General features: G+C 47.5%; 59 protein-coding genes and 2 riboswitches (1 of these 61 running past the window's edge). Of the genes, 2 read left to right on the top strand and 57 right to left on the bottom strand.

What is annotated here, in order from left to right:
* From folB to NO352_RS21965, 47 genes are all read right to left on the bottom strand, one after another.
* Positions 1-331: the 5' portion of a dihydroneopterin aldolase gene (gene folB, locus NO352_RS22195; RefSeq protein WP_005545594.1), read on the bottom strand. The gene continues 83 nt to the left of window position 1, outside the view; the window shows 331 of its 414 coding nt (coding positions 1-331); it begins with the start codon at positions 329-331; its stop codon lies off the left edge, out of view.
* 44 nt (positions 332-375) lie between these two features.
* Positions 376-1242 carry a dihydropteroate synthase gene (gene folP, locus NO352_RS22190; RefSeq protein ID WP_289356783.1) on the bottom strand — a complete coding sequence of 289 codons (867 nt, stop codon included), beginning with the start codon at positions 1240-1242 and terminating at the stop codon, positions 376-378.
* A 110-nt stretch (positions 1243-1352) separates the two neighbouring features.
* Positions 1353-2246: an aminotransferase class IV gene (locus NO352_RS22185; RefSeq protein WP_005545589.1), complete on the bottom strand. Its 894-nt coding sequence runs from the start codon at positions 2244-2246 to the stop codon at positions 1353-1355.
* A complete protein-coding gene (pabA, locus tag NO352_RS22180) occupies positions 2247-2822 on the bottom strand; it encodes an aminodeoxychorismate/anthranilate synthase component II (RefSeq protein WP_289356782.1) in 576 nt (191 codons plus the stop codon).
* Positions 2823-2871: 49 nt separating this feature from the next.
* Positions 2872-4512 carry an anthranilate synthase component I family protein gene (locus NO352_RS22175; protein WP_289356781.1) on the bottom strand — a complete coding sequence of 547 codons (1641 nt, stop codon included), beginning with the start codon at positions 4510-4512 and terminating at the stop codon, positions 2872-2874.
* A 227-nt stretch (positions 4513-4739) separates the two neighbouring features.
* Complete coding sequence (cysK, locus tag NO352_RS22170; RefSeq protein ID WP_163979498.1) at positions 4740-5678, bottom strand: cysteine synthase A; 939 nt, start codon at positions 5676-5678, stop codon at positions 4740-4742.
* 200 nt (positions 5679-5878) lie between these two features.
* Positions 5879-6820 (bottom strand): SurA N-terminal domain-containing protein, encoded by a 942-nt coding sequence (locus NO352_RS22165; RefSeq protein WP_005545578.1) that lies wholly within the window; start codon positions 6818-6820, stop codon positions 5879-5881.
* Between the two features lie 56 nt (positions 6821-6876).
* The gene (hslO, locus tag NO352_RS22160; protein ID WP_005545576.1) at positions 6877-7806 is read right to left on the bottom strand and encodes an Hsp33 family molecular chaperone HslO; all 930 of its coding nucleotides are present in this window, start codon (positions 7804-7806) and stop codon (positions 6877-6879) included.
* Between the two features lie 61 nt (positions 7807-7867).
* Complete coding sequence (locus NO352_RS22155) at positions 7868-8638, bottom strand: type III pantothenate kinase (protein WP_005545574.1); 771 nt, start codon at positions 8636-8638, stop codon at positions 7868-7870.
* Positions 8639-8642: 4 nt separating this feature from the next.
* Positions 8643-8780, bottom strand: coding sequence for a hypothetical protein (locus NO352_RS22150; RefSeq protein ID WP_157266715.1), 138 nt, complete (start codon positions 8778-8780; stop codon positions 8643-8645).
* Positions 8781-9145: 365 nt separating this feature from the next.
* On the bottom strand, positions 9146-11299 hold the full coding sequence (ftsH, locus tag NO352_RS22145) for an ATP-dependent zinc metalloprotease FtsH (protein WP_289356780.1): 2154 nt from the start codon (positions 11297-11299) through the stop codon (positions 9146-9148).
* A gap of 91 nt (positions 11300-11390) precedes the next feature.
* A complete protein-coding gene (hpt, locus tag NO352_RS22140) occupies positions 11391-11936 on the bottom strand; it encodes a hypoxanthine phosphoribosyltransferase (RefSeq protein ID WP_005545570.1) in 546 nt (181 codons plus the stop codon).
* Between the two features lie 90 nt (positions 11937-12026).
* The gene (tilS, locus tag NO352_RS22135; RefSeq protein ID WP_289356779.1) at positions 12027-13622 is read right to left on the bottom strand and encodes a tRNA lysidine(34) synthetase TilS; all 1596 of its coding nucleotides are present in this window, start codon (positions 13620-13622) and stop codon (positions 12027-12029) included.
* A gap of 311 nt (positions 13623-13933) precedes the next feature.
* Complete coding sequence (locus NO352_RS22130; protein WP_262866521.1) at positions 13934-14992, bottom strand: protein kinase domain-containing protein; 1059 nt, start codon at positions 14990-14992, stop codon at positions 13934-13936.
* Positions 14946-15713: a vWA domain-containing protein gene (locus NO352_RS22125; RefSeq protein ID WP_289356786.1), complete on the bottom strand. Its 768-nt coding sequence runs from the start codon at positions 15711-15713 to the stop codon at positions 14946-14948. Before NO352_RS22125 ends, NO352_RS22130 begins: the two co-directional genes overlap by 47 nt.
* Before the next feature lie 216 nt (positions 15714-15929).
* Positions 15930-18443, bottom strand: coding sequence for a stage II sporulation protein E (gene spoIIE / locus NO352_RS22120; RefSeq protein WP_289356785.1), 2514 nt, complete (start codon positions 18441-18443; stop codon positions 15930-15932).
* Positions 18444-18875: 432 nt separating this feature from the next.
* Positions 18876-19349, bottom strand: a complete 474-nt coding sequence (locus tag NO352_RS22115; RefSeq protein WP_005545561.1) for a S1 domain-containing RNA-binding protein — start codon at positions 19347-19349, stop codon at positions 18876-18878.
* Positions 19350-19479: 130 nt separating this feature from the next.
* Entirely contained in the window at positions 19480-19812 is a 333-nt protein-coding gene (locus NO352_RS22110) for an FtsB family cell division protein (RefSeq protein ID WP_005545559.1), read from the bottom strand.
* 44 nt (positions 19813-19856) lie between these two features.
* Positions 19857-20501 (bottom strand): spore cortex biosynthesis protein YabQ, encoded by a 645-nt coding sequence (gene yabQ / locus NO352_RS22105; RefSeq protein WP_262866520.1) that lies wholly within the window; start codon positions 20499-20501, stop codon positions 19857-19859.
* The gene (gene yabP, locus NO352_RS22100) at positions 20498-20785 is read right to left on the bottom strand and encodes a sporulation protein YabP (protein ID WP_005545555.1); all 288 of its coding nucleotides are present in this window, start codon (positions 20783-20785) and stop codon (positions 20498-20500) included. Before yabP ends, yabQ begins: the two co-directional genes overlap by 4 nt.
* Positions 20786-20951: 166 nt before the next feature.
* Positions 20952-21443, bottom strand: coding sequence for a preQ(1) synthase (queF, locus tag NO352_RS22095; RefSeq protein WP_005545552.1), 492 nt, complete (start codon positions 21441-21443; stop codon positions 20952-20954).
* A 93-nt stretch (positions 21444-21536) separates the two neighbouring features.
* A complete protein-coding gene (gene queE / locus NO352_RS22090) occupies positions 21537-22262 on the bottom strand; it encodes a 7-carboxy-7-deazaguanine synthase QueE (protein ID WP_289356778.1) in 726 nt (241 codons plus the stop codon).
* The gene (gene queD / locus NO352_RS22085; RefSeq protein ID WP_289356777.1) at positions 22259-22747 is read right to left on the bottom strand and encodes a 6-carboxytetrahydropterin synthase QueD; all 489 of its coding nucleotides are present in this window, start codon (positions 22745-22747) and stop codon (positions 22259-22261) included. The genes queE and queD overlap by 4 nt, the downstream gene beginning before the upstream one ends.
* A complete protein-coding gene (gene queC, locus NO352_RS22080; protein WP_005545549.1) occupies positions 22747-23511 on the bottom strand; it encodes a 7-cyano-7-deazaguanine synthase QueC in 765 nt (254 codons plus the stop codon). The genes queD and queC overlap by 1 nt, the downstream gene beginning before the upstream one ends.
* A gap of 161 nt (positions 23512-23672) precedes the next feature.
* Positions 23673-23716, bottom strand: a riboswitch (PreQ1 riboswitch).
* Positions 23717-23982: 266 nt separating this feature from the next.
* On the bottom strand, positions 23983-24261 hold the full coding sequence (locus NO352_RS22075; protein WP_005545548.1) for an RNA-binding S4 domain-containing protein: 279 nt from the start codon (positions 24259-24261) through the stop codon (positions 23983-23985).
* Positions 24261-24533, bottom strand: a complete 273-nt coding sequence (locus NO352_RS22070; RefSeq protein ID WP_005545547.1) for an HU family DNA-binding protein — start codon at positions 24531-24533, stop codon at positions 24261-24263. Before NO352_RS22070 ends, NO352_RS22075 begins: the two co-directional genes overlap by 1 nt.
* A gap of 187 nt (positions 24534-24720) precedes the next feature.
* Positions 24721-26241, bottom strand: a complete 1521-nt coding sequence (gene yabN, locus NO352_RS22065; protein ID WP_268621201.1) for a bifunctional methyltransferase/pyrophosphohydrolase YabN — start codon at positions 26239-26241, stop codon at positions 24721-24723.
* 63 nt (positions 26242-26304) lie between these two features.
* A complete protein-coding gene (locus NO352_RS22060) occupies positions 26305-27942 on the bottom strand; it encodes a putative polysaccharide biosynthesis protein (RefSeq protein ID WP_289356776.1) in 1638 nt (545 codons plus the stop codon).
* Between the two features lie 313 nt (positions 27943-28255).
* Positions 28256-28798, bottom strand: coding sequence for a stage V sporulation protein T (spoVT, locus tag NO352_RS22055; RefSeq protein WP_005545540.1), 543 nt, complete (start codon positions 28796-28798; stop codon positions 28256-28258).
* Positions 28799-29428: 630 nt separating this feature from the next.
* Positions 29429-30499: a peptidylprolyl isomerase gene (locus NO352_RS22050; RefSeq protein WP_289356775.1), complete on the bottom strand. Its 1071-nt coding sequence runs from the start codon at positions 30497-30499 to the stop codon at positions 29429-29431.
* The gene (mfd, locus tag NO352_RS22045; RefSeq protein ID WP_289356774.1) at positions 30486-34016 is read right to left on the bottom strand and encodes a transcription-repair coupling factor; all 3531 of its coding nucleotides are present in this window, start codon (positions 34014-34016) and stop codon (positions 30486-30488) included. The genes NO352_RS22050 and mfd overlap by 14 nt, the downstream gene beginning before the upstream one ends.
* Before the next feature lie 137 nt (positions 34017-34153).
* A complete protein-coding gene (locus NO352_RS22040; protein ID WP_005545535.1) occupies positions 34154-34384 on the bottom strand; it encodes an anti-sigma-F factor Fin in 231 nt (76 codons plus the stop codon).
* A gap of 307 nt (positions 34385-34691) precedes the next feature.
* Positions 34692-35252 carry an aminoacyl-tRNA hydrolase gene (gene pth / locus NO352_RS22035; RefSeq protein WP_005545533.1) on the bottom strand — a complete coding sequence of 187 codons (561 nt, stop codon included), beginning with the start codon at positions 35250-35252 and terminating at the stop codon, positions 34692-34694.
* A gap of 178 nt (positions 35253-35430) precedes the next feature.
* On the bottom strand, positions 35431-36384 hold the full coding sequence (locus NO352_RS22030; protein ID WP_005545532.1) for a ribose-phosphate diphosphokinase: 954 nt from the start codon (positions 36382-36384) through the stop codon (positions 35431-35433).
* Positions 36385-36535: 151 nt separating this feature from the next.
* On the bottom strand, positions 36536-37930 hold the full coding sequence (gene glmU / locus NO352_RS22025) for a bifunctional UDP-N-acetylglucosamine diphosphorylase/glucosamine-1-phosphate N-acetyltransferase GlmU (RefSeq protein ID WP_289356773.1): 1395 nt from the start codon (positions 37928-37930) through the stop codon (positions 36536-36538).
* 123 nt (positions 37931-38053) lie between these two features.
* Positions 38054-38338 carry a septation regulator SpoVG gene (gene spoVG, locus NO352_RS22020; protein WP_005545528.1) on the bottom strand — a complete coding sequence of 95 codons (285 nt, stop codon included), beginning with the start codon at positions 38336-38338 and terminating at the stop codon, positions 38054-38056.
* A gap of 137 nt (positions 38339-38475) precedes the next feature.
* Entirely contained in the window at positions 38476-38859 is a 384-nt protein-coding gene (locus tag NO352_RS22015; protein WP_289356772.1) for a RidA family protein, read from the bottom strand.
* 37 nt (positions 38860-38896) lie between these two features.
* Positions 38897-39727, bottom strand: a complete 831-nt coding sequence (gene purR / locus NO352_RS22010; RefSeq protein WP_005545524.1) for a pur operon repressor — start codon at positions 39725-39727, stop codon at positions 38897-38899.
* A 148-nt stretch (positions 39728-39875) separates the two neighbouring features.
* Positions 39876-40730 carry a 4-(cytidine 5'-diphospho)-2-C-methyl-D-erythritol kinase gene (gene ispE / locus NO352_RS22005; RefSeq protein WP_289356771.1) on the bottom strand — a complete coding sequence of 285 codons (855 nt, stop codon included), beginning with the start codon at positions 40728-40730 and terminating at the stop codon, positions 39876-39878.
* Between the two features lie 168 nt (positions 40731-40898).
* Positions 40899-41075, bottom strand: coding sequence for a hypothetical protein (locus NO352_RS22000; protein WP_005545522.1), 177 nt, complete (start codon positions 41073-41075; stop codon positions 40899-40901).
* Positions 41076-41306: 231 nt separating this feature from the next.
* Positions 41307-41582 carry a biofilm formation stimulator Veg gene (gene veg, locus NO352_RS21995; protein ID WP_005545521.1) on the bottom strand — a complete coding sequence of 92 codons (276 nt, stop codon included), beginning with the start codon at positions 41580-41582 and terminating at the stop codon, positions 41307-41309.
* Positions 41583-41739: 157 nt separating this feature from the next.
* A complete protein-coding gene (gene yabG, locus NO352_RS21990) occupies positions 41740-42645 on the bottom strand; it encodes a sporulation peptidase YabG (protein WP_005545520.1) in 906 nt (301 codons plus the stop codon).
* Between the two features lie 73 nt (positions 42646-42718).
* Positions 42719-43630 (bottom strand): 16S rRNA (adenine(1518)-N(6)/adenine(1519)-N(6))-dimethyltransferase RsmA, encoded by a 912-nt coding sequence (gene rsmA / locus NO352_RS21985; protein ID WP_005545519.1) that lies wholly within the window; start codon positions 43628-43630, stop codon positions 42719-42721.
* Between the two features lie 5 nt (positions 43631-43635).
* Positions 43636-44202: a ribonuclease M5 gene (rnmV, locus tag NO352_RS21980; protein WP_005545518.1), complete on the bottom strand. Its 567-nt coding sequence runs from the start codon at positions 44200-44202 to the stop codon at positions 43636-43638.
* A gap of 166 nt (positions 44203-44368) precedes the next feature.
* On the bottom strand, positions 44369-45496 hold the full coding sequence (locus NO352_RS21975) for a resuscitation-promoting factor (protein ID WP_005545517.1): 1128 nt from the start codon (positions 45494-45496) through the stop codon (positions 44369-44371).
* 319 nt (positions 45497-45815) lie between these two features.
* Positions 45816-46012, bottom strand: a riboswitch (cyclic di-AMP (ydaO/yuaA leader).
* Between the two features lie 193 nt (positions 46013-46205).
* Positions 46206-46973: a TatD family hydrolase gene (locus NO352_RS21970; protein WP_005545516.1), complete on the bottom strand. Its 768-nt coding sequence runs from the start codon at positions 46971-46973 to the stop codon at positions 46206-46208.
* A 28-nt stretch (positions 46974-47001) separates the two neighbouring features.
* Positions 47002-48291: an HD domain-containing protein gene (locus NO352_RS21965; protein WP_005545515.1), complete on the bottom strand. Its 1290-nt coding sequence runs from the start codon at positions 48289-48291 to the stop codon at positions 47002-47004.
* Positions 48292-48599: 308 nt separating this feature from the next.
* On the opposite strand from NO352_RS21965, the gene NO352_RS21960 reads away from it, so the two are divergent.
* Positions 48600-48854: an AbrB/MazE/SpoVT family DNA-binding domain-containing protein gene (locus NO352_RS21960; protein WP_005545514.1), complete on the top strand. Its 255-nt coding sequence runs from the start codon at positions 48600-48602 to the stop codon at positions 48852-48854.
* 200 nt (positions 48855-49054) lie between these two features.
* Here the strand turns inward: NO352_RS21960 and rsmI are convergent, their stop codons facing one another.
* The 10 genes from rsmI to NO352_RS21910 form a co-directional block, all read right to left on the bottom strand.
* Complete coding sequence (rsmI, locus tag NO352_RS21955) at positions 49055-49945, bottom strand: 16S rRNA (cytidine(1402)-2'-O)-methyltransferase (RefSeq protein WP_289356770.1); 891 nt, start codon at positions 49943-49945, stop codon at positions 49055-49057.
* A 1-nt stretch (position 49946) separates the two neighbouring features.
* On the bottom strand, positions 49947-50720 hold the full coding sequence (locus NO352_RS21950; protein ID WP_005545509.1) for a tRNA1(Val) (adenine(37)-N6)-methyltransferase: 774 nt from the start codon (positions 50718-50720) through the stop codon (positions 49947-49949).
* Positions 50721-50881: 161 nt separating this feature from the next.
* The gene (gene yabA, locus NO352_RS21945; protein ID WP_005545507.1) at positions 50882-51265 is read right to left on the bottom strand and encodes a DNA replication initiation control protein YabA; all 384 of its coding nucleotides are present in this window, start codon (positions 51263-51265) and stop codon (positions 50882-50884) included.
* A 33-nt stretch (positions 51266-51298) separates the two neighbouring features.
* Positions 51299-52099, bottom strand: coding sequence for a PSP1 domain-containing protein (locus NO352_RS21940; RefSeq protein WP_163979523.1), 801 nt, complete (start codon positions 52097-52099; stop codon positions 51299-51301).
* Positions 52100-53080, bottom strand: coding sequence for a DNA polymerase III subunit delta' (gene holB, locus NO352_RS21935; RefSeq protein WP_262866517.1), 981 nt, complete (start codon positions 53078-53080; stop codon positions 52100-52102). It lies immediately after the preceding gene.
* Positions 53081-53177: 97 nt separating this feature from the next.
* On the bottom strand, positions 53178-53621 hold the full coding sequence (locus tag NO352_RS21930; RefSeq protein ID WP_005545499.1) for a YaaR family protein: 444 nt from the start codon (positions 53619-53621) through the stop codon (positions 53178-53180).
* Between the two features lie 100 nt (positions 53622-53721).
* Entirely contained in the window at positions 53722-54051 is a 330-nt protein-coding gene (locus NO352_RS21925; protein WP_163979525.1) for a cyclic-di-AMP receptor, read from the bottom strand.
* A gap of 60 nt (positions 54052-54111) precedes the next feature.
* The gene (gene tmk / locus NO352_RS21920) at positions 54112-54786 is read right to left on the bottom strand and encodes a dTMP kinase (RefSeq protein ID WP_005545488.1); all 675 of its coding nucleotides are present in this window, start codon (positions 54784-54786) and stop codon (positions 54112-54114) included.
* A 2-nt stretch (positions 54787-54788) separates the two neighbouring features.
* Positions 54789-56402, bottom strand: coding sequence for an aminotransferase class I/II-fold pyridoxal phosphate-dependent enzyme (locus NO352_RS21915; RefSeq protein WP_289356769.1), 1614 nt, complete (start codon positions 56400-56402; stop codon positions 54789-54791).
* Positions 56403-56535: 133 nt separating this feature from the next.
* Positions 56536-56718, bottom strand: a complete 183-nt coding sequence (locus NO352_RS21910; RefSeq protein ID WP_005545475.1) for a sigma factor G inhibitor Gin — start codon at positions 56716-56718, stop codon at positions 56536-56538.
* A 257-nt stretch (positions 56719-56975) separates the two neighbouring features.
* Between NO352_RS21910 and NO352_RS21905 the strand changes: the two genes are divergently transcribed.
* Complete coding sequence (locus NO352_RS21905; RefSeq protein ID WP_289356768.1) at positions 56976-57512, top strand: hypothetical protein; 537 nt, start codon at positions 56976-56978, stop codon at positions 57510-57512.
* Positions 57513-57671 lie beyond the last annotated feature (159 nt).

The raw sequence follows: 57671 nt of genomic DNA, 5'->3' as shown, positions 1-57671 counted from the left end.
GTGGGTGAGGCTTTGTCACGCGAACGGTTGCTTCTCTGATTAGCGAATACGTCTCTAGGAGAACAGCTGCAATACGTTCTGTAATCGCTTCGACAAGCTGGTAGGATTCCTCTTCGACAATGTGCTTAACCGTATTGTATATTTCAGCATAGTTAATCGAATACTCCAACTGATCAGATCTACCAGCTTCGCGCAAATCTACCTGCAAATCTAGATCGACAATCCAGCGTTGTCCCAATTTCCGTTCCTCTTCAAATACACCATGGCGCCCGAACAGCTCCATTCCGTGCAACTGCATACGGTCAGGCCGCGATACTTTTGTACTTACCATCACTATTCTCCCCTTCTACACCAATTTAGGGTTATGTTATATCATTATTGCTCCGCAGCTTCCATCCGTTCTCTCGGGTATAACATAGCATCACACATACGAACGGTCTGCACGATTTCCCCTACATCATGCACGCGCACAATCTGGCAGCCCTGTGCCACGCCAATTGATACGGTAGCTGCCGTCCCGTGAATCAAAGCATCCACCGGAAGCTGAAGCGTCTCGCGAATGAACCGCTTGCGTGATGTCCCCAGCAATACGGGGTATCCGAGTTCAACAAGCTCATCCAAATGGTGCATGAGCATCAAATTGTCCTCGTAATCTTTCGCAAATCCGATTCCCGGATCCAGCCATATATTCTGATCTTCAACACCAGCCGTCTTCGCAATTGCCACACTCTCCAGCAGATCCCTCTTTACATCATCTACATAACGTTCGTATTTCCGCTCCGGGCGGTTGTGCATCAAAATGATAGGGCAACCATAGTTAGCAGCTACACGGGCCATTTCCGGCTCGCGCTTGCAGCCCCAAATATCATTTAGAATATGCGCTCCCGCTTCTAAAGCCCGTCTACCGACTTCCGCCTTATACGTGTCAATAGACAATGGAATATGGGGCATTGCTTCTTGAAGCGCCTCAATCACGGGAATTACCCGCCGTAGCTCCTCTTCCTGCCCAACTGGTTCATGGCCGGGTCGCGTGGACTCTCCGCCAATATCGATAATGTCCGCTCCCTGCGCAACCATTTCCTTTGCGTGTGCCAACGCACGATCTATTCGATCATAACAGCCTCCGTCGGAAAAGGAATCTGGCGTTACATTTAATATACCTTGCACCAAGGTTCGCTTGCCTAAAGTCAATTTAGCCTGATCCCATGTATACGTGTGCTTCCAAAACGTCGGTTGCAACATACTTGCATCCCCTCTCTACCGTCCTGGATGGTCGGATTGGTACATGCAATCCAACTGCCTAGACACGGCATATTAAATCCCCTAAGGGCTCGTGTAATTCCTACTCCGGTCTATATGATGCGTACAGTGGTGGCGCGATACAAGCTCAACAGCATACGCGTGCAATCGCCCGCTTGCCCGCCGCCCAATTGCTTCGCCTGACCTTCCGTATCAATGAGGGAAGTAACCGGCACCAGCTCTTGCACCGAGGTTGTTAAGAACACCTCATCTGCATGCCAGAGCCGCTTCCATTCATACTTCCCTTCCTCTACATCGATATTCGCTTGTCCAGCAAGCTCAATAACCCACTGTCTTGTAATGCCTGGCAGTATGCCAGTCGATAAATCCGGTGTATATAGACGTCCATCCTGTACAAAGAACACATTGCTCACAATGCCTTCCGATATATGACCGTTCTGATCCAACATAAGACCTTCCGCTCCTTGCGCAGAGCTATTCAATCGCACCAGTTCGCGCTTAGCAACGATATTATTCATGTATTGGCCCGACTTAAAGCGAACATCTGCTTCTGGCCCGTTTCGTCTTGTATGAAGCAACTGCAGCGGCTTTCCCTGTTCATACAGTTCATCAAGGAATGCAGGCAACGGCTTCACTAGCACGAGCACATTTGGGCGTACATACTCTCCGATCGGCAGCCCAAACCCATTCTCGCCTGCACTCACGGTATAACGAACGTACGCTTCTTTCAAGCCATTCGCATCCATGACCTCTCGTATGTGGCGCTCTACCTGCTCTATCTGTATGGTATCCATCCTATAATCAATGCCAAGTATATTGCAAGCCGATGTCAGCCGTTCCATATGCCGTTCCAGCAAAAATGGCCTTCCTCCATATGTTCGCATCGTTTCAAACAAAGTCATTCCGTATAAAAAGCCGTGGTCCATTACCGAAACCGCGGCTTGATCAACTGGTACTACCTTCCCATTCCACCCGATGATATCCATTTAGCTGCCTACCCTCTTCTTCAAGAAGTTGCGCAGCATCTGATGTCCATGATCTGTAATTATGGACTCCGGATGGAATTGAACTCCCTCAATCGGATATTCCTTGTGTCGAAGACCCATAATTTCGCCTTCTTCCGTAGTAGCTGTAATCTCAAGGCAATCGGGCAGCGACCCCCGATCCACCAGCAGTGAATGATATCGTGTTGCTGTAAATGGACTAGGAAGCCCTTCAAAAACAGACTGCTGCTCATGATAAATAGGGGATGTCTTTCCGTGCATCAATCGTTGTGCCCTTACAACCTTGCCGCCAAAAGCCTGTCCGATGGCCTGATGACCTAAGCATACGCCAAAGATAGGAATCTTACCTTTAAAATGCGCGATTACGTCCAATGTGATCCCCGCTTCATTTGGTGTGCATGGCCCAGGCGACAGCAGCAAATGATCGGGCTGAAGCTTCTCGATACCTTGAATGTCGATCTCGTCATTGCGATATACTTGTATCTCTTCTCCAAGCTCTCCTAAATACTGTACCAGGTTATACGTAAAAGAATCATAATTATCGATAACAAGTATCATGCTATGCTCATCCTCTCTCAGTCGTGCCGATCAGCACGCCTTCACTAATCTAGTCTCCCCGCTCCATCATGTCGCGTTCGCTCAGCTGCACAGCTTTCCACAAGGCCTTTGCCTTGTTCCAGCTCTCCTTATACTCGCGCTCTGGATTGGAATCGATAACGATACCCGCTCCCGCTTGAATATGTCCGACACCATCCTTCACTGTCATGGTACGGATAATTATATTAAATTCCATGTCGCCATTATAGTCAATCCAACCGAATGACCCTGTATACGGACCTCTGCGAACAGGCTCCAGTTCCTCAATGATTTCCATCGTGCGTACCTTGGGTGCTCCTGTAATCGTCCCCCCTGGAAATGTCGCACGAAGCACATCAAAGGCATCCTTGCCCGCCGCCAACTTTCCCTTCACTTCAGATACCAAATGCATCACATGCGAATAATACTCGATCGCCATCAGCTCTTCAACCCGTACAGATCCATACTCTGAAATACGACCAACATCGTTGCGCTCCAAATCAACGAGCATAATGTGCTCCGCCCGTTCCTTCTCGTTCGTACGCAGCTCCTCCGCCATACGCGCATCCTCTTCTAGATTATGCCCTCTGCGTCTCGTACCTGCGATTGGACGAGTGCTGATCTCACCTTGCTTCATGCTAACCAGCAGCTCTGGAGAACAGGATACGAGTTGGAAGTCTGGGAAACGGAGCAAGCCCATGTAGGGAGATGGGTTTAGCACCCTCAGCCATTCATAGAGCCGTTCCGGGGTTTCGCGCAGGGTTCGCGTCTGTCTCATGGAGAGGTTTACCTGAAATACATCGCCCTGACAAATATACTGTTGGATCTGCCTTACAGCCTTCTCGAAATTCTCCTTAGGGAATGCGGTCTGTACACCTTGCAGTGCATCCATTTCAAGATTATGGTCTTCTTTCAACCATCGTTGGCGACGCTGCACAGCCTCCTTCGTCTTCTCCGTATTACCAGCTTCCCACCATGTGTCCCACTGCTCCTTCATCTTGTACGCACGCTGTTCAGCAAGCGCATAGTGTACTGAAGCCCACTCAACATTTTCATCAAGAGATCCACATGCGGTCGAGCCATTCGCTGCTTGGCGCTTGGACATCGATATAGAAGACGAGTCGGATTCTGTCATGACTGCACAATACAATGCCTGTTCCTTATGATCAATGATCCAGAGCTCATTCATTTGCATAAATACAAAGTCCGGCAAATTCAGGTCATCCTCTGCTAGCTCGGGAAGCCGTTCGATCGATCTGGCAATATCATAGCTTATATAACCAACACATCCGCCAGTGAAATCGGGCAGTCCTGTGATTCGAGGCGCTCGATAAGGAGACATCCATTCCTTCAACATTTCTAACGGGGTCCCCTCATGCGTCAGCTCAGTTCCGTCTGACATTATAACCTGAGCCGTACGTCCCTTCCCCCTTATCATAGATGCAGGATTTATCCCTACAATTGTGTAGCGTCCACCCTTACCACTCTCAAGTACAAAAGTGTACGATCCAGCTCCCGCCCATGCAGACTCCCAGGAAGAGATATGCGTGCTTCCTGGCTCCAGATCATATTTGGTCACATAAGGAAGTATCGTATATTGATTATCGATAAAACGGTGCCATTGCTCCCGTGCAATAAGCGCCTGTCCACTTACCACTGCTGATTCAATCACATTTCCACCTCTTTATCCTAATCCATCATCCCTGTTTATCGATCCCAATTCCTCCTGGATGATAAACGTCATCAGATTACTGATTAGTATAAACAATGGGGCTTCGGATGAAAAGACGACCGTCTTACATTTTTTGCATTTTACCGGATATAAAAATCCCCTCATCACAGTCCTGCGCTCAGCAGCCTTCGCTACCGTACACGTTACCGGATAAGGGGATACATGCGTTAATCTTCGAAATTAAATAACGGTGTGCTCAAGTAACGCTCTCCGTTGCTTGGAACGACAGCGACAATGCGCTTGCCGGTTCCCAACTCCTTTGCAATCTGCAGGGCAGCATAGATCGCTGCACCAGAGGAAATGCCGACTAAGATGCCTTCCTCCTTCGCAACGCGACGCGCTGTTTCAAATGCATCTTCGTTTTCAACCGTAATAATCTGATCGTAGATATCGCGGTTTAAAATATCTGGTATGAAGTTAGCTCCAATTCCTTGGATTTTGTGCGGCCCCGGCTTGCCTCCAGACAATAATGGAGATGCCGCTGGTTCGACGGCCGCAATTCGGATTCCAGGGAAGTTCTCCTTCAGCACTTCACCTGCTCCCGAAATCGTTCCTCCGGTGCCAATTCCTGCGATAAACGCATCCAGCTTGCCATCCAACGATTGAATAGCTTCGACAATTTCCGGACCTGTCGTTTCTCGGTGAATCTTCACGTTCGCTTGGTTTTTAAATTGTTGAGGAATGAAATAAGTAGGGTTCTCTTGTGCTAGCTCTTCCGCCTTGCGAACCGCACCGTTCATCCCTTCTGCTCCCGGAGTCAAAACAAGCTCAGCTCCATAAGCTCGCAGGAGATTGCGGCGCTCGATGCTCATCGTCTCAGGCATAACCAGAATGGCCTTATATCCTTTCGCAGCAGCCACCATTGCAAGACCAATGCCTGTATTGCCGCTTGTTGGCTCTACAATTGTATCCCCAGGCTTCAAAATGCCTTCTTGCTCGGCAACCTCAATCATACTTATTGCTATCCGGTCTTTAACACTAGAGCCCGGATTCTGATATTCCAGCTTTACATAGATTTCCGCGCTATCTTCCGGTACAATTCGATTCAGACGTACAAGTGGAGTATCCCCGATTAGTTCGGTTACGCTATTGACGATTCTTGGCATAGAGAGCCCTCCCATAGGTTAATAGGAATTAAATTTATATTTCCGACTAATTCACTAGGTTTTAATCAATATTAGCAAGCCATTTGTCGAATGTCAATAGACCTCCCAAAATTATTCGCTATTCTCTCGATAAGAGGCAGAAAAAAAGCAGCCCGCCAGAATAAGTCATCTTATTCTGGCGGACCGCCATTCATGCCATCTCACTCAGTTGTAAATGCTGTGTCTGCAATGGCTGCGCCATACTTCTCACGTAATGCTTTTCGCCACTGCACCAATGGTGGAGTTTTCTCTAACGCGATTTCTTTACGAACACGCTCTCGCATTTCGTCATGCTGTTCAGGCCTAACTTCCCTCTTGCCAACCAAATTAATAATGGCATAGCCATCCTTAATCTTAACTGGCGGAGAAATGTCGCCGACATCCATCTGAGACACTTGATTCAGCTCCGCATGATCCAAGAATGGATCATCCTCATCGATCCAGCCCATTCGTCCACCTTGCTGTGATGAGAAGGAGTCAAGCGAGAGTTCTCCCGCGAGTGAAGGGAAATCTTCGCCTTGCTTAATACGATCAAGAATCGCTTCAGCATCGGTTTTGTTTGATACCGTAATATGTGCTACTTGATAGGAGTTTACAGGTTCATACTCGCCCTTATGTTCACGCATATACTCGTCGATATCAGCATCACCAATATCAATGCCGTACGTTGCGATTTTTTCCAATAGGAGTTGATTGCGCATGTCTTGACTCAATTGCTCTGGGCTCATTCCCAGTTGTTCTTTCATGGCTTGAAAGTAAGCTTCCTCACTCTCATAACCCTTCATTTGACGCTTAATCTCTCGGGTAACTTCTTCGGAAGTCACCTCAATACCTAACGACTTCGCCTCTTGGTCTGCCGCTCGGTTCGTCAGCATCTGCTCCAGCACTAACCCACCGTACTGCTGCTCCAATTCTCTATTCCATTGTGCACGCGTAATCTTATGCGTTCCTACTGACGCAACGACGGATGAGGAATCGGAGGAAGCAGCCTCGGGTGACTTGACCGGGACGTCAAGCCGTAAAATCAGAATGCCTGCAAGCACAATTACACAGGCAAACAGTACAATAATGCAGCCCCATAAGCTCTTGACTTCTCTCGTCATATCGCTTGCTTCCCTTACCTCGTATTTCCTTTAACGCGCCTGCGCTTACACTTCCCTTATGACTGCTTTTTCTTTGTCGCTGCCGCAACCAGTTTCTCTAAATCATCACGATTGAATTTGTATGACTCATTGCAGAAATGACATACAACTTCTGCCTTGTGATCTTCATCGATAATCGTCTGCAGTTCTTCCTGTCCCAAGCTGATAAGCGTACTCTCCACGCGTTCTCTTGAGCACTGGCATTGGAATACAATCGGCATCCGATCCATAATGTTTACGTCCTTCACGATCCATGTTACGAGCTCATCAAGCTCCATACCTTGATCAAGCAAAGCTGTTACCGGCGGCAGCATGCTTAATGATCGCTCAATTTCGGTAATCTCTCCATCAGACAAACCTGGAAGCAACTGGATAATAAAGCCGCCTGCATGAAGTACCGAGCTGTCCGTATCGACAAGCACACCAAGTCCAACTGCGGATGGTGTCTGCTCTGATGTTGCGAAGTAATACGTAAAATCTTCTCCCAGTTCTCCCGAAATAATCGGGGAGCTTCCACGGTAAGGCTCCTTCAAACCTAAATCCTTCGTAATATGAATGAAACCGCTGCGGCCTACTGCTCCCGCAACATCCAGCTTGCCTTCAGCGTTGCTTGCCAAATGAACTTGGGGATGCGTAACGTAGCCCCGAACCTCTCCACGTGCATTGGCATCTGCAACGACTTGTCCGATAGGACCGTCTCCCTTTACCTGAACCGTGAGCTTCTCCTCACCCTTCAGCATAGCACCCATCATTGCTGCAGCAGTTACCGTACGTCCCAATGCTGCTGTTGCCGTTGGGTATGTACCATGACGACGTTGCAGCTCATTGACCAATCCTGTCGTGCGCGCCGCAAAAATACGAACCTTCCCACCCAGTCCAGTTCCACGGATAAGCATATCTTGAGCTGCACCTTGTGTGACGTTCTGTTGTTCCTTACTCTCTTCCATGAGTGCCTCCTGTTGCCTTGCATATTTTTAAACGAATGACAGTTTACAACGATTCTCTATATTATTGATTGCGATTGTAAATGAGACGCAGCCCTTCAAGCGTAAGCAACGGATTCGTAGTGTCGATCGTGCGTGATTCACTTGCAATCAGATCTGCCAGACCGCCCGTAGCTACCACCTTAGGTTGTGCCCCTAATTCCTGACTTATGCGATCGACGATTCCATCAACCTGACCAGCATAACCAAAGATAATGCCTGCTTGCATGGAATGAACTGTATTGCGGCCGATAACAGACTTCGGCTTCGTCAGCTCAATGCGGGGCAGCTTCGCCGCACGTTGGTAGAGCGCTTCCGTCGAGATACCAATCCCCGGCACAATAGCACCACCCAAATAATTGCCTTGCACATCAATGACATCAAATGTCGTTGCCGTCCCGAAATCCACAACAACAAGCGGCATCTCGCCGCCATACTGCTCAATGGCTGCTACCGCATTCACGATGCGATCGGCCCCTACCTCACGCGGATTCTCATAACGAATGTTCAAACCAGTTTTCACACCCGGACCAACGATAAGCGGTGTCTTGTATAAGTATGTTTCACACAATAATTCCATCGTAGACATAATTGGTGGAACGACAGACGATATAATAACCCCGTCGATATCCTTAACAGAAAGTCCTGCAAGTGAAAATAAGTTATGGATCATGACGCCATATTCATCAGCCGTGGCTTGGCGATTCGTTGACAGCCTCCAAAAATGCTGCAGCGTCTCCTGTTGATATACACCTAGAACAATATTTGTATTTCCTACATCGATAACGAGAATCACAGTTCTATCCCTCTTTCTTCGCATTCAAGTCAAGATTGATGTCGACCGTTATAAATATGGAAACGCTTGTAACGGAAATGACATCGACATCGATCAACGCTTTGCCGCGAACGGTAGAGCGCGAACTCGCCCGCTGCTTCAATCTTGATGTCTTCCTAATACGCAACTAGCAGGAATATGGATCCCTGCATGACGCATCATCAACGGTGACAACGTTGTACGATGACAGGTTATAATCGCACGACCTATAGAAACATCATAATTTCCATCAGGTACAAGCTCCCACACTCAAGTGAAAATTCTATCATGCCATGCGACGCGGCACGCCTTTGTCAACTGTATGCATGAGTTCCTTCTTAGTGTAGTCATTAACACTTAATTTACACAACGCCTATGGCTGTGTCAATTCACAATCGGGACGGCCCCCTATATTTCCACGATCATAAAAAAAGAGTGCACGCTAAGGTGCACTCTTCACAATCGCTGAATCGGCGAATGAGGGCTAATCTATTGGTTATTGTTCTTGTTATCATCTGTGCTGTCTTTCGTTTCTGTGTTCGCATCTGACTGCTCGGAAGGAGCATCTGGACGTTCAACGCTTGACGTCTCATTGCTGCGGAAATCCTCTGGCGAAGCTCCGTTCGGGATATCGCCTTCCGGCTTAGCTCCAACTGTGGAGTCCCATTGCGAAGGGCCAAGCTTCTCCGGCTTGCCAACGAGGTTCACCTTCACATCACCAGTCGTTTCGATGATCGGCGTTGTGAAAGAAGTTTCAGCTGATCCCGTTGTGTTGCCAGAGTCGTCGCTATCCGATTTCGCTCCCGTAATATGGCCATTTTCAATCAATTGCTTGATTTGATCAAGCTCAAGTGTTTCCAATTCCAGCAACGTATTCGCAATAAGGTTCACTTCACGAGTATGCTTCGTGAGCAATGTTTTTGCACGCTCGTAGCACTCATTGATGATCCGCTGCATTTCTTGATCAATCTCATAAGCAATCGCATCAGAGTAGTTCTGTTCGTGTCCAAGATCACGACCGAGGAACACTTCGCCTTGGCGATTACCGAACTGCATTGGGCCAAGCTTGTCGCTCATGCCGTATTCCATAATCATACTGCGTACAATGCGAGTTGCTTGCTGGAAGTCGCTATATGCGCCTGTACCGATTTCGCCGATGAACAATTCCTCAGCTACACGGCCGCCTAACAAGCCGGTAATTCTGTCAAGAAGCTCTTGCTTCGTTGTAAGCATGCGATCTTCCTTCGGAAGCATAATGACGTATCCGCCTGCGCGTCCACGAGGAATAATTGTAACCTTATGCACCATATCTGCATGTTCCAAGAAGTATCCGATAATGGTATGACCGGCTTCGTGGAACGCGACAATTCGTTTTTCACGTTCGCTGATCATGCGGCTGCGCTTCTCTGTACCTACGATAACACGGTCGATCGCTTCGTCCACATCTGTCATCGTAATGTCTTTATGGTTCTTGCGAGCTGCAAGCAATGCCGCTTCATTCAGCAAATTCTCCAAGTCGGCACCCGTAAAGCCTGTTGTCCGCTTAGCAATTGTATTCAACTTCACGTCCTTGTTCAGCGGCTTGTTGCGTGCATGAACCTTCAACACAGCTTCCCGTCCCTTCAAGTCAGGGCGATCCACTGTAATTTGACGGTCGAAACGACCTGGACGGAGCAATGCTGGATCAAGAATATCTGGTCGGTTCGTTGCAGCTACAATGATAATTCCTTCATTGGCACCGAAACCGTCCATCTCAACGAGCAATTGGTTAAGAGTCTGTTCCCGCTCATCATGGCCACCGCCGAGACCGGCGCCGCGTTGACGACCGACAGCATCAATTTCATCAATAAAAATAATACAAGGAGCATTTTTCTTCGCATTTTCGAACAGGTCACGCACACGGGATGCGCCGACACCGACAAACATTTCAACGAAGTCGGAACCTGAAATGCTAAAGAATGGAACTCCTGCCTCACCTGCTACTGCGCGAGCAAGCAATGTTTTACCTGTACCCGGAGGGCCATTCAACAGAACACCCTTCGGAATACGTGCGCCAAGAGCAGCAAATTTGCGCGGATCCTTAAGGAATTCGACAACCTCGACCAATTCCTGCTTCTCTTCATCCGCCCCTGCTACATCTTCGAAGGTAACACGCTTCTTCTCTTCGTTATACAAGCGAGCGCGACTTTTGCCGAAATTCATAACCTTGCCGCCGCCACCTTGAGCCTGATTAAAGAAGAAGAAGAACAGGATGAACATAATGACAAATGGAATGAAGGAAGTAAGAACAGTTAGCCAGAGACTTTGCTCCTCCATCTTCTTCCAAGTCAGCTTTAAGGAATCTTGAGCCGTATCGGCCTTCATAATCTCCTCAATAGCTGGTGAACTATCTGGAATATAAGTTACAAACTGCTGAGATTTCTGTCCATCTGGAATTTTCTTATATTTACCGATGACCAAATATGCTCGACCTTCATATTGAATCGTCATTTCGTCTATATTGTTGGCCGCTAGCTCTTTGCGAAACTGGTCATATCTCGGGGTTTCCGTGGTTTCTCCGCCGTTACCAATAAATTGGACAATGCCGACCACGACTAGAAAAAGAATCAGATAAAAACCAGAGTTCTTAAAAAAGCGATTCATCCCCAACCTCCTCTCAAAGACACGAAGTTATTGTATCATAGCACGTATTGCCATCACAACTTGACCATCCAAGCGATGAGAGTGAATGATTTTACACCTCGTCGGAATAAATCTCACGCTTCAATACGCCAATGTATGGTAGGTTGCGGTACTTCTCGGCAAAATCAAGTCCGTACCCAACGATAAACTCATCCGGCAGGACGAATCCTTTGTAGTCTGCTTCCATATTAGTGGTGCGTCGTGCAGGCTTATCGAACAGAGTAACTACACGGATCGAGTTCGCCTTACGACCCTGAAGTACCTCAATAAGGTAACTAAGTGTCAGCCCTGTATCAATAATATCCTCTACAATGAGGACATCGCGCCCTTCAACCGATACATCCAAGTCTTTCAAAATACGTACCACACCCGACGACTTCGTCGATGCCCCATAACTGGATACAGCCATGAAATCCAATTCCAATGGTACTGTAACATTTTTGACCAAATCGGCCATAAAGATGAACGCGCCTTTGAGCACGCAAATAACGAGCGGACATTTACCCGCATAATCGCGGCTAATCTGTTCACCCAGTTCCTTTACTCTTGCTTGAAGCTGCTCCTCACTAAATACTACCTTCTCAATGTCGTTCTGCAATGATGGGCCCTCCTATTGTGAATACTCAATCTTATGTGAACGTTATTCGTTCCATGCGGCATGCCAATGACCGGCAATGTCTTCGTTACCTCATGGATGGACAGATCGCTCATGGGCTCCGCCCTCCAGTGCAAAATGAATGACCGCCTGTGTAGAAGACTGCACGTATGCCGCATTAGAACGCCGTACCCCAGGTATCCACACAACGTGTCCGTTCGCGTCCGCAACAAGAGGAATCGTGTCGCGCAATGACGGCGCGATTTTCAAGTCAACGAACATATCTTGCACCTTTTTGCTGCCATTTAGTCCTTGTATCCGCATCCGATCTCCCGGCTGCCGAGTACGAACAACAAGCGGCCAGCACAGCTCATCCGCATCAAAAGAAGCTTCCCAAGCCTGTCCGTGATGATGTTGGCCCACAGAAATTTCTTCCATGGATCCGGAATTGCCGCAGCCCTTCAGTTCTTCTGAAGTCAGCCATCGTAACGTGCTGTTGTTGTCCGGTAAGAACAATTGCCCCATTGCATCGGTTCTATGTATCGTAAAGCTAGCCTTACAGTCTGCACCTTCTTTATGTTCATGGTGTATCCGAAGCCATAGCAAACGCCCATATTCACGCGCAAATACAATGTCCTGAGCAACATCCACCCTCCACGTAGTCGAACACTCGCCTGCTGCTCTCACTCTTGCTGAGTCAACGGCTTCAAAATCAATCTGATCCGAACCTCGTGTAAGATAATTTAATATTAGTTTAATCAACCTGCGTTGTAAAGCTACATGTAGTCCAAGAAAGGTGTTCCGATCAAGAATATATCCTGTCTGCACATGCGGGATAAAAGGAGCTGAATTGCTATCAACGGATTTATCACCGTTTACCGCCTTTACGTGGCGTTGAAACAGCTTTCGTGTCTCGTATTCCATATAATCGTCCTCATCACGTAGCGCGTCTGCCATTCTGCACATGGCCTCAACAAGTTTAGGGTTCTCCTCCTCTAGCTGAGGGATAATATCTAGCCTCATCCGATTGCGAAAATAACTACGTTTGGCATTACTGCTATCTGTCACGTAAGATATTCCCCGCTCGTCACACCGTTGCAGCACTTCCGCTTTGCGCAGATCGAGTAATGGCCGAATATAATGCAGCCCATCCTCCTCGCGGCTCCATGCCATTCCCGCCAATCCTGTGATGCCCGTTCCTCGGATCATACGCATGAGCACTGTTTCGGCTTGATCATCCGCATGGTGAGCAAGAGCTATATGGGTGGCCGCATAGCGATGTGCAATCTGGATAAGAAACTCGTATCGCAACTGTCGCGCTGCCGCTTGTGGATTGAGCCCTTCCCGTTTCGATAGACCAGGCGCATCAACACGAATCATCTCAAATGGTAAGCCCAGTTTTACGGTTTCCTGCTCCACGAACTCGGCCTCTTCGTCCGATTCCTGACCGCGAAAGCCATGATGCACGTGGGCAACAATAAGCTTGCCTGGTTTGCAGTCGCTGCGTTCATCCAGTGCAGTCAATGCATGAAGAAGCAGCATCGAATCCGGCCCACCGGATACAGCTACTACAATTACAGCACCTTGGCTCCACAACTTTTTCCTGCACCACTCAATTTCCCGCTGTGCGATCCATTTGTGCCAAGCATCAAATGGTCCACCACCTGTTGATTGTCCTGCTGTCATCATTCATCCCCGACTCCCGTCATAGCCTTCCTGCCTGCATCACTCTGACCTATTTCCGAGTGAAAGCAGTATCGTTTCCTTCTTAATTCATTATGTATGATGGTACCAAATGTTTGAAGTCTGGCAAAAAGACACTATTTCTATCCCACATGCTCTAGTGAGTTTGTTATTTTGCATTCTCTACTAAGACGATTGGAACTATTTGCTGTCCTTTTGAACACTTCTTAATAAGTAAGTATGTAAGTATAACTACGTTGTGTCGACGGATAAGATGCATATGATTGTTACCATGGGACCACAATTTAGAAATTCCATTATTCGAAGCTGCTCGTCCACCAAACGATACTAATCGTAAACAAAATAACGGATACGGCAAAAAACCACTTCATCCATAGTGGTGTAGGCCGGTGTGGCCTCATCCCCGATCGATGCAAGCGGCGACTTATATCATTCCACATTCGGCATGCTTCTTCTGAGCTTGCAAATGTCCCCTTAATTGCATGAATGAGCCATGGCTCATATAGCCGCAAAACAGGATGGGCGTGTATTATATCCAATAACTCCTTTGCTTCCCGCATTTGCGGCAGCGCTTTCTTCATGCGTTCACGAAGCCCCTTGCCTCCGAGCACATGAATCGTCAGTATCGCAAAAGAAAACAGATCATAGCCGTCATCAGCCGTCCGCGAGCCTGCATGCCAATACCCACGATCGTACATCTCCGTAAATTGTTTTACACTCTTCCCCTTGCCAGTCAGCCCCCCATAGTCAACAAGCTCTACTTCACCACCGTTTCCAACGATCACATTCTCAGCCTTCAGATCGCCGAATACCCATCCATGACGATGTACATTATGCAGCTTCGCCAGAAGCTTTCCTCCCACAATACCATACCACTTAGGCCCCTTCTTTCGAATATAAGCGGTAATGCTCTCACCGGGAACATAGCGCATCACATAAAAGGAAATACGTTCCCCATTCACATCTGCATCATCTACATCGACCAGGAAGGGTCGATTGTCTTGTCGATCTGACATTCGGGAGAGCGTTTTACGCTGCTTTTCGAGGCTGCCAAGCGCATTTACCTCCGATTGAAGGTCAACGGCATTGGCGCTAATTTTTAACGCAAAGGTTCCAACCGCCCCCCCATGTCTGTCGTCAGAAGCCGATAACATCGTCACTAGATAGACAACTCCATTGGCACCGCGTCCAAGCAGACGTTCAATACGATAGACACGATGATTCCATACACCTTGCATCATCATGCCTGCTCGCAGCTGATGGCGAAGCTCCCTCTTATGGGATGCTGTATTGAGTTGTCGCCTTACTTTAAACGATGTAGTCACTCCATATCCCGTCCATTTCCATTCGTTCATGATGATCCACAGTCACTGTTTCCGCTTTCTGAGCTGCAGAGCGAGGTACCGTTCGGTAATAATCCACGACTTGTAGCAAAGCAGGACCTGTTGGCGTCGTCCCACGCATATTCAGCCGCTGGAACAACTTTTTCGCACGAGAAATCTCATCAGTCCACTCCAAATCCTGAACAGCTTCCTTTCCCCCATATGGGCCCGGAAAATGAAAAACGGATAGCTCGCTCTTGCCGCTTCTTGCTTGCAGGCTGAGCATTAAATCCCGTATCGCCTCCTCCACTGCGACCAGTTTCGGCTTCATGCTTGCACTAGCATCAATAAGCAGTGCAACCTTAAGTGGCGTCTGTTCCGTCATCTCGTCCATGACACGAACAACTTCAGAGCGCTTTTCTAGAGGGAGAGCCTGTACGCCTTCCTCCGCAGTATCACCCAATATAAGCTTCAATTCCTTGTTCACAGCTTGCTGGATCGTCTGTACAACGGTCTTGCGCGTCATCATCTGAATCGTCTGAGACAGCTCATGCGATTGCACAATGCGGCTAACCCCGCCGCCTGCACTAGCAATCTCCTCAATCTCGCAAGCCCCCAATTGTCCAATCGTACCATAATCTATAATGCCTACTACATTAACCGTTATCCCGTTGTCCCTTGCCTCCGCGGCGGCAATGGCGGGCTGAATCCCTACATTGGAGCATCCGTCCGTAATGAGAAGAATTTGCTTCATCATACTTCTTTCATCCCCCTATGGTCACTATGAATCTAGTTCTAGTGTTCCCCATGATAGGAGAGTTTAACCATAGTATGATGTAATTGCTTCATCCATAAAAATCATAGAAGAAAATTACAAAATCAGCAACCTCCTTCTATTTCAGTTTCTTTCTTCCGACCCTTCAACCTGTATGTGTAAATTTAAGCAGTCCTGTTGTCCGCAGTCCACGAATCAACTCACCGGCATCGGCCGTTCGACCTGATCACTCCCGCTCCAATGCAAAGTAGCCCATTGCGGTTGATGTCTCGTTACACGCGTGACAACAACGGTCATATCATCATCAATTCGTCCGCCCGAGTGCCGGATCACCGTCTCAAGCAGAAGATCAGCAACTTCCTGTGGATCGTCCGTCTCCAATTCCTGTATAAGCCGCTTCATCCACAATTCCTTATTTACAGCAGGCCCGGATGCATCGAACACCCCGTCAGTCATCATCACCACAATATCTCCAGGCGATAGAGAGGTGTCAACCAGTTCGATATCAATATCCTGTAATATACCTATCGGCAAATTATTCGATGAAACTAAGTGAACCTCATCCCCTCTCTTAATGAAGCTTGGTGTCGAGCCACTCTTTATGAGCATCGTCTTTGCCGAGAAAAGATCAATAATGGCTAAATCAAGAGTGGCATATACTTCATCCGGTGATCGCAGAGCCAGCACTGAGTTGACAGACTTGATGGCCAACTGCTCGTCAATTCCTGCCTGCAGAAGCTGTGCGAGCAGATGAAGCGCCGTGCTGCTTTCTAAGCGAGCCCGCTCTCCATTTCCCATGCCATCACTTAAGGCAACCGCGAATTTGCCGCTTCCAAGCTCAAGCGCACTGAAGCTATCCCCTGACAGCATTCCCCCTCCTTTAGCGGTGCCCGCCATACCTGTATCCACCTCGAAGGCTTTGGCCGTGACGAAGGTGACCGTGCCTTGACCTTCCGCACCGGTTATAGCTTCGTCACGTACCGCTATGTGCTCGCCTAATATATCAGACAGCAGCGGTGCGATCAGCTTCCTGCACTCATCATATCCTTCTGTAAAAGAATGCACCATCTCTATCTCTACGCGTCCAGGATCCAATGAAATGATATCGACACGATGTACCGATAGTCCGAGATCCTCAACGGCCTGCCTGATTTGCTCCTCCTGCATGAATAACTCTCGGCTTTCGCGTTGGATCTCCTTTGCCAAGTCCTCCATAACTTGCGATACTCCTAATAGCTGTTCCGCTACAAAATGTCGGCTGTCCTGCAACTGCTTGTGCAGATGCTCCTCATGAATATGCCGGATATGCTGATCGCGCAACACCGTCAGCATTTGATGCGCCCTTAGGCAATGATTCTTCCAGGAATGGGGAAGCTGCTTATCCTTCCAGGCGAACTCCGGATTCTCCCCTACCTTTACGAGCATTTGCTTCATCATAGTCATTGTCTGCACAGATTTTCGTCCCCAGCATGCTTGCCTTCGCGGACATGCCCCACAGGTTACAACGGTTGCAGCCTCAATGACCCCTTTCGATACCTCTTCTTCACTTGGCGGCATATCACTGGCAGCAGTAGGTGCTGCCTGCTTAAAGCTGTGTGACAGCTGATCGAATACCTTCGAGAACTGCTGTACTCGTTCTGCTGTCATGTCACGCATTCTCTTCGCATACTCATGCTGCGAATTCGTATGCTCTGTCGTTCCTGGGACATACTTTGCCAATGTGCGGCATATTGATTTTGGAGTAAGGAGAAATAGTGCTGCTGCTGCTATCGTTTCCCATGTCGACACCATTACCTGCTCAGGCGGGCCAATATAGACGGACAATATGGCAGTTCCCAGCAGCATGCCGAAGGCCACCGCCCATCGCTTGCCTTCTCGAAGCAGTCCTGCCAATAGACCAGAGAAGGCCAATACGCTCATCTGCGATAAGGAGCTCGGCTCTGCGAGACCAAGTATAAGGCCTAGCACAACGCCTACTGAAGCTCCAAGCGGCGCCCCTCCAACAAGGGCAAATAAGAGCACAAAATAGCGTGATAGGATATGGTCAAGCTGCATCCCTTGTACAGTCCAGCCGACAGCACCTGTCATCATAGATGCAAGTAAAATCATCAAACATATCATTTCATCAACTCGGAGCGTATAATTGCGCTTGCTCATCGTCAGTACAGGCAGGGCTTGTACAAATACGAGCGTTAAGACGAGGCCAAGTGTTGCATCTGTAACATCCATCGCTAGGGCATACCAGGTAAGGGAATTGGACATAAAGGTAACAAACAGCTTCACAATCAGGCTTGACGAAAATACCATCAATGGAGCCACATTCATATCCGAACGCTTATCATAAGCCTTCCATCCGCGATACATGAGCACAATGAGCAGCAGTTGCATTCCCATCATCAGCGTGATCTGAGCGGGAGCGAACAGGCTCCCCGCGAGCAGGGCAGTTCCTACCCATGTAGCCAGCTCTCGGCGCGAAAAATAGACAACAGCGAAAAAGGCAGCCGCAAACGGAAATAATTCATTCAAAATCATGGCCCGTCCTAACAAGAATCCGATCAGGACGAACATAATTGTCCATTTGCGCGTGCCCAACATGCGGTGGAATCGATCAAGCCGCCACTTGCTCGGAGTATCCATCCAGCCTGCACCCTCATCCTTGATTTCCTGCCAGCCTCTCTTGGGAAATGGAATGATCTTCGTCTTACTCATCATTTGGCACCACCTATTCTATGAATTGTGTGCCTCCCATTATAGAAAAGGTCTCAGAAATAGTTTGTCATAAAAAGGAAATGTGCCAAAAAAACTTTCCGACAACCGTCGCAAGTGTAACCAATGCAGGATATATACGGCGCAACAAGGGTTTTGGCGATTTTTACTTCGGCGGCTTCCAAGTGGAGATGTCATATTTTTGCCGCTTACCCGCAAGGGTCGACCTCCATTTGACAATAAAGCATACGGAAAGGCGTAAGAACCTGTCGTACAGGCAGTGCGGCACGACAAAAAAAGTTTTGCTGGCGCTTGCGTGGCAAGGAAACGGTGATCCCGTCATATTGTGGCGTCTTCATTTTCCCGAACAACGCAAAAAAACCGCAAAACCGGTTGCCCGGCTTGCGGCTTTATTTTCGTTGTCATCTTGGACGATTACATGCGGCGTGCTCCACGGCCTCCGCGCTTAGATTCCGTATTCTTCTTCAAAGAAGAAATGCGTTCTTCACTATCCTTAAGGAAGCGCGACATCTTATCCTCAAAAGAAGCGAAACTAGGCGACTTGCGTCCCCCTCGATCCCGGTTCCCGTGTCCATACCTGCTATTGCCCCCGTCTCTTCCTGGAGGACGGTCCGGACGAGGTCCTCTTGGAGGTCTCTGCTCCGATGCAGGTTTATCGACTGCTTGCTTAATAGACAAGCCGATCTTGCCGTCCTTGTCGACGTTAATAACTTTGACCGTGACGACATCGTCAATCTTCAAATGGTCATTCACGTCCTTGACATAGTTATCGGCAATTTCAGAGATGTGAACCAGTCCCGTGACACCTCCCGACAGATCAACGAACGCTCCAAAATGCGTAATCCCTGTCACCTTGCCTTCTAACTTGGTGCCCACTTCAATTGTCATAGAATAAAATGTTCCTCCCTTAAAATGTTAAACGGAACATTGCTCAAAAAGCAAAAAAGCAATGCTTATGTCGTGATTATACTGTAATGGCGCAACATTGGTCAACCGACGGTTGTCCTGATTTTACGCTCTATTCATCGTGTTTGCGGATGAGGAGTTCGTCCGGAAGCACCATACCTCGGCTTCGCGCCAATTGCAGTATGTATTCCGTTGTATTGAGCCTATCCACTTCTTGGCGGAGCTCATTGCGAACCTGTTCAACCTCGCTCTTCTCCTTCTCACGTGCCACCAAATCCGAGCGAAGTTCCTCCATCGTGTTCAATTGACTGAAGTACGTATATGTGCCCCACCCTATAAACAACGCCATGAAGATCAGCCATAAGCGCAATCTGCGCTTGGCTCCCGCTATTTTGTTATCTTGATTGCGGATTGGAGTATGTCTTCGGGATTTAGACACCGACATACGTGCACCCCCTTGTATCAGTAGATCACGATACACCTTACCCGTTAGCGCTTACGTCTAAACAGGTCAAGGAACCGCCTCATCTGGCGACATACGCCAATGGGCCACGCGGAAATGCGCTTGCCGGCTGATATCATCCCACGCCAAGTGCTCTTGCACCGTTCCGTCATTCCGAATCGGTTCCATAGCGGCATGACAAGCGGCTTGAATAACCATGCGATGAGCATCCAGAGCGGTCGTAAACATTGTAGCACAATTTTGAGAAGGAACATAGCAGACGATATGAAAAAAAATGTAAGTGCTTTTCCCCCTGTCAAAATCGCCTTCAGCGGCAGGACAACAAGCACATGCACACATCGCATGGCAAAACGCCACACTGCCTTTAGCGCCGTAACCAGCCATTTCACAATAGCTACAGTGATGCGACTAAGAAAGACGGCATACAGCCATGCTCCTGCAGCTAAGCCAAGCACTACATAAAACCTTAATTCTCCCTGATTGCCCTTAACGAGCATTTGGAACACGAATACAGTCGCAGCTAACCAATACAGCAGGTCAAATACCGGCAGCGTCCACCGTGGAAACTTGAATTGGCCTGCGACGACGCGATAGCTGTCGAACACCAGACCAAGCGCAAGTCCGCTCATCAGCATGAGCATTACGGTCATCCATTGGGTATGCAGGTTCACTTGAACAGCTTACCAAAAAAGCCTTTTGACTTGTCCTGTGCATTCGCATCCAAATAGGTCAGGGAGTTGACCATACCTTCAATGGCAACCAAGCCTTGTTCAAGGCTCAAATTTTTAATATGCAAATTGTGGCCGCGAATTGTCAAGAAGCCGCATTCCGTATCAAGCAGGAACTCCTCACTATCGAAGCTCTCTACCTTGCTCACTCCGCTAATTTCGAGGAGCTTGCGGTTCATCATTTTCACTTCTTGACGCTTGGCCGCTTGCTTATTGAAATCAACCATAGCATGTACCCCTCCTTCTCAACACTAGCATATGAAGGGGATTGCAGATTAGAACTGCAAAAATAGCAAAGAGAGAGAATCATTGAATCATACGATAGAACGATTACTCTCTCTTCCATTGCCTGCATGCCGTGATCTTTCCAGGCTATGAACAAATGCCTATTGCCTAGCGATTATCGACTTTCTCTGGATACATATCATGATTCATCAAGCGATGAGCGGCCATCTCCACATATTTCGTGCCTGGCTGACCGTAATTGCAGTACGGGTCGATTGAAATGCCACCGCGCGGCGTAAACTTACCCCATACCTCAATGTATCTTGGATCAAGCAGCTTGATTAGGTCGTTCATAATGATATTTACACAATCTTCATGGAAATCCCCATGGTTGCGGAAGCTAAACAGGTAGAGCTTGAGTGATTTGCTCTCTACACATTTTACACCTGGAATATAGCTGATGTAGATAGTCGCAAAGTCCGGTTGTCCGGTTATCGGACAAAGACTCGTAAATTCCGGGCAATTGAATTTGACGAAATAATCCCGGTTCGGGTGCTTATTGTCGAATGATTCCAAAATATCTGGAGCGTAATCTGACGGATACTCCGTTTTTACTCCAAGCTGGGTTAAGTTCAATTCTGCTTCGTTTCTTCCTGCCATCGTTATCAGTTCTCCTTCTCTATCATGATCCTTATGAAGGGCTCTACCGTATTTCTAAGCCGCTAGTCTGTCCTGTGCAGATATGTGCCGTTGCTATACGCCGCGCTTGTTGCCCCATACTAAGGTGTGCAGTTGAGGCAGCACCCGTGTTCGATTTAGACGCGGTTCCAATGCCACTTGATCGATCAGCCATTCATATCGGCGAAGCAGCTTCTGTATAAGCTCCTGATCATCATTATTGTGAACATCTTCATTCCCAGTCTGCATGACAAAAGGAATCTCGGGGTAACGTTCATGGACGGCAATCGCATATCGCATGTCCTCTTCATTGAACACAACGACTTTCAAGCATAAGCCCTTACGCACAGAACGGTTCCACAGCTTCTCAGCAATTTCGTCCAAGCGCACAAAATCTGTATCCATTCCTGAGCTTGGCGGCTTCGGCGACAATGTAACATCGTCGATATCCAAGAGCCAGTTTTGCCAGCGCGAGCCTTGCGTCTCCACAGCCGTGCGGACTCCGCGCTTACTCAGTCGCTCAACCAGCTCGCCTATGCCTCCCAGCAGAGCTGGGTTGCCGCCAGATATCGTTACATGGGCATACCGGCCTTCAGCCAGTCGATCCAGTTCGGCGATTACTTCGTCAGCCGCCATCTGTTGGATGTCATCCTTGGCAGAACCATCCCAGGTGAAGGCGGAGTCGCACCAGGAGCAGCGGTAATCGCAGCCTCCTGTACGGACGAACATGGTCTTCTGCCCGACGAGGAGGCCCTCTCCCTGCACGGTAGGGCCAAATATTTCAAGGACGGGTATCGTCATTGCTCTATCCACTCCCGTCTTGCTTCCGCATAACTGGTTGGCGTCTCGTAAAGCCTCACAAATTCTACTCTTCCCCCTTCGCAGCGTTCTGCGTAAGGCTCAGCTTGTAAGGCAGCTTTCATTTGCTCATAGAGCCACACAACCATATTCTCTGCCGTCGTATTCATCGTTGGAAGTGTTTCATTCAAGTACCGGTGATCGAGAAAAGGCTCGATTCTATCCTTCCAAATTTCTTTTATATCTCCAAAGTCGAGCGCCAGCCCGATCTCATTTACAAATCCGCTTACTCCAAAAACAACTCTGTACGTGTGGCCGTGGAGGTTTTTACATTTGCCCTCGTAAGCATGCAAATGATGAGCAGCATCGAAGGTAAATTCTTTGCTTACAAGTACCCGGTGACGGTGATACCGCAGCGACTCCTGTGAAATGTCGGCTCCCAGTACTTGCAGCCTATCGACAATATGAAAGGGCCCTGGGGTACTCATCAGCTTATTCCTCCTTCTTGCTCGCGATCAGCCAAGTAGCGTTCCAATCCAGCCTGACGCAGCTTACAAGACGGACACTCTCCGCAGCCATCTCCCGGAAGCCCATTGTAGCAGGTTACCGTCTCTGTGCGAACGAAGTCGAAGGCTCCGAGCTGGTCAGCAAGCCGCCATGTATCTGCCTTGTCCAGCCACATAAGCGGGGTATGCAGCACAAATCCATAGTCCATCGCCAGATTAAGAGTTACATTGAGTGATTTGACGAATACGTCGCGGCAGTCCGGATAACCGCTGAAGTCCGTTTCGCAAACCCCTGTAACAATGTGGCGCGCGCCAATCTGCTTCGCATAGACAGCAGCGAAGGAAAAGAACAATAGGTTGCGGCCTTCAACAAAGGTGCTCGGAAGTTCGCCCTCTTCCTGTTCAATCGCGATGTCATCTCGCGTCAAAGCATTTGGAGCCAACTGATTGAGTAAGGACATATCAAGAATGCGGTGCGGCACTCCCAGCTTGCCGGCAATAGCCTTCGCATGCTCCAACTCCGACTTATGACGCTGACCATAGTCAAAGGTGATCGTTTCCACTTCCTCAAATCGCTGCAGCGCCCAAAATAAACAGGTCGTACTGTCCTGACCGCCGCTAAAAACAACGACTGCCTTGCCTTGCTTTCGTTCTGATTGGGCATGTCTGCGATTAGAAGCATCCCAATGACGCCCGTCAGCTGATGCTGCTTGGTTGTTGTTCATCTGTTCCTGATCTTTCTTCATGATTTTCATCCTTTCCTGTCCCCTCACAACCAGTGAATGGTTCTCCTAAGACAGAAGGCCTGTACTCCTCAGTTTCACGTAAAATCAGCGACTGCCAATCCACGGCTTCTGTAAGTACAAAAAAAGACAGCACTAAGGAAAGATAGCCCTGTAGAATGCTGTCAGCCTTAGTTTTTTATAGAGGGAGATTGCGAACCTCTCCCGTACCGTTTAGGCACGGAATGTTATGATGTTGAATCCCGTTGGGACGGGATTGCTTATCCCATTATAGCGCGTATCTCTCCACCATGACAGCTTTACACAAGATTACCCATAATGCTCCATGAATGGATAGAACGGATTTGAGTCGATATCATCGTGCAGATCTGTCGAATGCCCCGTGAAAATAAAAAGAAGCGGCTCCGTCCTTATAGACGGATTACCGCTTCCTTGCTAATTGGAATGCGCATTTCTATCGCAATGGACTGGCTGTTACCAGTTCAATCCGTTGTCTCTCGGAATTGCTTCTTCCTTCAGCAGCGTATACATACCCGCCGCCTCTTCCTTCTTCGTCGTCTCTTGGAGACGCTCTACGCGGACGGTGACGAGTTTCTGTCCGAATTGAACCGTAATCTCGTCGCCGACCTTCACTGTCGTGCTCGGCTTCGCTTCACGGCCATTCAGTTCAACACGCCCCTGCTCGGACACATCCTTCGCGACAGTACGTCGCTTGATGAGCCGCGATACCTTCAGGAACTTGTCTAAACGCATTATTTTACAGCTTCTTTAAGCTTGTTGCCCGCTTTGAATGCAGGAACTGTAGATTCAGGAATCTCGATTGTGTTTCCTGTTTGTGGGTTACGACCTGTGCGGCCAGCGCGTTTGCGTGTTTCGAATGTACCGAAGCCGATCAATTGAACTTTGTCGCCTTTAGACAATGCGTCTGTTACTTCACCGAAGAAGCCGTTCAATACGGATTCAACGTCCTTCTTAGTCAAACCGCTTTTTGTGGAAATGTTGTTGATCAAATCTGTTTTGTTCATGTGTATTGTCCTCCCAGTCCTCTTTTTCATAGTTGAAATGAATAATGGTCTACAGGCGCTTGCCCGAGCCTTGGAATGTTGATGCTTGTATGTATTCTTGCTCCATCACAAAATTCCTTCTCGGGTGCGGCATTTTTTCATATTTTGACGAAAAATAGAGAGCAGTAGTCCGCCATCACCCGGAGCTTTACGGCTCTAAGCGCTTCGCTTCCTGCCACCATTGCTCCATTTCTAGTAAATCAGTTTGGTCAAAAGATTTACCCTTTATACGAAGTTGTTCTTCGATGTATTGAAATCGGCGTACAAATTTACGGTTCGTGTGAGTCAACGACTCCTCCGGATCGGCCGCAATGAACCGAGATACATTCACAACTGCGAATAATAGATCGCCGAGCTCCTCGCGCGCATGATCCAGCTGTTCCATTTTCTCTGCATCATCTTGATTCGATCCCGCATCTCGTATCGCCTCTCGCAATTCTTGCAATTCTTCAGCCACTTTGTCAAGTACATCGTTGGCATTATCCCAGTCAAATCCGACTTTAGCCGCCTTTTTTTGCAGCTTATAGGCCTTCATCAATGCCGGCAAATCACGCGGGACACCGTCCAGCACAGAAGGTCTTGCGTCAGCAATTCCCTTTTTCTGCTGTTCTTCGGCCTTCATTTGCTCCCACGTGCCAAGTGCGGATTCAGCATCCTCCGCATGCTGATTTCCAAAAACATGCGGGTGGCGGAATATCAATTTTTCATTCAACGACTGGATCACATCATACACGGTGAATGTTCCGACTTCTTCCTCCATTTGAGAATGAAGCATAATTTGCAGCAGCAGATCACCAAGCTCCTCCTGCATCGCTGTCGGATCATCGTCATCGATCGTTTCGAGCACCTCATAGGTTTCCTCGATTAGATTTTTGCGTATCGATTCATGCGTCTGCTCTTGATCCCAGGGACATCCTCCCGGGCTTCGCAGGATCGACACAATTTCATGCAGGCGACCGAATGTGCGCTTGCGCACCTCGTCGCTGTCGGAGCGTGGAACCCAAATTAACGACAGATTCCCGTAGCCCTCTAAGCGATCCAACTCATAAAGCGGAACGCGCTGTATGCGCTCCATGCCTTCTATACCGAGCGCATGGCCCACAACAACCTCGTAATCCTCAGGATATACTTCCATCAGGCCCAGCTTCACATCAGATGCTGTAAACGTATCATACACTTGCCCGATCACGGTGTGCAACCTTGGATTCAAGCCATCTGCCTGCAGTCCCGCCGCATCAAGCAGTTGGAAGCCCTCAATCGGATCAAAGCCGAAGCGAAGGAACGCTTGATCCAGGAAGCTTTCTCCACCAATAATGCGCAGTTCGATGCCCTGTTCTGCACTTTGCTCCCGCAGCAAGCGAACCGTAGATTCAGCCACCATCGGATGTCCAGGAACCGCGTATACAATCGAATCTTGCGGGCTGGTTGTGGCCGTTTCCATCAACTGGCGTACAATTTCTTCATACACCGATGGGAAATCATCTTGCATTTCATATACGGAATCGAATGAGCGGTATGCGACGTCATTCTGTTGCAAATAAGCGATTACCGGATGATCGGCTGTGCGCACGTACAGATACTTGGCCTCCCGCAATACGTTCCATACGGCCAGCGTCAATTGACTTTCATCGCCGGATCCGAGCCCGACGACAGTAATGGTTCCAGGCATGAGTGAATCTCCCTTCGATTGTTGCATTACTGTGTATTATTCCCCATACTTCTGCTCACAGAATCATGTGCGGGGCGAGAATCGCGCTGCGATCGAAGCAAGCTTCGATCCGATGCGCGGCAGCTGAGCCAGCTCCTGCGGCCTGACAGCGCCCAATACAATGGCAAGTAGGGCGAATATAGCCGCGCCAAGCGGCACGCCTATGGCTATGGCAAGCACAGCCGCTAAGCGGCCAGAAGCGCCAAGCCATGTCGGAACGGCTGCGGCTAGGCTCACGCCTGCAGCCATGCCGCCGAGCGCCAGCGCAAGGCGCGCGCTGCGAGCGCCCCAAGCGGCAAAGTGCACGCCGCTGGCAGCAGCGAGCGCGTGCGCATTCATGGCTGCGGCCAGCCCGAGCGAGGCCGCAGCAGAGATGGCTGCCCCGGCAATGCCGTAGGCCGGGATCAGCCATATATTAAGCGCCGCCTTCGCAATTGCGGCGCACACGAGGTGCAGGGCCGGGGCACGCACCGCACCCATGCCCTGTAGCAGCGCAGCTGACACGGCATGGAATACGCCGCTGACTGCCGTAGACGCAACCAGCACGAACGTCAGCATTCCCGCGCTGTCCGTGTACAAAGCCACATTGAGCGGCCCTGCTAAGGCAACGAGCCCTATGGTGGCTGCCAGTCCAAGCACCCACGACCAGCGCAGTGCCGTCTCGATCATTGGTGCTATTCCAACTGTACCCTCTTTACGCATGACTGATGCAACTGTCGGAACGACGCCCACAGCCAGCGAGCTAGCAACCATTGTGACTAGCTGCACAAGTGGATACGCCCGGCTGTACACACCGAACTGAGCAAGAGCCTCCGCCTCATTCCATCCCTGATGCAACAGAAAGCGAGGTACAGTGAATACGTCTACTACATTTACGGCAGGCAGCACAATAGCCCCTAGACAAATCGGGAGCGCCGTCCAGGTCAGCCGGCGAATCCAGCCCCATATCGCCCTTGCCTGCTGCCGTACTCCCAATGGTACCTGTCTCCGTTTCAGATACCGCCCTCCCCGCTTCTCGCGTCTGCGGAAGAGCATCATGGATAACAAACCGCATACGCCGCCTGCGAACGAACCGAAGGTAGCGCCGGCAGCGATCGTCTCGTCTGCAGCACCCAGACGTGAATAATACAGCAAGAGCCCTATCATGACAGCAACGCGTCCCGTCTGTTCCACAACCTGCGATACAGCCGTTGAGGTCATCCGTCCCCTGCCTTGATCATAGCCGCGCAGGGCTGCAGCAAGCGGCATAACGAGCAGCGCATAGGCAGAACTTTGAATCGCCGCTTCTGTATGCTGGTTGCCAATCCAAGCCGCAATCTGTTCGGCACCATTCAGCATGGCAAAAAAAACAGCAACCCCGGTTACAGTCATGAGGAGTCCTGACGCCAGCAGTACTTGCTCAGAACCTATCTCATCTCCTGCTGCCTCGCATTCGGCCACAAGTCGTGCCACCGCGACCGGTATCCCGGCACTTGCAATAGCAACAAGTAGGACATAGAACGGATACACCGCATTATATATGCCGAATACACCGTCTCCCCCGATATTTTGCAGCGGAATTTTTTGCAGTGTTCCGATCACCTTCGACACTATTGTCGCCATGCCTAACAATAAGGCACCGGACATAACTTGCCCCGCTACCCGGGGGGGTCGTTTATTCAAGCTTCATCCCGCCCATCTCTAACATTCGTATCGTATTATAGCATAATCGGACAGGCTAATTCCCCCTACCCTATTAGCTCCGTACATACGGGCACAGCGGATCAGCACTGGAAGCAGCACATTTAACTGTATAACGTATCAACTAGCCTGAGCGAAGAAAACACGGATAGCTGTTCATTGTTCTAATTCTGCCAGGACATCAGAATGCAGGAAAAGCAGCAAGAACTCATAGCACAAAAAAGCCCCCTGTATCGTTCAGGCTGCGCATGCACGCATCCCGTAGACAGGGGGCTGTTCGTTGGCAAATATCGAATTACTGCTCCATTTGCTTGCCAAGGAAGCCAGCAGCCGTTTCCGACATTTTCACTTCCATTTGGCTCATTTTCACGCTGTCGTCTTTATTAAGCATAACGACTGTACCGATTGGATCGCCACCAGCAACGATCGGTGCAACAACGAAAGAAGAGAAAGCTTCTTGGCTGTCTTTTACAATTTCATAATTGCCTGCATTCGTTTCGATCATTGTCTTGCGGTTCTCCATACAGTTCTCAAGCAACATTCCGATTTGCTTGTCCATGTATTCTTTTTTCGATCCGCCAGCAACCGCGATCACTGTGTCACGGTCGGAGATAATTGTGATATGTCCTGTGCTTTCATACAAGGATTCCGCATATTCCTTAGCGAAGTCGCCCAATTCGCCGATTGGGGAGTACTTCTTCAAAATCACTTCTCCATCACGATCAACGAAAATTTCAAGAGGATCTCCCTCACGAATGCGCAATGTGCGACGAATTTCCTTAGGGATTACAACACGACCGAGGTCATCGATACGACGAACAATTCCAGTAGCTTTCATTATGAGTTGCCCCGCTTTCAGTAAGTATTTTGATCTGCTGTATTATTGTTAATTAGGAGAGATGCGGAATGGTTTGTAATACTGACCATAGTATTCATCTGCTCCCAAGTTCTTATACATAAACATCATACGTAGGTAATGCCATCCAAGTTGCAAAAAAAATCACATTTTTCGACACTAAACGACATTTTTTTGTTGTGAATTCTTAAAATTTTCACATTTTGCATCAATATGGAGAGATTTTTCAGTGTTTTCCTCTGATTTTGTCGAAACTGAGGGGAACTTCTTCGACAGCGATGCGAAATGTTGGATTTGACTTTTGATTCAAACACATCTATGCGGGCTTAGCTTCGAACTGTTGCTTTTGTGCACAAGGCAACAAGCTCGTTCGTTCAAATTATAACCGGTAATGAATTTGAACAGTCACTAATATAGTATGTCTAATTCTTACCCATGCCATGACAAATTGTAAATAAACGTATAACCTGAGGATGAAACAGGAAATGAAAACTTTTTTTATTTTTATGAATATTTCATTCCGTTTCCATACCTGCCGCAAAAAATAGCCCCTTCCCCTTGTGGGGAAAGGGCTGCACACGAGATGATGAATCATCATCTCGTTACAAGCCATTACTTGCTGGATTCTGTTTTAGGTGCTTCTGTTTTAGGAGTCTCTGTTTTCTCATCTTTCTTTTCGTCCTTCTTCTCTTCCGGCTTTGTTTCCGTCTTAGGAAGGTCGATTTTCTTGATCAACTTGTCCAGATCCTTCTGCATGAAGTTGTTCATCAACTCAGAAGCTGCACGTGTGCGCAAGGATTCCTTCTCTTCCTCTGTCAACTTGCTGTATTCCTTCTCCTTGCGATTTTCCACACGCATAACGTGGTAGCCGTAGCTTGTCTCTACCGGATCACTGACTTGGTTAAGCGGCAATGTCAGAGCTGCTTCCTTAAATTCTGGAACCCATTGGCCTACAGCAGCATCCTTGTACAGACCGCCTTCTTTCGCCGAGCCCGGATCTTCGGACAACTGTTCAGCCAGCTTTGCGAAGTCTTCACCCTTCTTCAGACGGGCTTGTATTTCCTTCGCCTTTTTCAAAGCATCTTCTTTTTTGCGCTCTTTGCCTTCTTTATCCTTGAATCCAATCAAAATATGGCGAACCGAAGCAGTTGTCATATCCTTCTTGTTCTTCTCGAATTCAGCCTTGAGCTGATCCTCGGTTACTTTGCCGTTGTAATCTTGTACAACCGTCAAGATGCGAGCCATATACTCGGTGATTTCTTCTTCTGTCAGCTTACGCTTGTCCAGCATTTCCTTGAACTGCTTGTCCCCAATCTGTTTCTTCATGACGCCAATTTGTTCTTTGGCTTTATCTTTACCGGTTTGCTTCGCTTTCTCCGGCGCTTTTCCATCCAAATAGCGATACGCGATTTGCTGTTTTACGAAGTAGTCGCGGAATTGATCCATGCTAATAATTTGCTCGTATTCCGGGTAGAAGAACAGCATGTTCGAGATTTCTTTGTCGAACTCGTTCTGCGTAATTTGTCCTCCCTCATACGTAGCCACGACTTTACTGTTGTCGGTAGCTTTGCCCGCTGACTTGTCCTCTTTGTTGCCACATCCGGCTAACACGGATATAGCGAGCACCGCAGACAATGCCAGTAACAACCACTTCTTGGAACGCGTCTTGTTATTTTGCAACATTCTGCAATTCTCCCTTCGATTTGATGGCACCTTTAGCTTCCTGCATGAATTGTTCCAATATCATTAATAGCTGCAGAGCATCGACACCACGTGCATTAAACTTCACTGCACCGGAAGCCTCCTGATCGACACTGATGCGTCGATCGAGCTTAGAAGCAACAGCAGCCATCTTCTTGCGGTCTAACCACGGCTCCGCCGAAGAATGGACCTTGATCGTGACCATATCTCCACGCTGTACAATCGATTCCCATCCATACTGCTTCGCATAAAGCTTCAGCCTAGCGACGGCAAGCAATTGGAGGACAGCAAGTGGTGGTTCACCGAAGCGGTCGATGAGTTCGTCCCGCAATTCTTCGACTTCATCCAATGTAGCAAGTCCCGCTACCTTTTTGTAAATCTCAATCTTCTGAATACTATCATAAATATAATTCGGCGGCAAATACGCGTCCACGTTCAGGTCGATAAGTGTTGTCAGTTCTTGCTGATCCTCGATGGCAACTCCATCGATCTCCGCTTTGCGTTTGTTCACTTCATCCGCCAGCATCTGCGAATACAGATCGAATCCAACTGACGCAATAAATCCATGCTGCTCCGCACCCAACAGATTGCCGGCTCCTCGAATAGATAAATCACGCATTGCAATTTTGAAGCCGGAACCAAGCTCGGTAAATTCCTTGATCGCCTGAAGGCGCTTCTCAGCCACTTCATTCAATACCTTGTCGCGCTGATAAGTGAAATAAGCATAAGCGATCCGGTTCGAACGGCCAACTCGCCCACGTAGCTGATACAACTGTGACAGACCCATCTTGTCCGCATCATGCACAATAAGCGTGTTCACGTTCGGTATATCTACTCCTGTCTCAATAATGCTGGTGCTTACAAGGACATCATATTCCCCATCCAAGAAGTCAAGAATCGTCTTCTCCAGCTCTGTCTCAGACATTTGACCATGACTCACCGTTACGCGGGCATCAGGTACAAGCATCTTAATATGATCGGCCATCTGATGAATTCCTTGAACACGGTTGAACAGGAAGTACACCTGGCCTCCCCTTGCCAGTTCTCGCTCTATCGCCTCACGCACCAGATTGTCACTGTACTCCAACACGTAAGTCTGCACTGGGAAGCGATTCTCCGGCGGTGTTTCAATTACCGACAAATCTCGAACACCGAGCATGGACATATGCAAGGTTCGAGGAATAGGTGTTGCTGTTAACGTCAGTACATCAACATTCATTTTCAGCTTCTTCAGCTTCTCTTTATGCGTTACACCGAAACGCTGCTCTTCATCGACAATCAGCAAGCCTAAATCTTTGAAAACAACATCCTGAGAGAGCAGGCGGTGAGTTCCGATAATGATGTCGACAACACCCGATTTCAGCCCCTTCATTGATTCATTCTGCTCTTTGCGTGAGCGGAATCGGCTGAGCACTTGGATATTAAATGGATAATCTGCAAACCGTTCGCGGAATGTCTCATAGTGCTGCTGCGCCAATATCGTCGTTGGTACAAGTATCGCTACCTGCTTGCCCTCAATAGCTGCTTTGAAGGCGGCACGGACAGCGACCTCTGTTTTGCCGTAGCCAACATCACCACACAACAGACGATCCATCGGACTTGGCTTCTCCATGTCCTGCTTAATCTCCTCGATGGCACGCAGTTGATCCCGCGTTTCATCATAAGGGAACATATCTTCAAACTCTCGCTGCTCTGGCGTATCCTTTTCAAAAGCATAACCGCTAGATGCTTGTCTTGCTGCATACAGCTTAATCAAGTCATCCGCAATGTCCTTCACGGATGAACGAACTTTATTTTTAACCTTCGTCCACTCGGTTCCACCGAGCTTATAAATTTTCGGCTCTTTTTCTTCAGAGCTTACATAACGCTGAATGAGATGCAACTGATCAACTGGAACAGATAGTTTATCCCCGCCTGCATATAAAATATGCAAGTAGTCCTTATGGATGCCGTTAATCTCCAACGTTCCGATCCCAATATATTTGCCGATACCGTGATTCTGATGAACGACATAATCGCCCACCTTCAATTCAGTGTAGCTGCGAATCCGTTCTGCATTGTCAACTTTTGCACTCAATTCCGTACGGCGCGTCTTCCGCTGCTTGCCGGAGAACATCTCACCTTCGGTAATGACTACTAAGTGGATCGATGGAAGCTCGAATCCAGTCTGCAGGTTACCCTTTAGGATCGTAGGCTCTGGAATGTCGTAATCTTGCAGCACGCGACGCATGCGTTCAATACGCTCATCTCCATTAGCCAGCATAATGACGTTGGCACCAGTCTTTTTCCACCGTTCCATTTCTGCCTTCAATACATTCATTTGCCCATGGAAATTTTGCATCGAGCGGCACATGACGTTCACGATGTTTTGCGGCTGCGTGTGTGGAACCTGGCGCAGGAACAATGCCATGAAAACCGTTTGGAACGGACGCTTGCCCATTGCTACATCAGAAGATACCCCCAGTGGCAGAGAAGGCAGGGTTTTACCATTAGAAAGCAGATGTGTGCTCCACTCTAACTCGTCCCGTTCAAGCTGTTTGGCTGTTTCCATTACTCTAGCAGGTTCATCTACGACAAGCAGCGTATCCTTTGGCATATAATTATATAAGGTATGCTTCTCCGGATAGAGTAGCGCCACATATTTATAGAGCTCCGTGAAATAGACAGAACCTCTCATTCGTTCGATATCATGGCCGATTTCTCGCTCAAGCTTTTCTTTTACTTGGCGATCGGTCATTTTGCCGAGTTGCTCCTCTAGGCGTGCAAAAGTCGCCTCAGCCGCAGCGGCGAAGCGTGTCTCATCGGCAATTAAATCCTTGCATGGCAATATCGTCAGTTGCTTCAGCTTTTCAATGGAACGTTGATCCTGCGTATCGAACGAACGAATCGAGTCAATTTCATCATCGAACCATTCAATTCGATATGGATATGGAGCTGTAATCGGATATATATCGACAATACCCCCACGAACACTCATCTCGCCCTTGGCTTCTACTCGTTCTGTACGCTCATAGCCACACGCAACCATTTCTGCCAAAAATGTATCCAACGGAAGCTCGTCACCTAACGATAAGGTTATTCCTGCCTCAGCCATCATCTCGCAAGCAGGCAAATAACGCCGTAATCCTGCATACGGCGTTACAACGATCCCACGGAATCCACGTGCGCACCGGGTGAGCACCTCGATGCGCTGTGCTATCACTTCTGGACTTGATATCGCTGCCTCTGCAGCAACCAACTCATTGGCTGGATATAATAGCACTTGGTCAGGAGACAAGCATTCTTGCAGGTCATCAGCTACTTTTTGTGCAGAGAACATGTTGTGTGTGACAACGAGCACTGGGCGATCCAGCTGCTGCTGAAGCGCGGCCATCATTACCTGCCGAGCTGAACCCGACAAGCCGGATACTAATTGCTCCTTCATTCCTGCGCGGACGCCTGCAGCAATCGATTCGATATCACGCTCTTCTGATAAAGCTTGCATGAGTGCATTCAACAAAAGATAGGCACCTCTTTCTCACCCACAATAAATATTACATGGTATAGCTAGTAAGGTTATATGCTCTAAAATCATCCAAAATAAGCCTCGGCTGACAAGCCAAGGCTGACGCTAACCTATCATTGTCTCTTCTACCCTCATTGCAAGGGTGAGGAAAGCAAAGATAATTCGGGGTGCATCTGAATCGCTTCTGTGCAATATTCACACGTCATCCGAACTGTTACGTCTCCATTGGAATGAACAACAATATATTGTTGGCGCTCGTCTGGGGTAAGTAGGTGAAAACCGAGACGTTCCTCATCTATCCCATTCCCGTCGATACGCCCAATCATCGTATGACAATGTTTGCACACATAGTTCACAGACATGTATATGCCTCCCACTAATGGATTATACCGTTCAGTATGTCCAAAAGAAAGGCACATTAGCCCATATCGGTTTTGATCACGAAGTTTCTCAGAATGTAATTCGACAGCGAATCCTACACTCACCCTCGAACAGCGTATGCTTCCGACAGTATGTTCCCTGCAGAAACATTTCAGCTATTCATGTAGTCCCAACTACACTCCGTTTCTCCTTACAAGTTTTACAAAGCAAAACTCGCTACGAAAGCTGTACTTCAGGTTCCCGCAACCTTCTTGGTGCTGAAAACCGATATTTTTCGATCAAATCATTTTATCCGTTGTATTTCGCCATCGTTTGTTCGAACGAATGCTTAAGCGAGAATTCGACAGCGTCGCAAGTACGCTCGATTGTCTGCCTCAAGTCATCCGCACCCGCTTTTGGAAACGTGGACAACACGTAATCTACAATAGAACGACCAGGTTCTGGACGGGAAATCCCCATCCGAATTCGATTGAAAGATTGTGTTCCTAGATGCTGAATGAGCGACTTAATTCCGTTGTGTCCGCCCGCACTTCCTTGATAGCGCAAGCGTATCTTCCCAAGCTCTGTATCCATATCATCATATAGAACGATAAAATCCTCAATATCCGCCTTATAGTAATCCATATATGCGCGAACAGCCTCTCCAGACAGATTCATATACGTCATGGGCTTGATAAGGACGATCTTCTCTGTTCCAACGCGTCCCTCTCCGATTAACGCCTTACATTTGCTCTCACGTACTTGAATGCCGAAGCGATCCGCAAGAGAGTCAATTGCCATAAAGCCGATATTGTGGCGGGTTGCGGCATATTCGGTTCCTGGGTTACCTAATCCTACAATCCACTTCAAGAGCGATACATCCTTCCTATTACATCCTGATCCAGACGAACAAAGCTGCAAATGATGCGCGAACTCACAAATGTAGTGCAATAGTCGTACTTCAAATGCCGATAAGGGTTACTTCTTCGGCGAAGACCGAAGACGTAACCCTTCCGTAATGTGCAGCTAAGGTCATATGACCAATGCTTTATTCAATCTCAAACAATTTACTGATGGACAATTCTTCGTGAACACGAATAATCGCCTCACCCATTAACGGTGCAACCGACAGCACGTGTAACTTGCTAGATGGGTTTTCGTGAGTAATCGGAATCGTATCCGTTACGACAACTTCTTTAAATGGCGATTTCTCCAATCGATCCATCGCAGGTCCGGACAATACTGGATGCGTGCAGCATGCATATACTTCCTTTACTCCTGCTTCAACCAATGCGTTCGCACCAAGCACGATTGTACCCGCTGTATCGATAATGTCATCGATGATGATCGCTGTCTTGCCTTTAATATCCCCGATAATATTCATAACTTCACTAACGTTTGGCTCTGGACGGCGTTTATCGATAATGGCAAGCGGCGCATTCAGGAAGTCAGCCAATTTGCGTGCACGAACTACACCGCCGTGGTCAGGCGAAACGACAACAACGTTTTCGAGCTGTTTGGAGCGGAAATATTGAGCCAAAATCGGAACACCCAGCATATGATCCACAGGAATATCAAAGAAGCCTTGAATTTGCGTGGCATGCAAGTCCATCGTAATCACACGATGAGCCCCTGCTGTTTCGATCAGGTTCGCTACAAGCTTCGCCGTAATTGGATCGCGCGAACGCGCCTTACGGTCTTGACGAGCGTAGCCATAGTAAGGAATAACTACATTAATGCTCTTTGCCGATGCACGCTTCAATGCGTCCACCATTACCAGCAACTCCATCAAGTTGTCATTGACTGGATCACACGTCGATTGAACGACATAAACGTCACAACCGCGTACACTTTCAGACAATTTAACTTGAATCTCACCATCACTAAAGCTCTTCGTTTCTGCATCTCCCATCGGAATCCCGATGTATTCTGCAATCTTGTTCGCTAAATTAGGATTGGAGTTGCAAGTGAAAATTTTCAACTTGGAATCACAATACGTCATGATATTAAAAACCCTCCGTGCCGGTTCTTGTTCATCGTTGTTTTATACTGTCCGTTAATGGTGCAGCTTAGTCTATCCCTACATGGTCTCAACTAAAAAGGCTCTCAATACCATGCTAAACGATATTGAATGAAAAGTGCAACCTTATCGATCACTTTTCTCGTTCTTTTTTTGCTTTTGCGCGGTTGCGAATCTTCTCCGCGTACCCCGGCTTGTTCACTTGACGTTCTCGAGCGATAGCCAAGTCGTTATCTGGCACAGGATGCGTAATGGTTGATCCGGCAACTACATAAGCGCCATTACCTACTTTGACAGGTGCAATCAAGTTGACATTGCTGCCAATGAACGCATCGTCTCCAATCTGGGTAACCGACTTATTAAACCCATCATAATTGACCGTAATCGCACCGCATCCAATATTTACATTCTTACCCACTTCAGCATCGCCAATATAACTGAGATGCGAAACCTTTGTATGATCATCGAGCGACGCATTTTTAATTTCAACAAAGTCGCCAACTTTCACCTGCTTACCAAGACGAGCGCCTGGACGCAAATAAGCGAACGGCCCTACTGTGCTCTCATCGCCTACAAAAGCTTCGGACAACACAGATTGCTTAATATGAACGCCATTCCCGATTGTAGAATCGACAATCTCGCTGTTTGGCCCAATAACACACTCGCTGCCGATTGTCGTTGTCCCACGTAAGCTTGTCCCAGGTTCAATAACCGTATCTGAACCGATGATAACACCGGATTCAATATACGTATTGGCAGGGTCAATAATCGTTACACCATTCAGCATATGACGCTTGTTGATGCGTTCCCGCATGAAGCGTTCCGCCTCCGACAGCACCAGGCGATCATTTACCCCGATCGCTTCACTGATATCGGGCGTGCAATATGCTTGCACGATATCTCCTTGTGCCTTCATGATGCCGATTACGTCAGTTAAATAATACTCCTGCTGGGCATTATCATTTCTGATTTGCTCCAGCGCCGCGAACAGCTTCCGATTATCGAAGCAATACGTGCCCGTATTGATTTCCTTAACGAGCTGTTCCTCGGGCGTACAATCCTTTTGTTCGACAATTTTCAAGACCGAACCGTCTTCTGCGCGAATGACTCTACCATATCCTGTTGGATCATTCAGTTCAGCCGTCAAAATCGTCGCTGACGCCTGAGCGCGGTTGTGCAGTTCCATCAACTGTGCCAACGTTTCTGGTGTCACAAGCGGTGTATCGCCGCAAATGACAAGTGTCGTTCCTTCCTCACCATCAAGAAGCGCCTTCGCTTGCTTAACCGCATGTCCTGTTCCAAGCTGTTCAGCCTGTAAGGCATACTCAGCTCGCTCCCCCAGGAATTTCTGTACGGCTTCTGCTCCGTGTCCTACAATAACGACAGTGCGTTCGCAATCTACACTTTCGACTGCGTCAAGAACATGCCCTACCATTGGTTTCCCACATACGGGATGAAGCACCTTGTACAATTTTGACTTCATGCGTTTGCCTTGTCCGGCAGCAAGCACAATGGCCATTCTTTTCAAAGCGTCCGACCTCCTGCTCTACCTTTACTCCATAGAAGAATATATCTCATTATGGAGAAAAAGAAAAGAGAGCCCCTATGATTGGCTCCCTTTCTTTGCAACCCCAATTATAAAATCATAAAACTACGCGCCCTCTTCGATAACTTCCTCTTCCGTAGCAGCGCGCTCGTATTCAGCCAATACTGCAGCTTGAATCTTCTCACGAGTCGCCGAAGAAATTGGATGAGCAATGTCGCGGAATTCGCCATCTGGAGTCCGCTTGCTCGGCATCGCTACAAACATGCCATTGTTGCCGTCGATTACACGAATGTCATGAACGACAAACTCGTTATCGATCGTAATCGACGCGATTGCCTTCATTCTCCCCTCTGTGTTGACGCGGCGGAGTCTTACATCAGTAATTTGCACGTGTGTTCACCACCTTTTTCCATCGAGACTTGGTGTATAATTCCACACGCGCATGAAAAATCCTTCTTAATTTTGCCAAGAATATTATTTTTTTTAAAAAATTATTCCCATCTTTAGCTGATTCGACAAGCTTCGATTTATATCGCTGCGATCAGTTCAATTTCGACAAGTACGTCTTTCGGAAGCCTTGCTACCTCTACACAAGATCGTGCAGGCTTATGATTTCCGAAGTAAGATTCATAGATTGCATTGATTTGTGCAAATTGGTTCATGTCCTTAATAAACACATTGGCCTTTATGACCTTGTCCAAAGAACTACCCGCTTCAGCAAGTACCGCCTTCAAGTTGGAGAACACTTGGTGGGTCTGTTCCTCAATTCCACCCTCTATAAGTACTCCCTGTGCGGTTAATGGAATTTGGCCCGAAGTGAACAAGAGATTGCCCAGCTTCATTGCTTGCGAGTATGGGCCAATGGCCGCAGGCGCTTGATTCGTTGCAATTGCTTCTAATCCATGAGACATATGAACACCCTCCCAAATCAATGTTGTTCCCTATCGCTTATTCCTTATCGAAGTAGTTCCCCGGCTTCACCATAATTTGGCGAGTTCGCGCATCTACAGTCCCAACACGCACAAGGGACACGTAGTCTGTCAGCAGCCGTTCTTCATTTGATACATCTTCCGATTCTACCAATACCCCAACACCCGCTACCGTAGCATCGAATTCCTTCAGTAAGTCCATCATGCCATGCACCGTACCGCCAGCCCGCATGAAATCATCCACGATCAATACACGCGAACGCTCCTTCAAAGCACGCCGTGCAAGTGTCATTGTATGAATGCTCTTCTGTGATCCCGATACATAGTTGATGCTGACGGCTGATCCCTCAGTTACGACATGATCGCGTCGTACAAGCACTACAGGCAGGTTTAAATGGGCTGCCGTGGCATAGGCAATTGGAATACCTTTTGTTTCAACCGTCATTACGACGTCAATATCACAATCTGCAAAGGCAGATGCGAACATTCGCCCTACGTCATTCATAAGGGCTGGTTGACCCAAAATATCAGTAATATAGAAATATCCCCCAGGCAGCACCCGATCCGGATGCTCCATTGATGTGCATAAAGACTCAATTACAGGAAGTGCAACAGTAGGCGCGCATTTTGGGATAAATTTGACCCCGCCAGCAGCACCGGCAAGTGTCAGCAAATCCCCCGTTCCTTCGCTCTCGAACACCTCTTTAATAATAGCCAAATCCTCACTGATGGAAGACTTGGCTGCTCCGTAACGTTCTGCAAATGTCGTGAGCGGTATGAGCGTATGCGGCTTAGACATCAGATATTGGGTCATCTCGACCAGACGGGCGCTTCGCTTCAATTTTTTCATGATAACTCCTCGCTCAAAACCGAATATTATATTGTAGATATTACATGAATGTACGCTAGTTAGCAAGATAAAGGCCGCTTGTCAAGAAAAAGGTTCTGCAAATTGTAACCATATCGCCTTCTTATTCAAGGGGAACATCATGAACCTGTTATCCTAACAGACGTACAGCATACACTTCCTTACAAAATCCTCGAAGTCCATTATAGATTCTTGCTATTTTAGACTCCTTGGACACCAAGCCGAACACAGTCGGCCCACTACCTGACATAAGTACTCCCTCAGCTCCAAGTCGCAGCATGGATTCCTTCAACTGCTGCACCTCTGGATAGAGCGGCAGTGTAACATCTTCGAGTACATTTCCAAGCGATTCGCATACCCCTTGGAAGCTTTGACCTTCAATAGCTCTCATCATATTATTTAATGATGGATGCTTGACGATTTGATTCGCTTTCAACCGTCCATACACATCTGCGGTCGATACATTAATCGGCGGCTTAGCAAGCACTACCCAACATTGAGGCGGCTGATGAACCATCTCCAGTTCCTCCCCACGCCCACGGGCGATGGCTGTCCCTCCTGTAACACAGAAAGGGACGTCGGATCCAAGCTCTGTACCGAGAACCTGCAGTTCCTTATCAGAAATACCCAGTTTCCACAGTCGATTCAGACCACGCAAAGTTGCAGCAGCATCACTGCTTCCACCAGCAAGTCCAGCAGCAACCGGTATTTTTTTATCTAAATGAATATATACGCCTTGCTTTACTTCATAACGTTCTTTAATCAACTTTGCCGCTTGGAACGCTAAGTTCTTCTCATCTAACGGTATGTAACCTGCTTGGCTGGAGATGATAATCGTATCTCGAGGAAGCTCCTCCATCTCGAGACGGTCCGCTAAGTCTACCATCGTCATGACCATTTCCACGTCATGATATCCATCCTCACGCTTACGCAGCACGTCCAACAGCAAATTTATTTTGGCAGGCGCCTTCTCGTACACTTTCACTCGCGTTCACCCTTCTTTATCCTACGGATCGCTTACGTTATTATAACAGACTCTATGGTGCAAGTCATTTGTGTACGCACATAGGCAATTGGAATGATTTCGTAATAAAAAAAGCGAACAGAGCGGACACAGATCCGATGCTCGCTGGACAGGAGGTTTTTTGGCTCATTATTTTTTTGAGGCAGCCTCTTCAGCAAGTTGAATTGCCCGCTTGACCATATCGCCGGCATCTTTTGCACGAATGGCTCCCCATCCGTATTTGGATACCGTATCATAAAAGCCAAGATCCTTAGCCAATTCCACCTTCAGTTCCTCAGACATGAAGTTGCGCTTTCTTCGGCTCATCACTGCACCTCCCGTGCTTACCATAATGATCAGAAATTGTTGTAGCAAGCACGATGCATTCATCGGCTTACCGTTAATGTAAGTAGAAGCGGCCGTGGTTATACGCCGATCCATGTTCCGATTTGTGGAGGGGATGACTATGTAGGAAGGACTGGCTATACCTGGTTTGTTCTTCACAGATTGAAAAAACCCAAAACAAAAGGCAGCCATAAATGGCTGCCGTCATGTCGCTTAACCGCGAACATATTCAATCTTCATCTCGCCGTTATCGGCGCATACGGTCACTTGGACCGACTCTGTTAATATATCTGCATAGCTGTAGGATACACGCTTGAACGCGTTCTGATCCTGGTCCAACTTAACAATAAATACAGAAGGGTAGGTTTCTTCCAACACGCCCGTACGCTCAATCGTTTTCCGACGACCGCCATTGGCGCGGAGCAGAATCTTCTGACCGACATGTGCTTCAAGACAACGACGAATTTCAAACAAAGCGTTTTTCGCCATTACAGCTACCACCTCTTTCCTTGTCCATTATAACCAATTCAAGAGGTTTTGTCAAATTAACAAATAATTATAACAATAAGACTGTTTTCATGTCAATATATTTTTTATCCAAATTTATTAAGTTGCTACTTTTTGCTGTATTTTATACATAGGCCGCTTATATGACCGTAGGTGTAACGTTCAGTGTCGATAAATCTTTCAGCTTCGGCATGCCAAATCGATAGCTCCCTTTTGTCTCAATCCCGCCTACCCCGTCAATTCCGCTGACCATATGAGGGGCAATATCCCCAATCTGTACAGTATCACGAATCGAGGTATATGCTGCTTTTACCGCTACATAGGCTGGGTCAAGCGCATGAATCATAATGCGGCCCGGTGAGCTCGCAAAATTAGCTCCAGCTTGGAGCAGTGCCTCGAAGTGAGATTGGCATGCTCCTGCAATAATCGTCATTAGGTCAAGATGCCGCTCATACTGCCGAGCGGTCTGTACTGCATTCACAAAGTTTTGCGAGTTTTTATAATTTTGCAGGTTGATCAGGTCGCGATGCCTGCCGTTCTTCAATACCCCATCATGCCCTGTAATCACGATAATATTAGGCTTCACCCGCGGCAACAGACGATACAGTGTATCCGCCATATTTCTCTCGTTCACATAATGTCCTTCCGCTGGCACACGGAGCTGATTATAAATCGCCATGCTCTTCTGCAAATACCCTGGATCCCCATCAAGATGAAGCACCGTTCCCGGCATATCAAATGTTGAGCTTCCATTCGGCATCTCAGCAAAAGGAAGCTCCATCTGTCTACGCTCATACTGCTCTCTGCGCTGCTGCTCCAGTACTTCTACAGACTGCAGCATCTTGATGTGAGCCTGTTCAGAGCGTCGTGCAATCGTTGCCTTCGGAATACTTACCAAATCTCGAACATGGGAGTCCGCAAGCAAGCGATAATCTGTCCCTTTTATAATCGCTGTCTGTTGGAAGACCTGTTCTACACGAAATGTAATATCGCCACCGTACGACTTGCGTACGACCAAATCCCCTTGCTTCACTGGCTCGTTCATAGGATCGATCACCTCTCCGACTATCCTATGGGCGATTACATGGATTGGTGATGCCTAGTGCACAAATTTAATCTTATTCCGCTTGATTCTCTTCTTCCGCCTGAGCAATTGCGTGCCCGATTGCGTCGGATAAAGCAGCGAACTCCTCAATCGACAATGTCTCACCTCTGCGGTTCGGCTCAATATGGGCTGCTTCAAGCGCTCCTGTCAGCTTGTCCACTCCGCATTTGCTGGAGTAGCGTGCCTTCAGATTATTCCATATCGTCTTGCGGCGCTGAGCGAAAGAAGCCTGTACGACATCGAATAACAAAGCCTCATCCTTTACTTGTACAGGTGGAGTCGTTCTAACCTTCAAACGGATAACTGCAGATTCTACGTTAGGCTGTGGGATAAATACCGTATGAGGCACTGTACATACCAGCTCAGGTTCCGCAAAATATTGTACAGCCACACTCAGACTGCCGTAATCCTTGCCTCCTGGCTTCGCAGCCATTCGTTCCGCTACTTCCTTCTGGATCATCACGACGATGTTCTTGAGCGGCAGACGCTCCTCCAGAAGCTTCATCATAATCGGTGTCGTCACATAATACGGAAGGTTAGCCACAACACTCACTCGTTCAACATCCTGAAACTGCTCACGGAACAATTCATGCAAGTCGACTTTTAATACATCACCGTGTACAATACGGACGTGCTCATACGGCTCCAGCACCTCTCCTAATATCGGAAGCAAGCGCTGATCGATTTCAATAGCTGTCACATGACGGGCAAGCTTGGCCAACTGTTCAGTAAGCGCTCCAATTCCAGGACCGATTTCCAAAGCGCCTGTCATATCGTCCAGCTCCGCCGCATCTACAATACGCCGCAATATGTTCATATCGATTAAAAAATTCTGTCCTAAGCTCTTCTTAAAAGAGAATCCATGTTTGCGTATAATGTCCTTCGTTCGGTTCGGTGTCGCTATTTCCACTCTCGATTGCGTCATTCCCTCTATTCTCCTTCTACTCGATGGTGCTGTTCTTCTTGATTTAGCTGCCGCAAGGCATCCTCAAACTCAATCCTGCCAATTTGGAATACACCACAGCGCTTGAGCAACTGCTTTGCATTGCAATATCCAATGCCCAAAATTTCCCCTAGCCGCTGTCTTCGTTCAGCAGAGCCTGAATGCGTTGTTAAGCCTGCTACTACAAGATCCATCCATGTCAACTCCGACATCATGCTGGGCATCTCCGTACGGACCTGCTCCAATGCACGGCGTATCGCCTCTGGTTTCGCGTTCTCTACCCCTAAATCCCCCTTGGCTATCGCCTCATGTCTAGGAAGGAAAGCGTGCTTGCACCCAGGTACACGCTCTGCAATCGTCTTTCGAATTTTCTCTCCCGCATGATCCGGATCCGTAAAAATAATTACGCCTCGGCGCTCCTGCGCCAATGCGATGCGTTTTATAGTTGTATCGTTAATTGCCGATCCACCTGTTTCAATCGTGTCTGCTTCTACAGCACGCTGAATGGCAACGGTATCATCCTTACCTTCTACGACTATCACTTCACGTATCAATTCTCGTACTCCTCTCACCACAAGACCACTTCGTACAACCACTATTTCTTACTTGCTCCCGATTCGCAAATAAACAACAAAAGAAGAGGGTGTCCCCTCTTCTTAGCATGACATAAATCGTTATTCATTACTATATCCTAATTACACATGGCTGCATACCTGTGTGCTAGTTCACTTCCGGCTTGACTGGGCCAACCACATATACGGTATACCCCTTCTTGCGTCCGAACTTGCTAACAGTCTTTTTACTGTCGAAGTATACATCGATAATTTTCCCTTTGACTGCGCCGCCTGTATCTTCGGCACGTCGGAATCCAATCCCTTCGATGTATACCCACCAGCCAAGTGGTATAACTTTCGGATCAACAGCGATCGTACGGCCTTCCGATACCATCGCACCTGATGCCGTCTTCGCACCAGAGGAACCTTCCGCTTCGGTGTAAGCTGTCAGTTGAACATTCTTCAACACTTTTTTATATCTAAAATCTTTGTCTCCGCTGGAACCATTGTCATCAGAATCATCGTCCGTGTTCACTGAGAGAACAGCAACCTCCGGCTTCTTCTTCGTTCCATAGGCAATAACTTGATTGACTTGTTTCGTATGAACGGATTTATCCACCAGTTGGGAATATACAAGCTTACCGTCTTCATAGGTATTTTGAACCTTCTGAACGACTAAACCTTCTTTTCCGCCTTGAACCATTTTAGTCTTACCCTTAAGAAGGGTGGCATCAGCCTGCTTCACAACTTGATAAGGAACTTTAACCTTGCGTTCTTCCATCTTTTTGCTGACCCGAACAATTCGGATGTTCATGTCCTTTGCAATCGATGCACGCTTAGCAGGGAATACCTTATCATCTGGATTCAGCGGGATTTCCAGCGCAGCTAATGCATTATGCACTGATTTCTCCGTTGTATACTGCGTTTCCTTCTTCCCATCCGCAGTAATTTGGATAGGCAAAGCGCGTTCAATAATAACTCGATCCCCATCTGCAATCTCTTCATCGAGCGGCTTTGATACAGCATCGTATGCCCCAAGTGCTATCGCATGCTCATCCAAAACATTGCGAAGCGTATCAAGGCGAGTTTCGACTGAACGCTCTTGTCCATCAACGAGCACAGCCACTGTCTTCTTTGTTGCATTATACCAAGTTAAGACTGCTATTAATGTGATCACGATTGCTACAGCTGCAATAACGGTGATAACACGTACATTTTCACGCTTCCATCGCAATGCGAGTGACATGCTGGATGATCGGGGTTCATGGGTTTCGTTGTTCACGATCTGTCCCATTTCTCGGTCCTCCTTACATAGTCCCGCCGTCGAGTGTTGCGTATGATTTCATCTGACGCGACTATTTCAAGAATGTTTACGAGAGAATTGGTTTTGTCTGGAACGAGCGTGTATTCGTTCTCCACATTTCCGAATTCTCCGTGCCAACGATCCAGTATTGGCTGCTCCCACCTCCTATTTCTTACACCCTATGACGTCTTTATTCTCATTATTCAAAAAAAGAATATTTGAGAGTAAAACAAAAGAAGCCCTTCGTAAGAGGAGACTCTTTCGCGGCTTCCATAATAGAAACCCAAACGTCAACAGTGTAGGACGCGAGGAACCCTCTCTGTACGCTGACGAGGTTAGCTGTCGGGTTCGGGCTTGAGAGTCGCCCTATCGGAACCAACCGGCTCATGGCTCGGTTGTCCCTAATTCACCCCAAGGAATTGATCCATGTGATTGAACATGTACTCATGTCAATCCCACTCTGGTTCCCCCGTTCTCCACAACCTGGAGATTAAGCGATACTGAATTAGTTGGAACAATATTGAATTGTGTAATAACATCTGTGAGAAATCATATCGTGTTTGCAATCTTCTTGTAAAGACAGTAGCAATTTCGTTTTTCGCGAAAAATGGTTAAAAAAATGTAACTAAATCCGTTTTTCATAACAAAATCCACTTATTTTGTGGCCGATATCTTTATTTCACTTGTTTTTATCACGTTTTCACCTGATGTCAAAACATGTCATAGCATTTTTGGTCGTCATTCTGCAAAATTCTTCAAATTCCATTCCTTTCAGCTCGGCTGCGACTTCTGCCACAAGACGTACATAAGCGGACTCATTGCGCTTGCCTCGGAACGGATGCGGCGTCAAATAAGGGGAGTCTGTCTCCACGAGCAATCGGTCGTTTGGAACCTGAACGAGCACTTCCTTCGGCTGTCTCGCATTTTTAAACGTGACAGGTCCTCCAAATGAGATGTAGAAGCCCATATCCAGACACATCTTCGCTGTTTCCCAACTGCCTGAGAAGGAATGCATAATACCTCCAACTTCATGTGCCTTCTCTTCGCGCAAAATGCGGATTACATCTTCATGTGCCTCGCGATTATGAATAATGATCGGCATCTTCAACTCACGGGCCAAGCCAATTTGTTCACGAAATACACGATGCTGAACATCCTTCGGAGATGTATCCCAATGATAGTCCAGTCCAATTTCGCCAATCGCCACAACCTTCTCATGTTCGGTAAGCTTTGCAATCCAGTCCATATCCTCTGGTTTCATCGTAATTGCATCTACAGGATGCCAGCCTACAGCTGCATAAATGAAGTCATATTTTTCCGCCAAGGCCATCGTCGTCGGAATTGTTTCCCGATTGAATCCAATGTTCACCATACGGGTTACCCCTTGTTCGACGGCTCTGGCGATGACCTGATCGCGATCCTCATCAAAATTGCTGCTGTCTAAATGCGTATGCGTATCAAATAACACGTCCAAGCGCTCCTTTTCTATCATCCAATTATGTCAGGTGATTGCGGCGAATGAACATCCGCCGTGTGTCTGCCGTAAGCTGATGTGAAACGGTCAATAGCCTGTCCATCGGAAAATAAATATATTGCTTCCCGTTGCGAATCCCACTAATGGTGCGAACGATATCTGATTTTTTGGACAGCTCCACGATTTGCTGATCCCGTCCCCACAGCATAATATGCTGCTGCGATCGTGCATCCCCTTTTCGATATACATCATAAGGTCTATCAAAAGGGGAATCGAACATCAAATCATAATTGGGATCAAGCCCAACTTGTGACCACTCCATCCGCAATCGTTCCTGCAATTCCTCATTCATCTGCTCGACTTCAATATATTTATATAGTTTACGCTCCATAAATCGCTGGCACAAGTCAGCAAGCCGTTCATCCTTCTCTCTCGACCACTGCATAAATGCGGTCTGCACAAATGCCTCATCCATCTGTACATACTGCTCAGTTGTAATCGTTCCTTCAAATAAAGAGTCAAGCGGAGATAGAAAATATCGAAATTCATACCCACTCAAATATAGTTCCTTTGCACGCTTGAAAATATGGCGCAACACCATTTCTGAACTGCGTGTTACCGGATGGAAATAAACCTGCCAGTACATTTCATATCGAGCTAGCAAATAATGCTCCACTGCGTGCATACCGCTCTCCTTAACCACAATGCGATCCTTATGGGGGCGCAGCACTCTTAGAATACGATCAATATCAAATGTTCCATAATTTACACCTGTAAAGTAGGCATCTCGCAGCAAGTAGTCCATTCGATCCGCATCCAGCGAACCGGATACTAAGTTAACAACGATCGGACGTTCATACGTTTTGCGAATCACAGACGCTACCTTCTCAGGGAAATGCGGATCAACCTGCTTCAATACACGACGGATATCGGTATCTTCTACTATAATGCGGTATGTCCAATCCTCATGAAACATATCAAAGGCCTCTTCTATGGAATGGGAAAATGGCCCATGACCCACATCATGAAGCAGTGCTGCACACAAAGCGACCAGCCTTTCTTCCTCTGGCCAGTCCTCATACTGATTCCGCTCAAATTGAGAGATGATGCGCCGCGTAATTTCATACACGCCAAGGGAATGGGAAAAACGACTATGCTCTGCTCCATGGAACGTTAAATAGGAAGTTCCCAATTGACGAATGCGGCGAAGCCTCTGGAATTCCTTAGTATTAATCAAATCCCATATCGTTCGGTCTTGGACATGTACATAATTGTGAACCGGATCCTTGAACACTTTTTCCTCTAATAACATTGAAAATCACTCCTTTCGATTCGAACCTTTTCGACATAGTCTGCCTTCTTGTCGAAAAGATTTGGTTTATTCTTGTTTCTGTTTATTTTTACATAAAAAATACCATACGAGTGTAAAAGTGTAGGCCACACCGTTAAAAACAGCTAAATATACGCTAAAAAAAACCTAAAATCCATAAATTAGCACGCTATGTATGGATTTTGTAGGTTGACTAATTTGGGAATGGTTGGTACGATAAGAATCAGCCAATAAAGAATTTTGTCGAATTATGACATTTCATGCTAAAGTAAAGAGGAGAGCGTTGAACTATGATGAAGTCCACTGGTATCGTCCGTAAAGTAGATGAACTGGGTCGTGTCGTCATTCCGATCGAGCTTCGCCGCACCCTTGGTATCGGTGAAAAGGATGCGCTAGAAATTTACGTTGACGGAGAACGCATCATGCTTAAGAAATACGAACCAGCATGCATCTTCTGCGGCAATGCAGAGAACGTTACATACTTTAAAGGAAAAATTGTTTGCCACGAATGTATATCAGAAATACCTCAACCTGTGACAAAATAAAAAAAATAGGTTATAATAGCTCTAATCACATATGTTAATTCTAACCTTTTTATATCTTCCTTGATGCCTCCATGGTTTTGAACCCAACCATGGAGGTCTTTTTTTGCCTTTCTAGCAAGGGATTTTGCCGATTACACTACTATTAATGAGATCTTTAAAGATCCATTATCTTCATAAGATTCATTGCATCCAAGCGTCCCTTATAGTAAAGCCTGATAAATGTCTCGTTTGGATACACCGCGATCTTTTGCTGCAAGCTTCATCGCATCTTTACGGGATACCCCTTGTTCACGCTCATAATGTGCAACATGTTCTTCTTCAGTCAGTTCATGCCACCATGCTTGTCCCGCTCCTTCAGACGATTGATTCTCGTCAGCGCTCTCGACCACGATGCAGCATTCCCCAAGAGGCGGATGCTCCGCTATATAGGCAATACATTCGCCGATGGTTCCACGTATGAAATGTTCGTACCGCTTCGTCAGTTCGCGTGCAATTGTAATGCGCCGGCTGTCTCCGAATGCCGTGACGAATCGATCAAGTGTCTTCGCAATACGGTGCGGAGACTCATAAAATAACAATGTACCTGCTTCCACACGTAGCGAAGCAAGCACAGCATCCGCATGTTTCTTCTCACGTGGAAGAAAACCAACAAATGTGAAGCGATCCGTAGGAAGTCCTGAAGCAATCAAGGCTGAAAGGGCCGCATTCGGGCCAGGTATCGGTATAACCGGTATGCCGGCCTCTACAGTCAACTGCACCAAATCTGCGCCTGGATCTGAAATAGCGGGTAACCCAGCGTCGCTCACGAGGGCGATACGTTTCCCCTCTTCCATAATACGGACAAGCTCCGGTCCGCTTGCTTGCTTATTATGCTCATGATAGCTATACAGCGTCTTCCCCGTAATTTCAAAATGACTCAGCAATTTCCTCGTCTCGCGCGTATCTTCGGCTGCAATAATATCTGCTTCCCGCAGGATACGAACCGCTCGAAATGTCATATCCTCCAGATTTCCGATCGGTGTGCCGACAAGATATAATGCGCCTGCATTTTCCGCCTGTTGCTGGTAGCTATATTGTTCCGTCAATTGCATATTATCCATCCTTCAGCTGCGAGGCTTTCCCATAATAGATATCCATTAATTCCTCACGATATTCATTCTCTTCATTATATACGATCAGCGGCGGTAATAGCCGTACATCTGGCTTCCCGTCACGCGCAGACTCAATAAGCACCATATTGGCCTCATCCTCCTCACGAGGATGAACGAAGCGGATTCGCTTAGGCTCTAGTCGATAAGCTCTCATCAACGATAAAATATCTGTTAATCGGCTAGGACGATGAACCATGGCTAGCTTCCCACCCGTTCGCAGTAGCTTCGCACTCGTACGAATGACATCCTCAAGCGTACAGGCAACTTCACTGCGCGCTAACGCATAATGTTTGTTTTCCTTAATGTCGCCTGCTGTTAATGGCATATAAGGCGGGTTCACGGTCACCATTTCGTAGAACGGGCGCTCTGGATTCGGCTCGAATGATTTTAAATCCCCCTCGATAATGCGAATTCGTTCTTCCAGTCCATTCAGCCTGATGCTGCGGCTCGCCATATCCGCGAGTCTTGATTGTATCTCTAACCCATCGATCTGTGCATTCGTCCGTGTGGACATGAGCAGAGGAACCACCCCATTGCCCGTACATAAATCCATTATGCGCCCACGCATTGGTACAGAAGCAAATCGAGCAAGCAGAACCGCATCCATGGAGAAGCTGAATACCTCCGAGCTCTGTATAATCTGTAATTGATGAGTGAGCAAGTCGTCGAGCCTCTCAGACGGATGCAGCTCGATCGCATCATTTCTATTCTCCATATCGTTCCTGCCTTTACTTCATTCATTCGTGTAAGTAAACTACGCCATATTCCATATCTTTGTGAAAGAACTTTCTGATGAAGCATCTAACTATCCTTATTATGATGAAAAAGCCGCAGGTCGGGAACCCTCTTTCCGGTTCCACTGACCTACGGCCGCGGTTATTTATTGAGGAAGGACAGACAGAACAAACAGTCACCTTCCGTCCGCAAATGTCCATAATACACGTTGCAAATGTGAAACCCTTCATGATACAGCCGCGCTAGATTATCGTACCCTTCGCCTACCACGTTCTCTTTGGAATCTCCATTTGGATCAGGATGAACTGCGGGTGTAGAGTCTCCCTTCACCTCTGGTTCAACTTCCAAGTGCTCGTGATGCTCGTGGTGCAGTACTTTGCGCAGCTGCTGATTCTCCATCCACAAGCGTTGATTCTCTTCCAGCAGCTCTTTGACGACGAGTTTCAGCGCACCAAGCTCTTGATGAAGGTCTCCCATATGCGTTTCCAATTCATGAATCTGCGCAAAAATGTCTTTCTTCTCCAAGTTCCCACCCCAGAGCGTGAAAATGTCCGCTATTTATTTTACGACAACGTCGTCGAAAGGAAAATCTTTTACTTTGCCGATTTCAGCCAGTTGGACGTGCACTTTACGTTCTCCGGCATTTATACCGACGACTTTGCCCTCTCCTATCGAAGTAACAACCCACTTGCCGACTGTAGGAAGCTCTTCTTTCACGCTTTCATAATTGTCATGCTCGTATTTCAGGCAGCACATCAAGCGACCGCACAAACCGGATATTTTCGTAGGATTCAGCGATAAGTTCTGGTCTTTTGCCATTTTAATGGATACCGGTTCAAAATCACCTAACCAGGAGGAGCAGCATAGCACTCGCCCGCAAGGCCCGATGCCGCCAAGCATCTTAGCCTCGTCACGCACACCAATCTGCCGCAGCTCAATCCGTGTCCGGAACACGCTGGCCAAGTCCTTGACCAGCTCGCGGAAGTCCACGCGTCCTTCTGCCGTAAAGTAAAAGATGATTTTGTTCCGATCAAACGTATATTCAACATCTACAAGCTTCATTTTCAACTGATGCGCTCTAATTTTGTCCATACAAGTTGCGAACGCATCTTTTGCTGCTTGTCGATTCGCTTCTACCAGTGTTGCGTCTGCTTCATTGGCGATGCGAATGACTTTCTTTAAGGGAAGCACCACATCGTTCTCACCGACGGTCTTCGGACCAATCACGACTTTGCCGTACTCGATGCCGCGCGCCGTTTCGACGATCACATGCTGGTCCCTCTGGACCGGCCATTCGACCGGGTCGAAATAGTATATTTTGCCCGCTCTCTTAAAACGGACGCCGACTACATTATACAATCAAGTACCTCCTTGGATTCCAACCAGAAACTGCTCGCAAGCAAGCTGCGGGCTGACATTGGCGCGCACCCGCTTTTGCGCCTCCGTTGCCGCATCCATGCACCGAATCCATCCTTCAGCTGATTTCGTCCAAGCCAGCTTGCTGATTGTATCAAGCTGATCGATAAAGACGAGACTCTCCTGCCGGTTGTATTGGTAATTCAACATATCTCGAAACCAGAGATGGAACAAACGGAATAGCATGTCCGTATGTTCGGCAAGCTCGGTCTTAAACAACTTCTGCTGTGCGGTTAGAAGTGCGGAAGGCAGTCTTGCTTCGCACTCCTTTCCTAATTGTAACATTACGTTTCTTACTTCTGCAAACCAATTCTGTCCACACAACTCGCGCCCTGCTTCAAGGCCATTTACAAGATAGACAGCAGCACGAGCCAATACAACTGGGCAGCCTTCTGCCACAAGCGTTTGGCAAATAAGGTGCGGATCTTGGGGCGTGAATGGGACGAGCTGCGAACGGGATTGAATGGTTGGCAGCATCGCTTGTCCATTCTCTGTTATTAGGATAGCCACTGCGGGGCTTGTCGGCTCCTCCAAAAATTTAAGCAGGCTGTTGGCCGCTTGAACGGTCATCTTCTCCGCCTGCTCCATAATGTATACCTTACGGCCTGTAGCTTGGGTCCGATAGGAAAATTCGCGCTGCAGCTCACGAATTTGATCGATTTTAATCGACTGTCCCTCTGGTGCGATAAGATGCACGTCAGGATGGTTCCCATGCTCAATTTTCCGACAAGAAAGACATTCCCCACATGCATCATCTGTCATACGTTCACAGAACAGCGCCTTGGTAAAGGTTAACGCAGCAGCCATGCGGCCTGTTCCTTTCGGTCCACTGAATAGGTAGGCATGAGATACTTTGTCAGCGCGCAATCCATTTTGCAATATTTTTTTTGCTCGATCCTGACCGAGAATTTGTTCAAACGACATGGTATACGTGTTCCTTCCATATATATAACCAGAATGCGATACCGAGCAAGCTGCTCGCTCCAAGTTAAATGATAGGGGAGGAATCAGCCTCGTCTATCTAGAAACAAAGGTTAATCAGCATTCCACGTATTTCTCCTACTTTATGAAGCAGTTCAATCTTGCCTTGCTCCGACTCCAACAGATGATCTGCCAGCTCAATGAGAGCACTATCAATCTCATCGACGATTTGATACCGTTTGCTTTTGCCGCGCCGATCCCATCCGCGTGTTTCTTTTATTTTTAGATTCCGTCTTACTGTATCCTCTAAAAATCGCTTCACCATCATCCGATACATGCGAAGCTCACGAATCGTCATTGACTTCGCTAGTCGTTCCCCTTGACGGTATATATCCTGCAGCCGCTGCTGCAGTTCGTCATTGCTGGCTTGATCGTGACGATTGTTCATCATATCAGCAAAAGACTTGTGCTGAACGGGCTTCGTTACCGTTTCGCCCATTCGCACATCAGTACCGAGGGGACGAAATCCAGGATTAATTTTCACTCTATATCACCTGCAATTTCTCACTTCATAGTCATGCTCTGATCGAACTCACTTACCTTACTGGTTCTTACTATTATATCGTAATATCGAAAACGAATGATTAAAAATGCTCGAACCGCTCGACCGGAAGCACGAATACCGTTGCTCCCCCCACCTGTACCTCAACAGGAAGCGGCATATAAGAATCTGATGTTCCACTTAGTGGCGTTACCGGAGTTACGAGTTGGTCTCTTACCTTGCAGTTGTTTCGGATGACATTCAGGACGGTGCTCACTTGATCATCCTCCACACCTATCATGAACGTCGTATTGCCTGCACGCAAAAATCCACCCGTACTCGCCAGCTTGGTTGCTCTTAAATTCGCCTTTACTAATGCACCAGAGAGTCGATTGCTGTCTTTGTCTTGTACAATGGCTACAACCATTTTCATGCCTGGTCATCCTCCCTAAAATATAATATTCTTGTCCATTCATATATGGAATGATGTTATTTATTTATACATCCGTACTGCAAAATCCTGCGTTCGTTCACATAAAATGTCGTACATTTGCTTACTTATTTCTGTTAGCGTCTGTGTTGCATCCAACTGTACAATCCGTTCAGGATGCTGTTTCGCAATTTGATCATAACCCTCGCGCACCGCTTCATGGAATGCAAGCTGCTCTTGATCGAGCCGATTAACCTCGCGGTTCTGATTCGCCGCGATCCGATTCAATCCTGCCTGCGGATCAATATCTAACCAGAACGTAATATCCGGCATCATATCGTGTATGGCAAAACGATTGATCTCCCACACGTCCTCCATGCCGAGTCTACGTGCATAACCCTGATAGGCGAGTGAGCTATCGACGAAGCGGTCACACAGGACGATCGCCCCTCGCTCTATAGCCGGAACGACAACCTCCACCAAATGTTGTCTGCGCGCCGCTGCATATAGCAGCGCTTCTGTTCGTGCATCCATTTCCGTATGCTCAGGGTTCAGAATGATGCTGCGAATCTTCTCCGCAATTCGGACTCCTCCTGGTTCACGCGTTACCACGACATCAAGCTCTTGCTGCTTCAGCTTATTCGTTAACAGCTCAATCGCAGATGACTTGCCGGCTCCTTCCCCACCTTCCAGTGTTATGAACCATCCTGAACGCTCTATTTGTTGCTGCTTCACCATTGTTAATCCTCAATCCCCTTCTCATCTTCTGTAACGACAACACGAACCGTCAGCAAGGATTCATCTTCTGCATCATGACACTTGGCCCCGGCGTGTGCAAGCATTATCAGCTCCTGTACAGCAGCCTCAGTAATGATTTCACCCGGATACAGTAATGGAATACCTGGAGGATACGGAACAACAGATTCCGCAGCCTTATGACCTACAGCCTCATGTACAGATACTCGCTTCGTTCGAACACTCTCTTGTTCATATATCGAGAAGGATACTGGCTCAGAATACATGCGCTGACCGTCAGCGAACGTAATGGAGCGCCCTGGTGTATCAATATTTTCTGTATAGGTGGCTACCTGTATCTTAGTATATGGAGTGTTGTCGTCCAATGTCACCGCAACCGCTTGCAGCGCTGTAATTAATCGCTGTGCATCCTCTAACGAGCTGCCAAGGCTGAACGAAAGCACCACATGCTGCAAATCCGCCATTTCAGCAGTACACCCATACTCTGAAAGCCGTTCAAGCAGCTCATATCCGCTTAATTGTCCATTTGTACATCGAATCGTTACTTTGAACGGATCAAGGCTGCAATATGCTGATTGCGGTTTAGCAGTTTGTATCTCTATAACCTCATATACGGTCAAATTAACCAAAGCGGCACGTACATGCTGTACCGCCTTGAGTCCTTCCTCAAACGCCTCTCGTCCATTACGTGCTAAATAAAAACGGCTTATATCAAGGGAAGCCATTAACGGATAAGAAGGACTTGAACTTTGCAGCATCGTAAGCAGCTTCTTCAGCCTGGTTCGATTAAGCCTCGCTCCTTGAACGTGAAGCATCGCGCTCATCGTCATACCTCCAAGCATCTTATGCGTGGATTGAACAACCCCATCTGCACCTGCCTGAAGAGCGGATTCCGGGAAAGCTGGATGGAGGCCATAATGTGCTCCATGTGCTTCATCCACCAGTAATGGAATATCATATCGATGGACCATTTCTGCTAACTCGTACAGATTAATCCCCATCCCATAGTAATTGGGATTTGTTACAAACAAGGCTTTCGCATTAGGATAAGCCTGGAGTGCTTGTTCCACCGTATCATTGTTGGGGGCAGTTGCGAGACCACTACCCTTGTCCATTTGCGGCGCAAGAAAGACGGCTCTTGCTCCAGCCATCATAAGCCCGTGTAAGACCGATTTATGGACATTCCGCTGTACAAGGACTACATCATTCGGCTGAATACAGCAACTCATCAGGAGGGCTATATTTCCGACCGTACTTCCTCCGACAAGAAAATGTGTTTCCTCTGCACCGAAGCACTGAGCAGCTAACTGCTGCGCCTCCGCGATAGCTTCTGTTGGATGATGCAAATCATCTGTACCTTCTACCTCTGTCACATCTATCGTCAAAAGCAGTGACATTTTGTGCAAAAGTGTATTCCAATCTTCTCGGCCAGATAGAGACAGCGATTCATGTGCATACCACTTTCCATCCTTATGTCCAGGCACATGGAAGGAAGCATGCTGATTTTGATTATATTTAAGTAAAGCTTCCACTAGTGGCGCCCGCACATGGTCCTGTCCAGCAAGCGCCAACTGAGAAGTCTCCTTATGTTTATCCATTAAGGTTACCCCTTTTTCATTGCTTCATTTATTGTAACTTATATTGTGAACTTCTTCATCAGTTGACCAATAAAAAGCAAAAAGAGCCCCCCGAATCGGGCTCTGGCGATTAAGCATATCAAGTTGTTTCTCCTTACACATGTGTGTGCAGCCATAATCGTTTTAGCTTATGAATAAAGAATGAATATTTTAAATCCTGCACATCGGTCTTCACCATTTCTTGCTCACATGCTGTACAAATAAATTGATTGACGACCATTATGCCGTCATTCGTCGCTTCACCGCACACAATGCAGTGTGTATCCTGACGTTCCATGTCAATCCCACCTTTAGAGGTTATATGAGGAAGTATGCCCGCAACTCTATGGATATATACCAGTTTCATAGCTGGTTTCAAATGTTTTTATATATGTATGATCGAATGGCCTTATTGGTGTTTGTACGGTTTGCACCCTTTTTTGCAGGCTTGATCCTTTTACGTATCTTTTTTCAATTTCTCTTCCTTCTACATTTTCATAGAATAAATACCGATATATAACTTATTGTTCAACTTGAAAAAGGAGGGTTCGCTCAATGTCAACCACACGTAATGAAGAAATGGAGCGAACATTTTATAACTACCAGCTGCTAAAAAAGGTTCGGTTAACGAAGCCTTTCACCGTTCCCTATGTCACGCTATCATTGCTGTGCATTGCAGCAGCCCTTTATCAAAACGGACTGATCGGCATTGCTTATATCGCAGCCTCCTGGGTATTAATTGCATGGCTGCACTACGTGATAGGCAGATCCATCTTTATCGTCGACAGGTATACATATAAGGGCAGATGGGCATGGAGGTGGCGTATGCCATGGATCGGTTATTTACCGCTTCCACAACAGTTCATTAGTCTGCGATACATTACGAAAATTATGCTGCACACGACATCCATTACGTTTCTAGTCATACTTATCTTATGTCCGTGGCTCCCTTTGGAACTCACCTTGTTGCATGTGTTCTGGCACATTTGGCTTATCTCGCCGCGTTGGTATTGCATATTGACACTACGTGCTGCAGACTCAAGCGGCCTTGTCAAAGTAAATGAAGTGGATTTCTGCTTATATAAAGCGTAACTTTTTTAAAAAAGCCAAAAGAGCTGGTCTTTGACACAGGGGATGTGTGCTAAAGGCCAGCTCTTTTGATTCGACCACATATAAAAATAAAAAACCACCATCGAGTAATCTCAACAGTGGTTTTTGTGTGCTTGGCGACGTCCTACTCTCCCGGGACCC

The organism is Paenibacillus sp. S-12, assembly GCF_030363895.1.
GTDB classification, from domain to species: domain Bacteria; phylum Bacillota; class Bacilli; order Paenibacillales; family Paenibacillaceae; genus Paenibacillus_B; species Paenibacillus_B alvei.
Note: the sequence above shows the minus strand (reverse complement) of the source record. Positions and strands in the feature narration are given on the sequence as shown.

What these genes read in the sequence shown, in the direction of transcription:
- tmk (WP_005545488.1), bottom strand. Translation starts at nt 54,786, where the DNA reads ATGGTGAAGCAGCAACAAATAGAGCGTTCAGGATGGTTCATAACACTG.
- NO352_RS21960 (WP_005545514.1), top strand. Translation starts at nt 48,600, where the DNA reads ATGATGAAGTCCACTGGTATCGTCCGTAAAGTAGATGAACTGGGTCGT.
- NO352_RS22185 (WP_005545589.1), bottom strand. Translation starts at nt 2,246, where the DNA reads ATGGATATCATCGGGTGGAATGGGAAGGTAGTACCAGTTGATCAAGCC.
- NO352_RS22110 (WP_005545559.1), bottom strand. Translation starts at nt 19,812, where the DNA reads ATGTCGGTGTCTAAATCCCGAAGACATACTCCAATCCGCAATCAAGAT.
- cysK (WP_163979498.1), bottom strand. Translation starts at nt 5,678, where the DNA reads ATGCCAAGAATCGTCAATAGCGTAACCGAACTAATCGGGGATACTCCA.
- NO352_RS22070 (WP_005545547.1), bottom strand. Translation starts at nt 24,533, where the DNA reads ATGAACAAAACAGATTTGATCAACAACATTTCCACAAAAAGCGGTTTG.
- holB (WP_262866517.1), bottom strand. Translation starts at nt 53,080, where the DNA reads ATGTCGTTTGAACAAATTCTCGGTCAGGATCGAGCAAAAAAAATATTG.
- NO352_RS22000 (WP_005545522.1), bottom strand. Translation starts at nt 41,075, where the DNA reads ATGAGCCGAAGAAAGCGCAACTTCATGTCTGAGGAACTGAAGGTGGAA.
- NO352_RS21910 (WP_005545475.1), bottom strand. Translation starts at nt 56,718, where the DNA reads ATGGAACGTCAGGATACACACTGCATTGTGTGCGGTGAAGCGACGAAT.
- hslO (WP_005545576.1), bottom strand. Translation starts at nt 7,806, where the DNA reads ATGGAAGAGAGTAAGGAACAACAGAACGTCACACAAGGTGCAGCTCAA.
- yabP (WP_005545555.1), bottom strand. Translation starts at nt 20,785, where the DNA reads ATGGTTGATTTCAATAAGCAAGCGGCCAAGCGTCAAGAAGTGAAAATG.
- queC (WP_005545549.1), bottom strand. Translation starts at nt 23,511, where the DNA reads ATGAAGAAAGATCAGGAACAGATGAACAACAACCAAGCAGCATCAGCT.
- queF (WP_005545552.1), bottom strand. Translation starts at nt 21,443, where the DNA reads ATGGCAGGAAGAAACGAAGCAGAATTGAACTTAACCCAGCTTGGAGTA.
- NO352_RS22040 (WP_005545535.1), bottom strand. Translation starts at nt 34,384, where the DNA reads ATGTCTGTGAACTATGTGTGCAAACATTGTCATACGATGATTGGGCGT.
- ftsH (WP_289356780.1), bottom strand. Translation starts at nt 11,299, where the DNA reads ATGAATCGCTTTTTTAAGAACTCTGGTTTTTATCTGATTCTTTTTCTA.
- rsmA (WP_005545519.1), bottom strand. Translation starts at nt 43,630, where the DNA reads ATGACGCAATCGAGAGTGGAAATAGCGACACCGAACCGAACGAAGGAC.
- yabG (WP_005545520.1), bottom strand. Translation starts at nt 42,645, where the DNA reads ATGAACGAGCCAGTGAAGCAAGGGGATTTGGTCGTACGCAAGTCGTAC.
- pabA (WP_289356782.1), bottom strand. Translation starts at nt 2,822, where the DNA reads ATGATACTTGTTATCGATAATTATGATTCTTTTACGTATAACCTGGTA.
- tilS (WP_289356779.1), bottom strand. Translation starts at nt 13,622, where the DNA reads ATGATGACAGCAGGACAATCAACAGGTGGTGGACCATTTGATGCTTGG.
- NO352_RS21965 (WP_005545515.1), bottom strand. Translation starts at nt 48,291, where the DNA reads ATGTTATTAGAGGAAAAAGTGTTCAAGGATCCGGTTCACAATTATGTA.
- NO352_RS21905 (WP_289356768.1), top strand. Translation starts at nt 56,976, where the DNA reads ATGTCAACCACACGTAATGAAGAAATGGAGCGAACATTTTATAACTAC.
- folP (WP_289356783.1), bottom strand. Translation starts at nt 1,242, where the DNA reads ATGTTGCAACCGACGTTTTGGAAGCACACGTATACATGGGATCAGGCT.
- NO352_RS22130 (WP_262866521.1), bottom strand. Translation starts at nt 14,992, where the DNA reads ATGAACGAATGGAAATGGACGGGATATGGAGTGACTACATCGTTTAAA.
- NO352_RS22015 (WP_289356772.1), bottom strand. Translation starts at nt 38,859, where the DNA reads ATGTCTCATGGATTAGAAGCAATTGCAACGAATCAAGCGCCTGCGGCC.
- NO352_RS22075 (WP_005545548.1), bottom strand. Translation starts at nt 24,261, where the DNA reads ATGCGTTTAGACAAGTTCCTGAAGGTATCGCGGCTCATCAAGCGACGT.
- rsmI (WP_289356770.1), bottom strand. Translation starts at nt 49,945, where the DNA reads ATGCAATTGACGGAACAATATAGCTACCAGCAACAGGCGGAAAATGCA.
- NO352_RS22165 (WP_005545578.1), bottom strand. Translation starts at nt 6,820, where the DNA reads ATGACGAGAGAAGTCAAGAGCTTATGGGGCTGCATTATTGTACTGTTT.
- NO352_RS22030 (WP_005545532.1), bottom strand. Translation starts at nt 36,384, where the DNA reads ATGACGTATTGTGATTCCAAGTTGAAAATTTTCACTTGCAACTCCAAT.
- yabN (WP_268621201.1), bottom strand. Translation starts at nt 26,241, where the DNA reads ATGCCTGGAACCATTACTGTCGTCGGGCTCGGATCCGGCGATGAAAGT.
- NO352_RS21975 (WP_005545517.1), bottom strand. Translation starts at nt 45,496, where the DNA reads ATGGGACAGATCGTGAACAACGAAACCCATGAACCCCGATCATCCAGC.
- spoIIE (WP_289356785.1), bottom strand. Translation starts at nt 18,443, where the DNA reads ATGAGTAAGACGAAGATCATTCCATTTCCCAAGAGAGGCTGGCAGGAA.
- veg (WP_005545521.1), bottom strand. Translation starts at nt 41,582, where the DNA reads ATGGCGAAAAACGCTTTGTTTGAAATTCGTCGTTGTCTTGAAGCACAT.
- NO352_RS22050 (WP_289356775.1), bottom strand. Translation starts at nt 30,499, where the DNA reads ATGTTGCAAAATAACAAGACGCGTTCCAAGAAGTGGTTGTTACTGGCA.
- spoVT (WP_005545540.1), bottom strand. Translation starts at nt 28,798, where the DNA reads ATGAAAGCTACTGGAATTGTTCGTCGTATCGATGACCTCGGTCGTGTT.
- queD (WP_289356777.1), bottom strand. Translation starts at nt 22,747, where the DNA reads ATGAGTACCCCAGGGCCCTTTCATATTGTCGATAGGCTGCAAGTACTG.
- purR (WP_005545524.1), bottom strand. Translation starts at nt 39,727, where the DNA reads ATGAAAAAATTGAAGCGAAGCGCCCGTCTGGTCGAGATGACCCAATAT.
- queE (WP_289356778.1), bottom strand. Translation starts at nt 22,262, where the DNA reads ATGACGATACCCGTCCTTGAAATATTTGGCCCTACCGTGCAGGGAGAG.
- NO352_RS21950 (WP_005545509.1), bottom strand. Translation starts at nt 50,720, where the DNA reads ATGGAGAATAGAAATGATGCGATCGAGCTGCATCCGTCTGAGAGGCTC.
- NO352_RS22115 (WP_005545561.1), bottom strand. Translation starts at nt 19,349, where the DNA reads ATGACAATTGAAGTGGGCACCAAGTTAGAAGGCAAGGTGACAGGGATT.
- NO352_RS22125 (WP_289356786.1), bottom strand. Translation starts at nt 15,713, where the DNA reads ATGAAGCAAATTCTTCTCATTACGGACGGATGCTCCAATGTAGGGATT.
- NO352_RS21925 (WP_163979525.1), bottom strand. Translation starts at nt 54,051, where the DNA reads ATGAAAATGGTTGTAGCCATTGTACAAGACAAAGACAGCAATCGACTC.
- NO352_RS21915 (WP_289356769.1), bottom strand. Translation starts at nt 56,402, where the DNA reads ATGGATAAACATAAGGAGACTTCTCAGTTGGCGCTTGCTGGACAGGAC.